This window comes from Methylobacterium sp. 391_Methyba4 (genome assembly GCF_029691625.1).
Classification (GTDB): domain Bacteria; phylum Pseudomonadota; class Alphaproteobacteria; order Rhizobiales; family Beijerinckiaceae; genus Methylobacterium; species Methylobacterium fujisawaense.
This window is the reverse complement of sequence record NZ_CP121475.1, coordinates 1,624,806-1,682,476: the sequence shown is the minus strand read 5'-3', so window position 1 is coordinate 1,682,476 and position 57,671 is coordinate 1,624,806. Positions and strand designations below refer to the sequence as shown.

The 57,671-nt window shown below is 62.7% G+C and carries 43 protein-coding genes and 1 pseudogene (1 of these 44 only partly in view); 23 read left to right on the top strand and 21 right to left on the bottom strand.

The features are described from left to right. Positions 1-117: 117 nt before the first annotated feature. From P9K36_RS07970 to P9K36_RS07945, 6 genes are all read left to right on the top strand, one after another. Positions 118-2,745, top strand: a complete 2,628-nt coding sequence (locus P9K36_RS07970) for a serine protease (RefSeq protein WP_278306859.1) — start codon at positions 118-120, stop codon at positions 2,743-2,745. A 674-nt stretch (positions 2,746-3,419) separates the two neighbouring features. Next, the gene (locus tag P9K36_RS07965; RefSeq protein WP_278306858.1) at positions 3,420-5,087 is read left to right on the top strand and encodes an RNA-directed DNA polymerase; all 1,668 of its coding nucleotides are present in this window, start codon (positions 3,420-3,422) and stop codon (positions 5,085-5,087) included. Continuing rightward, entirely contained in the window at positions 5,080-6,678 is a 1,599-nt protein-coding gene (locus P9K36_RS07960) for a DNA polymerase (RefSeq protein ID WP_278307268.1), read from the top strand. The genes P9K36_RS07965 and P9K36_RS07960 overlap by 8 nt, the downstream gene beginning before the upstream one ends. Positions 6,679-8,417: 1,739 nt before the next feature. Beyond that, positions 8,418-9,365: a hypothetical protein gene (locus P9K36_RS07955; RefSeq protein ID WP_278306857.1), complete on the top strand. Its 948-nt coding sequence runs from the start codon at positions 8,418-8,420 to the stop codon at positions 9,363-9,365. Positions 9,366-9,522: 157 nt separating this feature from the next. Beyond that, positions 9,523-10,068 (top strand): hypothetical protein, encoded by a 546-nt coding sequence (locus P9K36_RS07950; RefSeq protein ID WP_278306856.1) that lies wholly within the window; start codon positions 9,523-9,525, stop codon positions 10,066-10,068. Between the two features lie 120 nt (positions 10,069-10,188). Beyond that, positions 10,189-10,386 (top strand): hypothetical protein, encoded by a 198-nt coding sequence (locus P9K36_RS07945; RefSeq protein WP_278306855.1) that lies wholly within the window; start codon positions 10,189-10,191, stop codon positions 10,384-10,386. A gap of 3 nt (positions 10,387-10,389) precedes the next feature. On the opposite strand, the gene P9K36_RS07940 is transcribed toward P9K36_RS07945, so the two are convergent. Further along, positions 10,390-10,680, bottom strand: coding sequence for a hypothetical protein (locus P9K36_RS07940; protein WP_148291111.1), 291 nt, complete (start codon positions 10,678-10,680; stop codon positions 10,390-10,392). 69 nt (positions 10,681-10,749) lie between these two features. Here P9K36_RS07940 and P9K36_RS07935 point away from each other — a divergent pair, with 69 nt between their 5' ends. Next, entirely contained in the window at positions 10,750-11,061 is a 312-nt protein-coding gene (locus P9K36_RS07935) for a hypothetical protein (RefSeq protein WP_278306854.1), read from the top strand. Between the two features lie 2,635 nt (positions 11,062-13,696). Here the strand turns inward: P9K36_RS07935 and P9K36_RS07930 are convergent. The 3 genes from P9K36_RS07930 to P9K36_RS07920 all read right to left on the bottom strand — a co-directional run bounded on the left by P9K36_RS07930 (position 13,697) and on the right by P9K36_RS07920 (position 19,222). Beyond that, the gene (locus tag P9K36_RS07930; protein ID WP_278306853.1) at positions 13,697-15,796 is read right to left on the bottom strand and encodes a prolyl oligopeptidase family serine peptidase; all 2,100 of its coding nucleotides are present in this window, start codon (positions 15,794-15,796) and stop codon (positions 13,697-13,699) included. Positions 15,797-16,049: 253 nt separating this feature from the next. Next, entirely contained in the window at positions 16,050-17,552 is a 1,503-nt protein-coding gene (locus tag P9K36_RS07925; RefSeq protein ID WP_278306852.1) for a radical SAM protein, read from the bottom strand. A gap of 617 nt (positions 17,553-18,169) precedes the next feature. Next, positions 18,170-19,222, bottom strand: a complete 1,053-nt coding sequence (locus P9K36_RS07920; RefSeq protein WP_278306851.1) for an FkbM family methyltransferase — start codon at positions 19,220-19,222, stop codon at positions 18,170-18,172. A 674-nt stretch (positions 19,223-19,896) separates the two neighbouring features. Between P9K36_RS07920 and P9K36_RS07915 the strand changes: the two genes are divergently transcribed. Beyond that, positions 19,897-20,517, top strand: a complete 621-nt coding sequence (locus P9K36_RS07915; protein ID WP_278306850.1) for a recombinase family protein — start codon at positions 19,897-19,899, stop codon at positions 20,515-20,517. 245 nt (positions 20,518-20,762) lie between these two features. Here the strand turns inward: P9K36_RS07915 and P9K36_RS07910 are convergent, their stop codons facing one another. Continuing rightward, positions 20,763-22,199 (bottom strand): hypothetical protein, encoded by a 1,437-nt coding sequence (locus P9K36_RS07910; RefSeq protein WP_278306849.1) that lies wholly within the window; start codon positions 22,197-22,199, stop codon positions 20,763-20,765. A gap of 802 nt (positions 22,200-23,001) precedes the next feature. On the opposite strand from P9K36_RS07910, the gene P9K36_RS07905 reads away from it, so the two are divergent. Next, positions 23,002-23,241 carry a hypothetical protein gene (locus P9K36_RS07905; protein ID WP_052083572.1) on the top strand — a complete coding sequence of 80 codons (240 nt, stop codon included), beginning with the start codon at positions 23,002-23,004 and terminating at the stop codon, positions 23,239-23,241. A gap of 997 nt (positions 23,242-24,238) precedes the next feature. On the opposite strand, the gene P9K36_RS07900 is transcribed toward P9K36_RS07905, so the two are convergent. Next, positions 24,239-24,448, bottom strand: coding sequence for a hypothetical protein (locus P9K36_RS07900; protein WP_278306848.1), 210 nt, complete (start codon positions 24,446-24,448; stop codon positions 24,239-24,241). 408 nt (positions 24,449-24,856) lie between these two features. Further along, entirely contained in the window at positions 24,857-25,690 is an 834-nt protein-coding gene (locus P9K36_RS07895) for a porin family protein (protein ID WP_043756327.1), read from the bottom strand. A gap of 737 nt (positions 25,691-26,427) precedes the next feature. Between P9K36_RS07895 and P9K36_RS07890 the strand changes: the two genes are divergently transcribed. The 3 genes from P9K36_RS07890 (at position 26,428) to P9K36_RS07880 (ending at position 28,820) form a co-directional block, all read left to right on the top strand. Continuing rightward, on the top strand, positions 26,428-26,721 hold the full coding sequence (locus P9K36_RS07890; protein ID WP_158713319.1) for a hypothetical protein: 294 nt from the start codon (positions 26,428-26,430) through the stop codon (positions 26,719-26,721). 96 nt (positions 26,722-26,817) lie between these two features. Continuing rightward, positions 26,818-27,372, top strand: a complete 555-nt coding sequence (locus tag P9K36_RS07885) for a PAS domain-containing protein (protein ID WP_043354302.1) — start codon at positions 26,818-26,820, stop codon at positions 27,370-27,372. An 851-nt stretch (positions 27,373-28,223) separates the two neighbouring features. Further along, positions 28,224-28,820: a response regulator transcription factor gene (locus P9K36_RS07880; RefSeq protein WP_043354301.1), complete on the top strand. Its 597-nt coding sequence runs from the start codon at positions 28,224-28,226 to the stop codon at positions 28,818-28,820. Between the two features lie 396 nt (positions 28,821-29,216). Here the strand turns inward: P9K36_RS07880 and P9K36_RS07875 are convergent, their stop codons facing one another. From P9K36_RS07875 to P9K36_RS07855, 5 genes are all read right to left on the bottom strand, one after another. After that, positions 29,217-31,739: an ATP-binding protein gene (locus P9K36_RS07875; RefSeq protein ID WP_278306847.1), complete on the bottom strand. Its 2,523-nt coding sequence runs from the start codon at positions 31,737-31,739 to the stop codon at positions 29,217-29,219. Between the two features lie 821 nt (positions 31,740-32,560). Further along, positions 32,561-32,797, bottom strand: coding sequence for a hypothetical protein (locus P9K36_RS07870; protein ID WP_043354299.1), 237 nt, complete (start codon positions 32,795-32,797; stop codon positions 32,561-32,563). Between the two features lie 121 nt (positions 32,798-32,918). After that, positions 32,919-34,706, bottom strand: a complete 1,788-nt coding sequence (locus P9K36_RS07865) for a hypothetical protein (RefSeq protein ID WP_278306846.1) — start codon at positions 34,704-34,706, stop codon at positions 32,919-32,921. Positions 34,707-34,737: 31 nt separating this feature from the next. Then, a complete protein-coding gene (locus P9K36_RS07860) occupies positions 34,738-36,138 on the bottom strand; it encodes an HlyD family type I secretion periplasmic adaptor subunit (RefSeq protein ID WP_043354297.1) in 1,401 nt (466 codons plus the stop codon). 106 nt (positions 36,139-36,244) lie between these two features. Next, entirely contained in the window at positions 36,245-38,257 is a 2,013-nt protein-coding gene (locus P9K36_RS07855; RefSeq protein WP_244538949.1) for a peptidase domain-containing ABC transporter, read from the bottom strand. 807 nt (positions 38,258-39,064) lie between these two features. Between P9K36_RS07855 and P9K36_RS07850 the strand changes: the two genes are divergently transcribed. After that, a complete protein-coding gene (locus P9K36_RS07850; RefSeq protein WP_278306845.1) occupies positions 39,065-41,347 on the top strand; it encodes a collagen-like protein in 2,283 nt (760 codons plus the stop codon). Between the two features lie 398 nt (positions 41,348-41,745). Here P9K36_RS07850 and P9K36_RS07845 read toward each other — a convergent pair whose 3' ends face one another. Further along, the gene (locus P9K36_RS07845) at positions 41,746-41,892 is read right to left on the bottom strand and encodes a hypothetical protein (RefSeq protein WP_278306844.1); all 147 of its coding nucleotides are present in this window, start codon (positions 41,890-41,892) and stop codon (positions 41,746-41,748) included. A gap of 199 nt (positions 41,893-42,091) precedes the next feature. Between P9K36_RS07845 and P9K36_RS07840 the strand changes: the two genes are divergently transcribed. From P9K36_RS07840 to P9K36_RS07820, 5 genes and pseudogenes are all read left to right on the top strand, one after another. Next, positions 42,092-44,083 (top strand): glycosyltransferase family 2 protein, encoded by a 1,992-nt coding sequence (locus tag P9K36_RS07840; RefSeq protein ID WP_278306843.1) that lies wholly within the window; start codon positions 42,092-42,094, stop codon positions 44,081-44,083. Between the two features lie 43 nt (positions 44,084-44,126). Beyond that, positions 44,127-44,936 carry a hypothetical protein gene (locus tag P9K36_RS07835; protein ID WP_278306842.1) on the top strand — a complete coding sequence of 270 codons (810 nt, stop codon included), beginning with the start codon at positions 44,127-44,129 and terminating at the stop codon, positions 44,934-44,936. 451 nt (positions 44,937-45,387) lie between these two features. Then, positions 45,388-46,119: a hypothetical protein gene (locus P9K36_RS07830; protein WP_278306841.1), complete on the top strand. Its 732-nt coding sequence runs from the start codon at positions 45,388-45,390 to the stop codon at positions 46,117-46,119. 427 nt (positions 46,120-46,546) lie between these two features. Beyond that, on the top strand, positions 46,547-47,290 hold the full coding sequence (locus tag P9K36_RS07825) for a glycosyltransferase family 25 protein (RefSeq protein ID WP_083936116.1): 744 nt from the start codon (positions 46,547-46,549) through the stop codon (positions 47,288-47,290). Positions 47,291-47,431: 141 nt separating this feature from the next. After that, positions 47,432-47,884, top strand: a pseudogene (locus P9K36_RS07820) (IS5/IS1182 family transposase); the annotation flags it as partial. Positions 47,885-47,920: 36 nt separating this feature from the next. Here P9K36_RS07820 and P9K36_RS07815 read toward each other — a convergent pair. Together P9K36_RS07815 and P9K36_RS07810 are read right to left on the bottom strand one after the other, a co-directional pair. Beyond that, on the bottom strand, positions 47,921-48,565 hold the full coding sequence (locus tag P9K36_RS07815; RefSeq protein ID WP_278307267.1) for an HTH domain-containing protein: 645 nt from the start codon (positions 48,563-48,565) through the stop codon (positions 47,921-47,923). 59 nt (positions 48,566-48,624) lie between these two features. Continuing rightward, a complete protein-coding gene (locus P9K36_RS07810) occupies positions 48,625-49,557 on the bottom strand; it encodes an NAD(P)-dependent alcohol dehydrogenase (RefSeq protein WP_278306840.1) in 933 nt (310 codons plus the stop codon). Between the two features lie 950 nt (positions 49,558-50,507). Between P9K36_RS07810 and P9K36_RS07805 the strand changes: the two genes are divergently transcribed. From P9K36_RS07805 to P9K36_RS07790, 4 genes are all read left to right on the top strand, one after another. Further along, entirely contained in the window at positions 50,508-51,722 is a 1,215-nt protein-coding gene (locus P9K36_RS07805) for an FAD-dependent monooxygenase (RefSeq protein WP_274928952.1), read from the top strand. Between the two features lie 249 nt (positions 51,723-51,971). Further along, positions 51,972-52,916, top strand: a complete 945-nt coding sequence (locus tag P9K36_RS07800; protein WP_278306839.1) for a helix-turn-helix domain-containing protein — start codon at positions 51,972-51,974, stop codon at positions 52,914-52,916. Between the two features lie 836 nt (positions 52,917-53,752). Next, complete coding sequence (locus P9K36_RS07795) at positions 53,753-54,046, top strand: hypothetical protein (protein ID WP_043354282.1); 294 nt, start codon at positions 53,753-53,755, stop codon at positions 54,044-54,046. A 64-nt stretch (positions 54,047-54,110) separates the two neighbouring features. After that, positions 54,111-54,395, top strand: a complete 285-nt coding sequence (locus P9K36_RS07790; protein ID WP_236952889.1) for a hypothetical protein — start codon at positions 54,111-54,113, stop codon at positions 54,393-54,395. A 24-nt stretch (positions 54,396-54,419) separates the two neighbouring features. Here P9K36_RS07790 and P9K36_RS07785 read toward each other — a convergent pair whose 3' ends face one another. The 3 genes from P9K36_RS07785 to P9K36_RS07775 form a co-directional block, all read right to left on the bottom strand. Next, positions 54,420-54,596 (bottom strand): hypothetical protein, encoded by a 177-nt coding sequence (locus P9K36_RS07785; protein ID WP_164706397.1) that lies wholly within the window; start codon positions 54,594-54,596, stop codon positions 54,420-54,422. A 98-nt stretch (positions 54,597-54,694) separates the two neighbouring features. Continuing rightward, a complete protein-coding gene (locus tag P9K36_RS07780) occupies positions 54,695-55,543 on the bottom strand; it encodes a methyltransferase domain-containing protein (RefSeq protein WP_043354281.1) in 849 nt (282 codons plus the stop codon). Positions 55,544-55,740: 197 nt separating this feature from the next. Further along, positions 55,741-56,106: a hypothetical protein gene (locus P9K36_RS07775; RefSeq protein WP_278306838.1), complete on the bottom strand. Its 366-nt coding sequence runs from the start codon at positions 56,104-56,106 to the stop codon at positions 55,741-55,743. Between the two features lie 64 nt (positions 56,107-56,170). Here P9K36_RS07775 and P9K36_RS07770 point away from each other — a divergent pair, with 64 nt between their 5' ends. After that, a complete protein-coding gene (locus P9K36_RS07770) occupies positions 56,171-56,503 on the top strand; it encodes a hypothetical protein (RefSeq protein ID WP_043354278.1) in 333 nt (110 codons plus the stop codon). On the opposite strand, the gene P9K36_RS07765 is transcribed toward P9K36_RS07770, so the two are convergent. The 3 genes from P9K36_RS07765 to P9K36_RS07755 all read right to left on the bottom strand — a co-directional run. Then, positions 56,445-56,936: a hypothetical protein gene (locus tag P9K36_RS07765; protein ID WP_244447750.1), complete on the bottom strand. Its 492-nt coding sequence runs from the start codon at positions 56,934-56,936 to the stop codon at positions 56,445-56,447. The two genes, P9K36_RS07770 and P9K36_RS07765, sit on opposite strands and share 59 nt — an antisense overlap. 132 nt (positions 56,937-57,068) lie before the next feature. Next, a complete protein-coding gene (locus P9K36_RS07760) occupies positions 57,069-57,401 on the bottom strand; it encodes a hydroxyisourate hydrolase (RefSeq protein ID WP_278306837.1) in 333 nt (110 codons plus the stop codon). Further along, positions 57,398-57,671, bottom strand: partial view of an amidase gene (locus P9K36_RS07755; protein ID WP_278306836.1) — the 3' end only. 1,148 nt of this gene lie beyond the right edge of the window; the window shows 274 of its 1,422 coding nt (coding positions 1,149-1,422); the start codon falls outside the window, past its right edge; it ends in the stop codon at positions 57,398-57,400. The genes P9K36_RS07760 and P9K36_RS07755 overlap by 4 nt, the downstream gene beginning before the upstream one ends.

Sequence of the window (57,671 nt, the reverse complement as noted above, 5' to 3'; positions counted from 1 at the left end):
GCACAAGCGAAGAAATTTGACACAGGCCGACCGATTCGCCGCGTGAAGGTGGGATAGCCTTCGACTTAAGATTGATCCGCTGCCCTGATCCGGCCAGTTTGCAACCTGGAGGTTGGCATGGGCAGGCTGTGGGCCGGTTTCGTCGCGGTGCTCCTTCTGGTAGCGCTGCTCTCTGTCGCCGATGCAGGCGATCTCGCCCTGTCCGGCAATGCCCGCTGGGTCGTTCTGGCCAGCCGACCGGACCTCGACACCGCCATCGGCGTCGCGCGCTACCATCGCTGGCAGTTCCCGAGCGTGCGTGTCGTGCGCGCGGCCAACGGCTGGTTCGCGGTCGTCGCCGGGCCGGAGAACGCCACCGATCCGCGCGCCCTGCGCCAGCGCCTCACTCGTGCGGGCGGCTTGCCGGGCGACTTTATCTTCTCGCGCGGTGATAGCTACGTCGAGCAGGTCTGGACGCCGCCGCGCCCACCGGCCGGGCCGAGCGCCAAGTACGACGGAAAACGCGACAGCGTCCTGCGCGTCGGCACCCTGTCCGTCATGCTCAGCAGCGCCAGGGGGAAGGACGGCGACCGCCACCCGGTGGCTGTAGGCCGTGAGGATGGGCAGTCGGCTTTCGCCCTGTCCCTCGATCAGTCCACCCGTGGGACGGACGACGATTCGAACTCCGACTTTGCCGAGGTCGCCGCCGTGCGACTCGACCCGATCTCGCCGCGCCTCAGCCTCGTCGTCTCATCGTTCTGGGGCGGCGCCCACTGCTGCACGGTGACGAAGATCGCCACGCAGGACTCGCGCACAGGCCGCTGGTTGGTCGCGGACGGCGAGACCTTGGATAGCGGCGGCTACGCCTTTGAGGATCTCGACGGGGACGGCACCTACGAACTGCTCAACGGCGATAACAGCTTCCTGTACGCCTTCGGTCCCTACGCCTCGTCCAATCCACCCGCCCAGATCCACTGGGTGCGCGCCGGACGGCTGGAGGATGTGACCCGCCACGCCACCTTCGCGGGCTACCAGCGCCAGCGGCTCGCCGGGATGGAGCACGCGGCAAGCCTCGACCCCGAGCGGTGGCATGACAACAACTTCCTCGGCGGCTGGGTCGCGCAGAGCATCCTCGTCGGGCGCGGCGAGGCGGCTTGGGTGCGCATGCTGCAACTCTACGACCGCAATGCCGAGTGGCCCTACGAGGAATGCACAGTCGCCCTGCCCCTGGCCAAATGCCCGGACGCGCGGAAGCGCAAGACCGACTTCCCGACCGCCCTACGTCGTCACCTGAACGAAGAGGGCTACCCGACGCCCTGGCTCGGGCCCCTGGCGGTGGCGCCGCCCGCGATCACTGTGCCTGCGGGACCGGCCCGGTACGAGGTCGCGGCCGCGGCCTTCGAGTCCCAGCCGGTGAATGAGCGCATCCGCCTTCAGGTGCTGCTGACCGCCACCGGCCGTCAGGTCGCTGTGCCGAACGTCGATTTCTCTAAGCGACTGTTCGAGACGGTGGTGCGCTTCCAATCGCAGAGCGGGCTACCTGTCACCGGCGTGATCGATGAGAGGCAAGCTGCCGGGCTCATAAGCGAGGCGACGCCGCTGCTGCGCACCTGGGGTTTTCGCGCCGCTGCACACCCATATCGGGGCCACCCGATCTGGGTGCCGTTCGGCCTCGGGCTGCGCGAGGAGCGCACGGGCTCGGGCGTGACCTGGACCGACCCCGCCAAGCGCGCGACGCTCACCTACATCGCTACCCCGAGCGCGCTGGAGGACGGCTATCGCGCCGCGCTCGAACGCTTCGCCGGTGACGGCGTGCGGGTGAACTACAAGGTGCTGCGCCCAGACTTCTTCGCGATCTCGGCGTCCGGAACGGACGGGCTGGACTGGTACATGCGCTTCCACCGCGATGGGGCGGGCACGCTCGGCTTCTTCCTGACCTGGAAGTCCGCCGAGACCGACCTGCACATGGAGCGCGTCGCGGTCCTGGTTTCGGGGTCCCTGGCCGCCAGCATGTCGGGCGCGCCGTTCCCGGCGCCAACCGCCGTGGCCCCGCCGCCTCCGGCGGTCGCGGTGGCCACGCCCTCGCCGCCGGTCGTTCCGACGCCGCCCGCAGTTGCTCCCAGACCGCCGGATCCCAAGCCGCACACGGCCTCGTCGGGCACCGGCTTCTTCATCAGCCGCGCTGGCCACCTGCTGACGAACGCCCATGTGGTTCAGGACTGTGCGGCCATTGAGGTGAACGGGCCGAACGGGCTGGTAGCGGCCCGGCTCGTGGCCCAGGACCGGACGAACGACCTTGCGCTTCTAAAGGCGGAGATCACCCCAGTGAAGATTGCAGCCCTGCGCACGGGGGTGCGGCTCGGCGAGGCAGTAGCAGTCTTCGGCTACCCGTTGTCGGGCATGCTCTCGACCTCAGGTAACTTCACGCTGGGCAACGTCACCGCGCTGACCGGGCTCGCCGATGACACCCGCTACTTCCAGATCTCGGCGCCCGTGCAGCCGGGCAACTCAGGTGGCCCGCTCGTGGATGCCTCCGGCAACCTGATCGGTGTGGTGAGCGCGAAGCTGAACGCTCTAAAGGTGATGGTCGCCACGAATGGCGACATCCCGCAGAACGTGAACTTCGCGATCAAAGGCTCACTGGCAGGAGCGTTCCTGGAGAGCAACGGCGTGGCCTACACCGCAGGGACTGACACCACCGCCCTCCCCCCGGCTGATCTGGCTGAGCATGCCAAGGGGCTCAGCGCATTTGTGGCTTGTCGATAGGCCACAAACCCTGTCCTAGAACTAGATGATTAAGGAACAGGTGGAAATGAGCGTGCCGCCGAAGGGAAAACCATGGCCGGAAACGAGGGGGATTCTGGGACAGAGAGGGAGTGCCGCCAGACGCTCGCAATCCTATAGCTCGCGAAACCATCGCTTTGGGTATGAGGGGCAACGGTGTCCACCGATCGCTGACGTCGACGTGACAGGCGATGTTCCCGCGCTCACTCGCTGGCAATCGACGTGGGCGACGACACTGATCCACGATGTACGGCGATGCACCCCACCAACCAAAGGCGTCTGCCACCCTTGGAACCGTGCACCATGCTCATCGTACCTGGACGCGACCAGGAGCCTTCGAACCCATGGACCCTGATCTTGCTGCAAGCCGACCCTGCCGATGGATTGGATGCGGTTTGGTCTTGATACTTGTGTGGCCGCCCAAACCCCACCCGCTCGATCGCTGTGATCGCTCCAGCAAGCAGTGGGTTACCGCCATGCTCACCTGCGGTTAGCAGGCAATGAGTGACAACGGTCCCCCCTGCGTTGTCTTAAACGCTACGCGCGGACAGAGTGCGAGGAGAGCTTGAGGCTGTGAATGGGCATATCGCAGCTAGACTATTGAATGATGATGCGAAAAGGCGCAGGCTACGGCCGGTCAACAAAGCCCATCTGACATGCCAGTAGATCTCGGTAATATTGTCCTGGACGAGCAAGTCATTTCGAGGCAGTTGCGGAATGACTTCAAAGATGATTGGTTTCCAGACCCAATCGGTTTCGAAGATTATTTCGAGGGTGGCATTTTATCCGAAATAATCAAAAGTAACTTTGACGCAAATCACGGCCAGTATACTCCTTCCAAGGCGCTTTTGCTTAACGTTCCCAAGGCAAATTTCACATTGCGATATGCCTTGGAAACGAGCGTCACCGACCGAGCAATATACCACGCGCTCGCGGCCGAGCTTCTTCCATTATTTGACCCTTGCATTAACTGGCGGGTATTTAGCCACAGACGTGACACTCGGGCTTCCGTAGAAGAACGTCGTAGCGACACAAGATATACTTTCCGAAACGGTGTTGCTGCATGGAGCGATTTTCTTGGATGTGTCGATGCAAATCTGAGCGAGGACAAATTCCTCCTCTCCACTGATCTTGCGAACTATTTTGAGAATATCACGCTTGGTAAACTATCGGACGAGTTGATCAAGCTAGTTCCATCACTGGAATGCGACGCAGCAAAGAAAGCCGAGACACGAGGACAGATTAAACAACTGTTTGAGTACTTGAGTGATTGGAGCTACGGGCCTGAGAAAGGACTGCCTCAGAATCGAGATGCGTCATCGTTTTTGGCAAACATATATATGCTTCCCGTCGACAATGCGATGATCGCCGCGGGTTATGAGTATTTTAGATATATGGACGACATAAAAATAATATGCGCAAGCGAGGCGGATGCAAGGAAGGCACTCAAGACATTAATACTGGCGCTCCGGCCCCTTGGACAGTCCGTAAATTCCGGAAAGACACACATAGTAGCAGCCACCGATAAGGAAAAGATGGCAAGCTGCCTTGGCAGCAGCTCGCCCGAGATGAAGCGTATCAACTCAGCTTGGCAAACTAAATCTTTGAAACCAATCACTCGCTCTTTCATACCACTTAAAAATCTTGCCCTGGAAACGTTGAGGCAAGGCAGATATGACAGCAGGGAGTTCAGATTTTGCATCAGCCGACTAGAGACTCTAGCAAGATGTGTGGAATTCAATGTTCCCAAAGAGTTTTTTGAAGAGATCACCACTCTCGTAATCGAGGGGCTCTCTAAATCTCCGGTTTCTACAGACCAAATATGTCGTTATCTGAGATCCGTCGACTTGAATGAGGTGCAAGTTGAGGAAATTTTTTCGCATGTCGTCGATCCAGACAAATCCATCTACAACTGGAAAAACTATCGGATTTGGGTACTTTTGGCTCAGAAATCCATAGAAAACGTATGCCTTAGAGAACTGGCACGAAAGTATGTCGCGGAGCGAGGCGATGATCCAAGCCGGGCAGGAGCGACTATCTATCTTGGCAAAATGGGGGCGCTTGATGATCGGCAGCTTATAGCGGAGAAGTTTGGGGAGTTGAGTTCGTATCTTGGTCAGCGCTGCGGCTTAATTGGAGCGCAAGAAATCCATTTTTCTGCCGGAAGGTCCGGGGGGCCTTGTATCAAAACCCATGTAGGGCCCCATTTGCGAGCCGATCTGAAAGGCGTTTATAAAACCTTGAATCGCTCAGGGCGTTACGTATCCGATTTAGAGCCAATGCTTATCACAAGATATGTCGATCTGGAACGTGACTATGATTGATCCTTCGTATCTAATTTATTTTCCTGACCCTTATGGCGTCGGCAAATCAAAGTATTTTGTGATCACGAAATCTGGTATTTCTGATCTGCCGGGTAGCAGCTTGGCTCATCATGCCTCGTTAGTGACTTTTGATGTGCATACGTTGGTTGACGATCTTCGAACTAACGGCGGAAGTTTGCCATCAAAGTTGATCGATATAACCGATGCGCTACGGCTTTATGCTGGTATGTCGCGCGCAGATGGCGGCGAAAAAAGGTGGAATTTTTGGAAAAACATTAAGGGAGATTTCGGTAATCAGGAAGCTTGGAAGGATTTGCACCGGATTAGTTCATCGTATGAGGCTGTTCCCGACGGTGATCGACTCAACAAGTTGGTGACAGAGTTTTCGAAGGCCGTCGATGTTTTTTGGAAAAAGATCGTCAAAAACCTTCGACAGGCGGGAGAGTTCGATCGCTTTTTTGAAATCGAGGTACCCGCAGCGCAGATATTCTATCACCGCCAATTCCTAGGAATTCCGATTAATCGTCAAAGAGTGGATGAATTCACTTCGCTAGCCTCGAAGGAACGCTATAGCTCCTATCAGGCAGTTTCCTCTGTGCTAAATATAAGCGCTACTGGGCTTTCTTATTGGAATGTTGGGTCAAGATTGCCTCTGACTGATCTCGGGCTACCAAGCGCCGATGTCACCGGCTACGCGCTGCGCGACCAAATGAAGCTGGCCTCGCAAAGATCCCGTTTCGCTCAAGAGTTTACCAAATATCTAGACGCCTCGCGAGATATGGATATTTTAGCTCGTCTTTCTGGTGCAAGCGACAGGGTCTTTCCGACTTTCCACCCAGTCGGTACAATCAGCTCCCGGATCCTCATTGCTGATCCGTATATACAAGAATTAAGGCGTCGCTACCGGGCAGTGGTAGATGCGGAGCCGGGATTGGTTTTGCGCTACTTCGACTACTCACAGTTTGAGCCCGGCGTGATGGCTTCCTTGTCCGGCGATGTTGATCTTGTTGTTATGTACAATGATGGTGATGTGTACACAGCGCTGAGTTTGGCAGTGTTTGGCGACCATGAACATCGGCAACTATGCAAACGTGTATTTCTAGCCTTCAGTTACGGGATGTCGATCGATGCTATCGCTTTGCTTCTGTGTGGTAAAGGTTCTGGCAGTACTGAGATCCAAGATATGAAACGTAAGATTGCTCAGTTTTTCGATCGATTTAAGGTTTTAACCCGGTTCAAGGCTGGTCTCGAAGAGCGGTTAATGCGAGATGGTAAGATCGAAACATTGCATGGAAATTTCAGGCGTCGCCTGGGCTCTGGCCCTCTGAGTCCGAAGGAGCGCCGGTGGGCCGTTAGCCAAGTCATCCAGGGAACGGCGTCGCTGATATTCAAATGTGCCCTCATCGAGATTCAACGAGTGTTTGGAACTAATTCACTCCTCGTGCCGGTTCATGATGCAATTCTAATGCAATTGCCTGAAGACGATGCTGAGGAGAATCAACGCCAGATTCGTGAATTAATGCAAGCATCGTTCCGTCGGTATTGCCCTGACGTCAACGTTAGAGTGACTTGCGGCGCGTTCCATGAGTAATCGCGATAAACTTAAGAAATTGGGGTTGAGCTTGCCACGCCTTGCTCCATTTGTGGATGAAGACGGCCGTATTGATGCCATTCCTAGGGATTAAGTCACTCTCGGCGATGAAGTGAAACGTGGTGTGCGCAGCAGCCTTCTTCCAAACGCGGGCTGTTCTGCGTCTATCATGCTCGATGCCGTCGCGAATGTTGCGGTAGGTGCGAATGCGCAGGGTTGACGTCGAGATCGTTGAACTCTCCGTGCGGAAGCCGCACAGCCGAGTTCGCAGCTTAAGGCGCTTGTAGTGGAAACCGGCGTCTACAACGTCGTCCCCATGAACTGGCGACGTCGTAGACGTGGACGGCTAGATAAGCCTTTGACTCCCCTGCTCAGATTTGCTCATTGTTAGCAAGTTCGGAATACTTTATCTCGGCAATGCAATCAAGCTATAGATTTGGTTGGTAATAGATCTCCTTGGCCTCTTCAAACGCCGCGCGAGGTATAGATCCTCGCCGAATGAAATCGGGGCGCAAAAATTCTTCGGAATTGGAAGTGGCCCGGAAGCTCAGATATATTTTCGTCAAACGCCGCTCGCAGGTACCAAGCCACGCGAGAATGTAGTAGCAACTCTATTCGTGGATCATCATGTGAGCATTCGCCGTTTCGGTATTCTTGCAGGAGATGGCCCCATCCATCTTCTACGGTGCGTAAATTCGCAAGATAATAGTATGATGGGTTTGGCAAAGGGCTCGATGCGTTGCCTTGACTATACCATGTTGTAATCTGAGGATAGGCAACATGCGCGGCATCGGCGTCGATACAAGCTTTAGCTACCGAGTCGTACTGGGCCGCTAAAATGGGCGGCCTCATTGGAAGTCCAATTAGCATTTCACAACTCTCGTCATAGAGAGGTTGACGGAACTGATCTCCAGAAAGGCGCTTGAGTTGTCTAATAACTATGTAACTAGCCTCGGCAATTAATTCGTCTAATTCAAACAGATTTGCGGAACTCAAATTCGAAAAATATGTCATCGCTTTTCCCCGTCGCAAAAGTGCGACAAGGCTCTTGTAACAGATCAATTTGCTGAACGCGCATTTCATTGATCGATAATAATTTTCTTAGATCCGATTTTATGCGTTTGCGCGCGAGACGCACACAGGCGCGGTCTAGGGTTGCGGCGGACGATCCGATCTTCCCAGAGCTATTTTGCTGCGTATGGCGGCGGGATACGTGCCGAACACAAGGTGCTGCGTCGAGATCGGATGAAAGATTACAATCGTGCGGTCGTGAGTACGTTACGGGCAGTCTGCAATCTCGACTTCCGCAGACAATCTCGAAATAGATCATTTATGAGCGAACATCGGCGATACAGCCGGGTTCGATGCTCCGATGCGCCAGCCGATGCTGGCGGCCGATCGCAGGGCTTGGCCATCCTGCGTGGAAGACGTTTTGTATTTGTTGCGCCTACCGGGATCTAAGAGAGGATGGTGTGGCAACGCTCTTCGCATCGCCCGCGAGATTCTCATTGGACCCGTCCCTACCGGCGCCCGCCATAGTCACCCCGATTCGGCTCCAGGCACGGAGCTACGAAGGGTGGTGCCTTGAACAGGCACTCGCCGTCGACGAACTCACGCCTGGGTTCTTAGGGGCCTCCTGTCGGTGGCGAGCCGCTCGACGGCAAGTCGCCTTCCTCATTCTCGCGAGCTTACGCGACGAGAATTCTGCCGACGGCGTTGCAGCCCGGCTCGACGGAGCATTGCTCGAATCGGGCGTCGACGTCGACGTCGCGAGAGCCCCACGGTCCGTTGTCGGCCATGCGTTGCTCACCCTGAGGCCGCGCAAAGCCCTTCGTGCTGTGCTTGGCGGCTTCACGCCCCCCGGCCTCGCCGGGACGTTGGCCCGCCTCGGCCTCGACCCGCTACCGGCGTCAGACGCCTACGCTGACATCATCCGGCTCTTTCGATCGGACGATCCGGTCGACCGAGCTCGCGCGCGCGTTCTCGGCCAACTTGCGGGCCCGATCACCATCGGTCAGATCCAGGCGCTGACTGTCCTCGACTCCGTTCTCATTCATCGGGTTGTCGCGCAGCATGTGCGCAGCCGCGAAAGCGCTGAGACCCTCGCGTGCGCCGTTGCCTACCTCCGACGCTATTGCTCGTCTGCAACCGACCAAGCCCTCCGCGCGAGCCTCGACGCTTGGCCCGTCGACCGAGACATCAAGCTGTGGGTTCGTCGCTGGGCGGGCCGCTTCGACAGCGCGCCAGCCCTCGACGGCCTCGCCCGGATGATCGGTGGACGCTCCGACATCAAGTTGCTCGCCACCGGTGCCGACCTCGCAGCAGCGGAGGGCCGCTACCGGCACCTGCGGAATATGTCGACCGAAGTTCTGGCGGGACGGCACGCATACGTGGAGTACCGGCCGTCGACCTCGGGTGCTGACCGGCTGCTCGGCGTACTGCGCTGGACGACCCGGGGCTATGTGCTCGATCGCATAGACCGCCCCGGTCACCGCCTTGGACCTGACGCTGGGATGGCGGTGCTGCGCAATCACCTGCGCGCGGCGGGAGTGATCATTCGCGGTCGTACTCCGGTGAAACCGAAGGTGCGCGTTGCGATGGCAGCGTGGCTCGGCGTCTACCCCTGGGGCCGACACGATGACGTTGTGGAGGAGGACATCCTCGACGACGTTGCGGAGCGCGCGTGATGAGGGCTCACGCAGTTCACGTCGACGACGTCGTCGACGCCAACATCGAGTTGGGTGGCGCCGACACCAACGTCCGCTGGGCACGCGAAGCTCGTGAGTGCCGAAGCGGAGTCTCAGTTCCACCGGTGGACGCGCGCAGGCCCGAGGCGGGTGGCCAGTGAGAAGCGAAGAGCCTGCGCTCGAACCGCGCGCAACACCTTTCGTCGTCGACCTGTTGGATTTCGTCGCGGCCATCCACCCGATTGCATTGAAGATGGCCTTCGTCATCGTCCTGGGCGGGCTACTCGCAGTCGCACCAACCATCACGCGCTGGCTCATCGTCGTGCTGGTGATGCTGATCGTACCGGCCGCCCTCGATCTTCGAGCCCGCCTCTCGATCGCGCAGAGGCAACTGCGCGAAGCCACCAAGATCGAGGCTGGAGCATGTGCGGCTCTGCGAATCGCCATCGCCCGCGTCGACGAACTCGAAGGCGAGCTTGACGAAATCCGTCGACGACCGACCGGCGCAACCAACGATCCGATCTACCGGCGTGTGGGGCTCGACGCGGATGCACCCGACTACGTCGTTCAGGCGGCTCGGCGCGCTCATCGGCTCGCTCTGCACCCTGACAAACACCCGCTAGGGCGTCGGCACGCCGCCCACGAACGCTACGTGGCTGCGGAAGCGGCCTTCGACGACATCGCGCGGCGCCGGGGGGCGTAAAAGACCGGATGTTACCGTGCCTCCGGTCGCAGACTAACTGCCGAGACATTCCCGGCGGGGTCGAGCGACTGAGACGATGCCGGTCGATGATACCTCATAACCTTCCCAAGGAGATCAGCTATGGCGCGCAGGCCCGTACTCGACGATCGCCGCATCCCGCTCGGATACTTGGAAGATGTTGATGGGCTCGGGCGTATCCGCGTGCTGGATGCCAAGCTGCGCGTCGTCGGTTACGTCGACACGCGAAGGGGCGAAACCCTCGATGCGCAGTACCGCGTGATCGCCAAAGGGTCTGTTCCAGGGCTGCTGTTGCGATAACGATCAGCGCCGATAGTACATCCGGGCCACTCGATCGGCTCCCTTCGCTTCATCCAGGATGCCGTCGATCTCAAATGCGGCGGCGGGGGCCACGGCATCCCTGATGTCCCTCAGCGACGCGATCACACGCGCGGCGACCCACCGGGGCACGGCATCACGGCGATCTAGTCGACAACAATGCCGGTAGTAGTTCGGCCCTTGGCCGAGTATCAGAGTTGAAAATTCTCGTGACGTCCGCACTACACCCAGCACGCGAAGTCGTTGATAGATCTCTCGAATAAAAACAATGAACAATTATTTCTCCTATCGAATGAATGTGTAGCCAAAATATAAATACCGTTGCAACTACTTAATTTTATTTATATGTCCAAAAAAGTCATCGTGCGGCGCGTCCACCTCTACTACATCGTCAGCAGATATCTCTCAGGGATGTCCGTCGGTGACGCAATACAACTCGATCATGCCGAAGCCGTCTTCAAATGGAGCAACAGGAATCACTCGGGGCATTGCATCGACAAATTCATCGTTACGTCTCCTGTGGGATGGAAAGCCAAGATTGTCGTGCTTGCGACTTCATGGGGATACGCCGCGACCATCGAAAACCTCGATCGCGACGGTGACATGATCGCTATCGATGATTGGCTTCGCCGCGTCGCAGAGCATCGCCGAAATTAGTGACAATACAGTTTTCATCTTGTAAGATTTAGATCGTAGTCTGTACTACGCACCGTACATAATTCGTCCAGGAGTATCAGGCGTGCTCCGCGCCAGCACCGTGAGTACGCAGCAGGCTGAGATACGCCGTAAGTAGCGAAAGCGGGGAGGACGACCGACCGAGACGCGCGACACTAGGCCATCAGGGGCTGTGATCGACGGCAACTCGGCGAGGGCCGCGGGCGCCTCGCGAAATCGCACCTTACAAAGAGGACGGCAGGGTCTTGTGCATTTGACCCCCGTCCACGCGCCGCCGGTGTTCTCAAGCTGGCGGCGCGGGCTCAGGAGTGATCCTGTAACCGTTGGGCATTCAATGCCGCCCGGAGTGCAAGGCGCGCGCGTGAAAGCGGCCCATAGGCCACACGCGCGCAGTCCCCGAACTTCACCATCAGGCGGGCATGCCGGGAAAGGGCGCGGGCAGACAGGCATCGGGCAACCGCCTGTCGTGTGGACATGGTGAGTCCGCCCCACGCTTTGAGACCATGAAACCTCAGGACATGGACTTTTCCTCCCCGTCTCCGACAGATCCTGTTCGGGGACGGGGGGGAGAAAGACGTCTGGTCCTAGGACATGGAGTTGACGGAGTACTGAGGGTGAAAGCGGTCGACGATAGCCGTGTCAACGCCGGGGCGTTGAGGCGGATTTCGTCGGACGCGGAGCGGACGCGAAGACGTGCTGGCACGTCGAGCGGTCGATCCGAGCATTAGTCCCAGTGGATATGCCCCGGACAAGTGATTTTCCAGACGTCATAAGATCTCTAAATCTTGGACTTCGCGTCGGTGCGAATACGAGATAGGATCTGCGTACCCTACAGTTTTGTGCTCCGCATTGACCTCTAGCTGGATCACCCATTTGCGCCAATCACGCGATCTTTCGATCGAGGCGTATCATTCAAGATCTCCTCTGAGATGCCCGCTTTTCTCGTCGTAGAGGTCTCGCGGATCGCTCTCAGCGTGATCTCGGCCGGTTTGCCAGCCGCAGGCCGCATGAATGGCGGAAGAGGTTTGGGATCAGCCACCGCAGTGCCGATCACGTCCTGCTTCGGTCCGAGGTGTCACGTCACTTCCGCCGTCGCCCAGATATATTCTGGCGGTCATGGCACTTCGGATCGAGGATCCGGCACTGCGTGCCGAGTTCGAGGGGATGACCGTCAGAGAGTTGGTAGCGCTCGATCAGCAGGGCCCGACGTGGTCGAAATTGCTCAGCGCGATCAGTCATGCCGCAAGGTCCGAGCTCGCGGCTGGAAATTTCCTTGTGGCAACCAAGAGCTCTTAGATGTGATGAGCTATGCGGGAGCGATAGCCGCATGTGAGCATACCCCACGTTAGCCTTGCGGCGGATGAGCTTGGTCAATGCCCGCAGTGAGGGGGCAACGCATCAGTTCCCGACCGTCGACGTCGACGGGGTCATCGCATTCGTTCGTCGACGTCGTCGACGATCACGTAAGGGGCGCTTGGTGCCGATGGCTGAGAGTGGTTGCACTCCCACGCCTGGACCCATGCGTGGGGTCCGCACCGGGTGGTATTGCGACCGTCCGCTCTGCGGCAGCAACCGCCTCGAAGCAGATTTCACTGTGAAGATCAGAGTGAGTTGCACCGGTTATGCGTTTCCTCTGGCCTTAAGGACGGCTTCCGATAACGCAGAGAAGCCTCCGCGTAGATCAATTGCCGATACCCAATAACCGTGCGATCCCAGAAGACGGTTTGAGCGCGCTACAATTCGCGCACGCCTCTTCCATGGTAAATTCGCATCTACATCCGCGTAAACATCAATTACGAGAAATCTTTGTCGCCTGATATGCATGGGCGTGATGCTGCGGATTGCCGTCCACGGAACCCAGTCCGTAGAGATCCTTCGATCGAAGAACCCTTTAGGTCCTACGGAAACTACAGGACCTCGCTGAAAAAATGCGATCACCAGCACCGTTTCAGCAAAGCCGAACAGCAGAACACCGCAGTAGGCCAAAAACTCGTTGAAGCTGCCCGGCGTTATGGCTCGGCGTCCAGTCCCAGGGTGAACGGAGATCGCCCATACGCAGAGCGCAATCAAACCACATCCGATCACCAGCAGTCCAGCGACACGGAGACGAGAGCGATGGATATCAATGGCGGGCAATCCACCGGATCCTGGTGAAATCATTTGAATGCTGGTCATTCGGGCGAGGAAAGTGGAGCCTGCGGTGTCGAGATAAATTATTCGTGCTGCGAATTGCCGTTACCCGCTACAAGCCAACATTTCCGGAGGGCTGATGAATGGCCGCTTTGGAGAAGCGCCGACGACGCTTCCAACGGCTGGGTTGGGTCGGTAGCAGCCTCTCACGGCAGGTGCCAAGCAGTAGATTCGTCCGCAAGAGCGGCGGCAGGAAACGGTGGATGGTGACGAAATTCTCGTCAGGATGGACGTTGCCGTCGACGACAGGTCGGTGACGTCGACGAACGAGAGGCACCGGCGAGATGGCTGTCGCCATTGCGGCGATGGCCGAGTTCATAGTTTGCCGCCGAACAGGCTGACCGCTTGCGGGAAACCCAGAGAATCGGCAGCACGCCCAACTTGGTTCGGAATCGGAAAGGTGTCTGAACGAGAAGCTGCCTATCGCTCAGGCGTCCGGTAGCGCTGACGCTGACCAGCCAATCGACTGTCTCAGGAAGTGCAGCCCCAGTGCCATGAAAGCGGCCGTCTCGGCGTTGTCCTTGCCGTAGCCGTGCCCTCCAGCCGCGGGCTCGTAGAACGCCGCCGGGTACCCCAGGGCCCGCAGCTTCGCGGCCATCTTGCGCGCGTGGCCGGGATGTACCCGGTCATCCCTGCGGCTCGTCGCCAGCAGAATCGGCGGATAGGGACGGCCCGCTTCGGCGACGTGGTAGGCCGAGATGCCGCCCAGATACGCCCAGTCGGCCACGTCGTCCGGGTCGCCGTACTCCGCGACCCAGCTCGCGCCAGCCAGGAGCTTGGCGTATCGGCGCATGTCGATCAGTGGGATCGTGCAGAACAGCGCCCCGAACCGTTCGGGAAAGCGCGTCAGCATGTTGGCGATCAGCAGCCCGCCGTTCGAGCCGCCCTCCGCCGCGATCCGACCCGGCCGGGTGACGCCGCGTGATACGAGATCCGCCGCCACCGCGGCGAAGTCTTCATGGGCGCGCGCCTTACCCTCCCGGCGCCCCGCCTCATGCCAGCCGGTGCCGAACTCGCCGCCGCCGCGGATGTTGGCGGTCACGGCGGTCCCACCCCGCTCAAGCCACAGCTTGCCCAGCACGCCCCGATAGACCGGCAACGTCGAAGCCCGGAAGCCACCGTAGGCGGTGAGGTGGACCGGCGCGTCGCCGTCCGTCCCGTCTGGTCCGGTCTGGACATAGGGCACGCGCGTCCCGTCCGATGAGACCGCCTCGTGGCGCGTCACGCGCTGGCCACGCGCGTCGAAGGCCGGGGGCGTCCGACGCAGCACGGTGGGGGCGTCGAGACTGGGCGGAAAGGCCAGCAGCGTCGTGGGTGTGACGGGGTCCTGCACGGTGGCGAGCAGGCTGCCGTCGGCGGTCTCGGCGTGATCATCAAGGGGCCAGACGCCGACGGTGCCGAGCCCGGGCAGCCCAGGCAATGGCCGCCGCGTCCAGCCCTCCGGTCCCCGTTCGCAGACCGTGTAGATCGGCCGCAGGTCGTCGAGGGCGCCCACGATCAGTCGCCCAGCGGACCAGAACACCCCTTGGAGCGCCAACCTATCTCCCGGCCGCCACAGGACCTCGAACGTGCGCTCCCCCGCGAGGAAATCGGGCAGCCCGATCGTCAGGACGGTGTCGGCCGCGTGCTCCAAGCCGTCCACGATCCACGGTCGTCGCAGACGCACGGAGAGGCGGTCACGATGCAATTGCACACCCGCGTGCGTGGGCAGGTCGAGGCGCAGGCGCGGGCCTTCGCGGTCGCCGATGTGCAGGGCTGTGTCGAAGAATCCGATCTGCTCGGCGAACGTCAGCCTTTCGACTCCAGTCTGATGGTCCACACCTCCCCAGACGCCCATGCTGCGCTCGGTGGTCTCGAACACGACCGGGGCGTCGAGAGGGTCCGCGCCGCGCCGCCAGAGGCGCACGGTGCGCGCGTAGCCGGACTGCGTGGCCATGCGGGGTCCAAACGCGCTGGATAGAAGCAGCGTGTCGCGGTCGAGCCAGACCGCGCCGCCCTTGGCCTCGGGTAGGATGAAACCGTCCGCGACGAAAGCGCGGGTCGGCAGGTCGAACTCGCGCAGGACGACGGCGTCGCCACCGCCTCGGCTGAGGCGCAGCATCGCGCGGTCGTAGCCATCGCGGAAGGGCACCGACCCTGACCACACCCAGTCCTCGTTCTCGCGCGCGGCGAGCGCGTCGAGGTCGAGCAGGATCTCCCAGACCGGATCGCCTGCGCGGTAGGTCGCCTCGTCGGTCCGCCTCCACAGGCCGCGGGGATGCGCGTCGTCCCGCCAGAAATTGTACAGCAACCCTTCGCGACGGCTGACGAAGGGAATGCGGTCGGGCCGGTCGAGCAGGTCGCGGGCGAGGTCGCGGTCACGGACGAAGGCGGCGTCGCCGTAGCAGGCGAGCGTCTCAGCGGTTCGGGCATCGACCCAGGCGAGGGCATCAACGCCGTCGATCTGCTCCAGCCAGAGGTACGGGTCGTCGTCGGGCCGTGCGCGGGTGGGCCTTGGGTCGAACGGCGTCACGGTCGATGGGCTCATGCTCGTCACAATAGTTCGAGCGCTCGTCAATCACGAGCGGGGGACGATGCGAGCGTTAAGGTGACGCAGTGGGCGGGTGACGAAAATTTCGTCGCGGCTCAACATCACTGCCGACCGCTGGCGACGTCGTCGGCGGCGGCGGACGTCCAGCATCGGAAATACTGGCGACAGCCCCGTCGCCTGATATCGCGGGTGCCCGCCGCGTCGCGTAAAGCCCGTTGGGGCATAGCGTTTGACCCAGCGGGCGCATGGATCAGGCTGCCAGCCGAGCCTTCGCCCCATGAATCAGGTAGCTGTCAGGATCGTTGATGTCGCGGACGAACGGACACGTCCTGCAAGACGGAGGCGGATTCGGTGAGTTCACCGACCAGCGCAGCTCTTGGTAGCGCGGGCCGTTCCAGATTTCCTCCATCGTGTTCTCGTGCAGGTTGCCCATCTTCAAGCCCGGGACACAACAGGCGAGCACGTCGCCGTTGCCCAGCACACCGGCGCCGCGCCAAGGTATGGAACAATGGCGTCGTTCACCGACCTCCTCCGTCCCGAACGGCTCCGGCAGGAAGAAATGGTTGATCCCGAGGTCCTTCGCGAGCGCAATCCAGTCCGAACGTACCGCGTTGAAGCGCTCGCGTTCGTGCCAAAGTGACTCCGTCTCCATTTCCGGCGTGAACGCCATCAGGTGCCGGACGTAGACGATCTCCACACCCACTGATTGGGCGAGTCGGAGGAAGCCGGGGAACTCATCGATGTTGCTGCGCATCAACACGTAGCTGATGGCGATGCGGTGTGTGCCGCCGACCCGCCCCCGCGCTTCGACCGTGGAACGGACGTTCTCAATCACATCAGCCAACGGTGGGGCGCCCTTGCGCACGCGTCGGAACGTCTCGTCGGTCGCGGCATCCAGGGAGATGCTCAGGTGGTCGAGCTTGGAACGCGACAGACGCTCGCTGGCCTCCGGAGTGAGATGGGTGCCGTTGGTGTCGATGACGAACGGCACATCGAGGCCGATCAGAAAATCGAGTTCGCCGCCGTGGCGCGCGTCCGCCCAGAGGATGTCGCCGCTGTAGTCGCACGCGAGTTCCTTGAGGTGTCCGGCAGTGGCCCAGGACCGGATCTGGTCCCGGATCGTCTCCGGCAAGCGCTGGACTGTCTTGCGCGTATCGCGCGAGATGCAGTGGACGCAGTTGAGATTGCACTGCGTGACCGGGCTCCACATCAGGTGCGTCGGGACTGGTGTGTCGGCTATCAGCGGGATGTAGGTGGCGCTGGCGCGCAGACCGTACTCAAGCTGATCGAATTGTCTACAATACAGCGCGACATGGCCACCAAGGCGCTCTGCCCCGCTCGACAACCATGCCGTGGCGGCTGCACCGGGCCGAGAACCAACAGCCTCAATGGTCAAGTTGAGCAGATCGCCAGAGCGAACGACCGGCTTGGGGAGATGGAGCGTGACCGACATGTTGTCGGCGATTTCGTCTGCCGCGAGCGTCAGATCGACAAGGGGTTCCCCGTCTTGGGTTTTCAGGGCGTGGTAGTAGCTGCGTTGGCGTGATCCGAACACGCTCGTCCACGAGCGCAGGCGGGGCTTGAGGTCGTGCGGCTCGCGAGAGAGGCGTAGCCTCACCTCTCCCTCGGGCCTGCGTCCCCAGGTCGCCAGCGTCACCGTTACGGCAGACAGGAAGTCCGCCTCGGCGCGGAAGAGCTGTGTCAAAATGAGGCCCGGCACCAGTTCGTCGGCGGGTCGCTCAGTGCTCGTCATCTCTGCGCGCCTCGCTGAAGTAATTGGCTGCCGCGTGATCGACATGTGGTCTTCACACACGCAGGCTGAGGGTCGCTCCCCTGCCGCGCGAAGCTTCCGCCTATCATAGGCAGGAATATGGCTTACAAGTTGTAAAAACGGATCACAGGTTTCGGGGACGCTTTTTCGTCTGCATCCCTGCGTTGATCACGGGCTGACGAGTTCCGTGCCGTCCCTCATAGGCGGTACGCGGCGCGACCGGAGCTTCAAGATGCGCATTGTCCCAGCCGGAGTTGCCTGACTGACGAGAAATGGTCGCTTCGGGGAAGAGGCGACCACGGTCATGGCGCCTGACATGGGTTGGAGGCCAGATGGCTGCTTAGGGTGGTTTGCGGACAGTCTGCTTACAAGTTGGAAGGCGCTTTAGCGGACGTTGCTACCCCGTCCGCTTGCGACCCTTTGCCGAGGCCCAGACTAAATAATACGAAGTCGTTGGAGTGGCAGAGGTCCACAAAAGATTGTCAACATCTGAGCGAAGTGTGTAGATGGCAAACGCCTTTACACACAACGCCGACGCTCTCGGTTGAACCTATTTAGGATGTGCTGGTTCATACGACAATGTGGGAGGCGGCAATAACTTACTCGGCGCGATGCGCCTTCGCGAGTACATAATTATCTGGCTCTTTTTGATAGTCCTTGTAGCGTTGAACAAAGCGATCGTGAAATTTACAGACCCGAGGGACCATCAATAGATCTGTATATCCCCATTTTCTCTGAATAATGTCCATCATAAATTGATCAATGTCATCAATTTTATTTACCATTGTAGGGTTCGGCGCATAGAATAGATCATAGATCGTGTGCGTTCGGTTCATTAGCACCAGGAAATTTCGTGGATCGATTATCTTATATTGCTCCTGCCGGGGATTGAACTCGATCACCAAAGTGCTTTCTTGCAGAATTGCAAGATTATTTGCCACGATAAGTGCGTCAATTCCTTCGACATCGATCTTGATGATTTGATGTGAAGGACGCTTGTTTCTTTCCAATATTTCTGCCAAAGTATAAGTATTTATAATATACGAATCTACATCGCGTCCAAAACTATCGACCATGGACAGTCCAGATGAGTCCGAGTGCCCGCGCACTTGATTAAACAGAAGTGGGCCGCCGTCGAGGCTAATACCCGCGGGCACAAAATCCACAAGGTCCGCTACGTTATTCAGGCGTGCGTTGAATGGTATCAATGACCCGGCGGTTGATGGGTCATAGCATTGGGCGCGGAAATCGATTTTGGAGGCTTTGGCGTAACGCGCGAGACGGATAGCGATGTCTCCAGCCCAAGCACCAATGTCGTATAAATTTATCACCGAGCAATCGCTTGCCGCCATCTCTATATAGTCTTGAAAAACTTTCCCGGGCGTATTACTTGGATTTCCGAGCACTACCTCCGGCAATCCGCTGGCAACAACGTCATATTTCTTGTTGCTATCCGGTATAAAATTTGAATATAGATTGTCTTCTGTTGGAACATACGCGACAATACTATCTAGAATTACGAGATCGACTCCAGATCCATGCCTTACAGATCGGAGCACGCCAACTTCCGACCGAAGTTGTTGGATTTCTTCCTTCAAGGCATCGAATTTTTTGCTCAGTTCCTGAAGATGCACGCGCTCTTGCTCTGACATGCCCCAGTTTCCTCCAACTCACATTTTAATCGGCGTGTGCTTTTCGTTGATCTATACCGTCGCTTGGGTAAATTCGGTTAACAGCCTACTATATGGTGGCATTGGTGGATAGAGAGGAAGTCTGGTCCAAAACGGCGCTGGCGGGTTCGCGGTGTCCGCACGGACTATTTGGTCCGCGGTCGAATGTCTTCTTCCGGACAAAAGCCGACGTCCTGCTGACCATCAAGAGCCGAATTTGCCTGTCCGGCGGCGAACGACCGCTTCTGGGGAGCGCTCACTGCCGCCTGTACAGCTGAGTTGGGTCGCAAGCAGCCCCCCCAAGGCGGAAGCCAATCCTCAGCTTCGGCTAGACCCGTTGTGCCGATGACGAAAATTTTCTCACTGATGGATGTTGCCATCAACGGTGTGATGACGGTGTCGCCATCGATATCGATGGCCACTTGGCGACGTGCATCAAAACGGCTCCCGGGTATCGTCGACGACGTCGGCCTGAGGCCGTTCGGCCTATACGTCTGATGGCGGTCCGTTCATTCAGCGGCTGTCTGAAGCCTCCTGTCCCAGAATCCCCCTCGTTTTCGCGCGCCCGTTTCCCTCTGCGGAGCGCCTCCTTCAGCGGTGTCCCGCAATCATCTGGTTTTGGTTGACGACGTCGGGATCGGGGGCAGCGTGCGAAGATGCAGCGCGTCGCCATCTACGCCAGAACGTCGACCGATAAGGGGCAGACGACCGAGAACCAGCTCCGGCAGTTGACCGAGGTCGGGCTGAGACTCGGCTGGACGGTGGTCGCCGTCCATACCGATGCGGGCGTGTCCGGCACCAAGGGGCGGGACCGAAGGCCGGGCTTCGATGCCCTTCTGCGTGGAGTTGCCCGCCGGGAGTTCGACGTCATCGCCGTCTGGTCGATTTGCCGCCTGGGACGCTCTCTTCAGGACCTCGTGGGCTTCCTCGCGGAGATCCAGGCCCGCGGGGTTGGCCTCTACTGCCATACCCAGGCACTCGACTCGACGACGCCGTCCGGCCGGGCCCTCTTTTCCATGATCGCGGTCTTCAGCGAGTTCGAGAGGGCCATGATCCGGGACAGGGTGCTGGCTGGGCTGGAACGCACACGGGCGAAGGGAACGCGCCTCGGGCGACCGCCCATGGACGAGAGCAAGGCCGAGGCGGTCCGCACGCTGCTGGCATCTGGGGTTGGCATCCGTGAGACGGCGCGCCGAACCGGTGTTGCTACTTCGACTGTGCAGCGGGCGCGTGTGGCGATGCTCGCCGAGAAGGCGGTCGACGTCGTCAGCGTCTGACGTCGGCGCCAACGACGTCATCGTTTTCGTCCGACGACATCGTTGGAGTTGGCGTTCAGATCTAAGCACCCTTGGTGCCGATACCCACGGTCTCACAAGTGCGCAGGCTGCGGAGATTGTCGCCGACCTCGGCGGGGCGTTCTCAGCCCATCAACCCCTGCCGTCCTGGAAAGGCACCCATCCGCCCTGGAGGTCCGGTGCACCGCGGTTCTGATCCGCCTCATGCCTAAAGAAACCCGGATGTGTCAGGGAGTGACGACAAGCTGCCCCGTCGGGTCCAGCATCAGCTTCGCCCCCCCTGAAATTGGCTTTTTGTCGACATTCAAGCGCAGGGGATTCCGAGAATTATCAGGACGGAGGGCCGCCCTAATATCCTCCGCCTTGAGATGATTGTAGTGACGGCTGATCATCTCGTTAGAAGTTCCGCAATTAATTGCTAGAATATCCGATGTTACACCCTTCCTTAATCGTTCTGTCATATAACTGTGGCGGCAGATGTAGAGCGGCTCACCAGAGAGCGTAGCCTCGAATCCCAGTCGCTTAAGGGTGGATTTGAAGCTCGCGCCCATATCGCCGACGACGCCACCGCGGCGCGAAGGCCACAGGGTGGTCTGTCCTGCGCTGGCGTAGCCAAACTCGCCGAGGAGCGCTCGTAGGTCAGCAAGTACATCGACCGCCTCGGGGTCGGCGTTGACAATTCGTGGTCCTGTCTTGCCATTACCGCAGCGATCGATAACGACGATATCTTCGCCGTAGTCGTTCTTGGTCTGAGTCAATCGATCCCACGTCAGTTCAAGAATCTCGGCGCCGGGACGAAGGCCCGTGCACAACAACAAACGCACATGCAGCGCCATGAGGCGTCGATCGTAGTTCTTACGCTTGCCACGCTCACCCAGCTTTTGCACGCGGGCGCGTTCGACCTCCTCAACGCGTTGGAACTCGGCCAACAGCGCCGCGATCTGCACGGCTGAAAGCGCGTGTCGCTTTTCCCCTGCGGCACGCTGCTTCTTCGACACGCGTGGGCGTGGCAGATGTCGGAGTTCGTGAACGACCTCGTCGCTGACGAGGGGGACGAGCTGATTGCTTCCCCAGGCGAGAGCCTTCACGAAATACTGCTTCTCGCGGCGCAGCGTGCTCAAACCGGGTGGCTTGAGTTTCCGTCCAACGGACACTGTTTGAGCCCCGCGCTGGTAGGCCGCCACCGTGACGCCCTCGGCATTCTGCTCAGTCCGCCAGCGCTCCCATGCGTAGAACTGGCGTCGGTCGAGATCGGCCAGCGGGACGGTACGCCAGAACGGCAGGAGGTTGCGCCGCATCACCGCGATTTCTGGACCGAGTTTCCGCTCCCCGGCGTTGAAGCGCCGCGCGAGATCGGTGACGTAGGGTTCAAGGACGTCGCCCACGCTGGGGCCCTGGACCGAAATGGGTTTCCCGGCTTCGGCGCGGGACGCCAAATCCTTGCGCCGCCGGAGCGCGATCTGCTCCGCCAGGGCGACGTCGGTGGTCTTCGTGGACGCCCGGGTTCGTTCACCTCCGATCCGGAAGTCGGCGTAGATGTAGCTCGATTTTGCATGCCGGTAGAGGCTGACACCGTCTCCGAGGTCTAGGCGGCCGTCGCGTTCGAAGGTCTCGCGGCGCTGGTCGCGCTGGCGCGCGCGTGATGAGGTTCGGGGTGGGGACATAATATCGTTATTACTTCGTGGGGGTGTGCCAAAGGTGTGCCAACGGTCACGCGGACGGCCATCGTCCGCCGTTTCGGAGATTCCAGGCGATCAAACGGCGGCGTCCGCCGTTTGCCTTACGGAACAATACCTTGATACCACTCCACGAAGACCTGCGCACCATTCGTATCATAGAAAATCGACAGTATAACTTCTCCAGCTACACTCCGAAGGCAAAGGTCACACGTTCGAATCGTGTCGGGTGCGCCAGCAAATCTCCTCGGAAAAACAAGGCCTTCGTGCCTTGGCGTGAGCGCCCGACAAGCTCCTCAGCATCAGCCGGTCCCAAATCGGTCCCAGCTGTGAGGATATCCGATGCCCGCCGTCCGCAAGCGGAACGGCAAAGGGCACGCGCAGGTCCGCAGGACCGGGCATCCGTCGCGCGCTCGAAGCCAGCCTAGAGGGATGGACCCGACTCCGGCGGAGAGGGCGATCCGCGCCCCCGGCGCGTTTGGGCGCCACCGGGTGCGAAACGATGCATCCCAAAGGTAAAAGTGGTCCACACAGGCCGATTGTGGATACGGGTCCGTCGAAGGGCTGCCGAGGGGGCAGCCGGTCGGATCGGCCTTCGGCTTGCTGGAGGTCCGGCACGGGATCCGATGGCAACCGTTGACGGCGGCGTCCGGCGACTGCGCAGCCGAGGCCGACTGTACGAGAGCAGCAGCGACGAGGGTGTGGCGCCGACTTCACGGGTAGGAGCGCACCCCTCAAGGTGTCGAGATGGCTTGGTTGGATCACTCGCCCGAACGGCGCGTTGAATGAGATGATCGCTCAGCCCTCGCCGTCTTCGGACCCCGCCCGCCTCGCCCTCACGGAGTCCGCGCTCGCGGCGGCGGACGGTCTGTGGCGTGCCGAGATGCTTCGGAATTACGGGCCTGATGGAGTTCTGTCATACGCCTATGCCCCGGAGGGCCAGGGCGGGCTCGGGACGCTGCTCCGGCGAACCTATGAGGCGCGGCGCATCGCAATCGCCCTGTGGCGGCAGGAGCGGCGCCGGGGCTGAGGAACGGGACGCGGTGCGTGGCGTCCGACAGGGAGGGGCTGCAGAGCCCGCCCATGCTCGACAGGCTCAACGCCCTGCGTGAACGCCTGAAGGCGCAGCAGCGTGCGCTCCTCCTGTGCCGATGGCCGAGCATGAGGGAGTGCCGACCGGGAGCGCCCTTCACCAGATCGCTGCACTGAAGGACGTCATCGCCGCGGTCGAGGCAATCGCCGCCGCGGAGGCGCGACAAGTTCGGCGCTCGGTCGAAGCTGCCGACCGTGATGCCCCCGGTTGGGGACCTTCAGACCCGGACGCCAATGGAAGAGCCCGGCGGTAACGAGGCGCCAGCGCCGCGTCCCGGATTGAGCGCTGACCTTCTCGGAGGGCGCCAGCAGCACCCCCGTCATCCTCATGGCGCGATCTGGCCTCGTGCCGTGATCCCGCTGGATCGCGTATGCCGAGATCACTTCACGCCGCTCCTGCCGGTGACCTTCGTGCGAAAGGTTTGAGCCGGGACTTGGCGGTGCCGCTTGTGCGGATGGACGCCGGTCCGAACTGCGCCAAGGGCGTCGGCCTCGTGGATCGCGCGGCCGACCTTGTCCGGCGGATAGAGGCGGCTCGCACGGAATGCCGGCGGCTCTGCGGGCCGCCTGGGGCGACAACGGCGCAGCAACCCGGAAGGTCACTGCGCCGCTGGATCGGGCCGCTGAGGGGGCGATAGCAGCCACGAGGACGCATTACGCACGGCCCGGCCTCCGCAGGGTGCGTCCGAGCACATCCAAAAGGATGTGGCTCGGCAGCGACAGGGATCGGCCATCAATTGTGGACAGCGCGAAGCGCCCTCGATCCGTCAAGGTTCAGGGGCGTACGTGATCTCTCCCCGTCCGATCCAATGTCGCCATGTTCGCCAGCCCTCACGCCTTCGTCCTCTACCATCGCGAGCGCCTTGCCGTGCTCCTCTCCTCAGCCCTCTTCCTGGCGGGTGCGCTGCCGCTGTTCTGGGCCATAGCCTGACCCTTCAGGCTCTTCGCAGGGCCCGGGCCTCCAGGCGCCCGGCCTCAGCCCGCCACGCATCGCATTCGGCCTGCAGATCCTGAATTCGGGCATGGAGCTGCCCGGCATCGACGGCTGTCTCCATCAGCATGTCCTGCGCGGTGGCGAGCTGCTCGCGCAGTTCGACGTTCTCGGTCGCGAGGGTCAAAAGGATCGCAGCCACATCATCGCCCATGCATGCACCTGCCTCGCGGCCTCGGGGATGTGGCTGATAGGCCTGGCATGGTTACCGCGTCAGAAAGGACGGCGGCTCAGGACCCGCACCAGCGATCTCGTCCACAGCAGGATCGCCCCCCATACGCGGGGAGGGACGCTCTCGTTCCAACGCCGGTCGGCGTGAGCCGGCGATGGTCACGCCTCATCGGAGGGCCGCGCTGCCCGGCCAGGGGCTCCAACGAGAAACACCCCAGGAGCGGGAGCTCCCAGGGTGTCGCCGACCTCGCGGCCAGTTTGATCGGGCTGGGGATGCGAAGGTCAGCCGATCGGCTGCTCTTCGGCGGCAGAGGGCGATGAGGAGGACCAACGACCCCTCGCCCGCCGCCGCAACTCCCGGCACAGCCGCCGGGAGCAGCGCGACCGGATCTTAGTAGGAGCCGAACTTGTAGTTCAGGCCGGCGCGGACGACGGCGAACTCGTCGGAACGGCGGCCGATGCCGCTGTAGACGACGGGGAAGTTGTTGGCGGCGTTGATGACGAACGCGCCCTGGTTGCGGGTGTTGCGGTCGAGGTTGACGTACAGGCCTTCGACCTTGAGCGTCACGGCCGAGGAGCGGAAGAAGTTCAGGAAGGAGTCGGTGGGGAGCGCGTACTCGACGCCGCCGCCGACGGCCCAGCCGGTGCGGAAGCTGTCGTTGCCGGCGTAGCCGCCGAAGGAGCGGTCGGCGCTGCCGGAGCCGTAGGCGAAGCCGCCGGTGCCGTACACGAGGGTGCGGTCGAAGGCGTAGCCGAGGCGGCCGCGGACGGTGCCGAAGAAGTCGAGGCTGGAGAGGCCGCGCGGGTCGGTGACGTAGTAGCCGGGGGCCAGCGCGCCGGCGACGAAGGCGTTGTTCCGGTTACGACCGAAGTCGAGGTACTGGGCATCGGCCTCGATACCGAACACGACGCCGGAGCCGGGGGTCAGCTGCCAGTTGTAGCCGATCTGGCCACCGCCGGAGAAGCCGTCCTGGCTGCGGTTGCGGAAGGAGGCGACGGTGCCGGGGGCGGCGTAGGGGAACGGCACGGCGAAGGTGTTGCCGGTGTTGCGGTCGCTGGCGTCGAAGGCGTAGCCGGCGTTGATACCGAAATAGGCGCCGGTCCAGGTGAAGACCGGGACGGGGGTGAAGACCGGCGGCGGGGCGGCGCGGCGCGGCAGGTCGGCAGCCGAGGCGGCAGCGGTCAGGGCGGTGAAGGCAGCCAGCGAGGCCAGGAGCTTGGTCATGAGGTAAGGTCCAAATTTCGATCTGGATGTATGGCTACCGGTTCGTGCCGAAAATAGCTGTAGTTTTATGGGCACACCATTGGGCGACGAGGCGGGGCGGCATAGTAAACTGTCTGTAAAAATGAGTTAGATTTGGGAGATATGCCGCTCGATCCTCATCCGGGCGCCACAACATCTCGCTGGCGCTTTGGTTGCATTCCGCCGGCACGTTGCCGGGCGGCTGTGGCCAAATGGCTACAGGATGGGTGGGCCGGCTCGCCGCAGCTTGGGCCCCGCACCGGATTTTCAGCCCCGCTGTGCCGATCCGGCCTGAGCATCGCTTTTTCAACCCCATCGGCTGGCCCCAGCTCTCGGACGTGAGCCGGTTGGGGCGGGCAGAAGACTGCCGTAAGGGCTGGGGGCGGTCATACGGGCGGGGATGGTCTACCTTCTCGGCGATGGTCGCTGGATGGTCGCTGGTGGGACGCGGAAGCCGGCCGGTGGCGCGATGGACGGGGGCGCCGCTTCCGGGTCGCGGCAGAAGCCGACATCCTCGATCGCTGGACCCGGACGGTTTTGGCCGTCGCACACCCCGATCACGACACCTCGAACAACGCCGACGCCAGCCTCGCGGCCTTCAGCCAGCGCGGCCACATGATCCAAGCCGGGCCGGAGGATCGGCGGCGGCGCACGCTTTTTGGGCGGAACGCGCTCGGTGATGTGTTCGGCGGCCCATATCCGCCGTCGGGATCCACCGGTTGCTATGGCTCTTCTCTCTCCGCAACGCCTCGCAGCGCTTCCAACGCTTGTTGTCGTCCCTCCTCCGTCTCGATCTTGAACCACAGGCGCAGGCATTCGTCCGTGCTCGCGGCTTCGCCAGCAGGCGGCTTCTCGGCGAAGAATCGCTCGACAGGGACGCCGAGAGCATCAGCGAGCCGGTGCAGCGTCGCCCAATCGGGCTCGTCAAATTTTCTCATGTCATCAGCAAAACCTTAGATCGAAGATGTATGTTCCGCGATCACGAATTGACTAAAATCAACGAGCTCGGTTGAAAAGTAAAAGTATCGCTCCAGTTGAATTCGGTGGGTCTGGGGATTGGCGCTCGGGCTTCCGCGCCGATGCGAGTCAGAAGCCGAGGAGCGTTCTAGATGATCTTCGTCACGAAGGCGGACGGGGGCGTGAGCTACGTCAGTCCCGAATGGACGGTCTTCACCGGCCAGGCGGCGGCCGAGGCCGTCGAGCATGGCTGGTTCGCTTGTGTGCTTCCCGACGACCATGAGGTTGCGGTCACGTTCCTGCGCGAGGCTCGCGATCAGCAGTGCGAGTACAGCCTGCGCCTACGCTTGCGCCGTGCGGACGGAAGCTACGCCTGGGCGATGATCGGGGCCGTCCCCTCGTTCGGGCCGCCCGGCCGCACCTTCCTCGGCTATCTCGGCTCGGTCACGGAGATCGCCGTGAGCGGTTCGGAACCGTTGGGTGCCTTCGGCACGCTGGCGCGCTTCGTGCCGCCGCCCGTGAGCCCGACGACGCCACCGGGCTCAGCCTTGGAACTCGTGGCCGACCACCTGCTGATAGCCCATGGGCTCATTGAGCAGGATCATGCCAAGGAGATGCTGCCGGTTTTGCGGCAGGCCCTGATGCAGGCCGGTGTACTGCTTGCGCGGAGCATGACCGCGTCCGATCCGAGCGGCCGCTTCCATTAGGGCTCAGCGTTGAACGGGGATCGCACTCGCCTCTTCATAGGCGATGACGGCAGCCGCCGTGATCCGGGGCATCATGCCACCGTGCGGGAAGGTCTATAGCTCCGTGCGGCAGGGGCGACGAGCACTATCTCGACCGAGTCCGGCGCGCGTCCACGGCGCTCGGTCCTGAAGCGTCTCGTCCCGCGCCCAGGCCCTCTCCCGCCCGGGAGAGGAGCCCGTTGCGCAAGTCCGGACCCGCGGCGCCAGTGGCGCGATTCATCGCAAAGCGTTCGGAACCGGCTCGCGTGTCCGTCACGCCCCTGCGTCCGAACGGTATCACAGTCGCGGTCGTGCCGCGGAAGACCGGCCTGCCGGCAGAGCCGTTCGCCGCGGCGGATCGTCAAAATATTAACCTATATGCATCGCCAGAAATCAATCTTGACACCTGTTTTTCCCGTCTGTACAGATGAATCCTTCGAAATTCCGCTATTTAATACAATTATTCCGACAGAGCTTTCAATATTAGCGCATCTATAAAGAGGCATTGTCTATCGATGTTGCTCTTTCCGGCTTCTCGGCGTCAAGATGCATATCGTATGTCGATGTGTCATAAATTGAGCCGTCGCTGGAATTGTTTTATATATCATATCTCCGCGGTCGGATTTGAATGATTGATTGTGAGCTTGAGAGTGCCGATTTTAAAGACGATGCTGAATGACGGCGAGTCCGCAAGTCGCGCTGCTCAATAGGAATTATATGGCAAAAATTGATCTCACGTATCGGAGAATAACTGGATCGCAACAGCAGGCGTATAGAGACGCGTTATGGCTTGTTCCCCCGGTCGTCGTATCATAATCGCGGATGATCATCCGGTGGTCCTCGCTGGATTGGCCGCCCTGCTCCGGCAGGTCAACAATCTGGATGTCGTGGCCACCTGCTGCGAGGGCGAAACGGCATTGAAGGTGATCCTCGAACTGCAGCCCGATCTCGCGTGCCTCGATGTGCAGATGCCGAAATTGTCAGGTGTCGAGGTCATTCAGGCTGCGCGGCAGGCCGGTTCAGAGACGCAGTTCATTGTCCTGACCGGCTCAGTCGCTCGTGAAGAGTTTGCCACGGCCTCGGAATGCGGTGCGATCGCGATCTTTCACAAAGACTCCGCCAGCGACGACCTTCTGGATTGGATTGAAGGCGGCCATATCCAACGCCAAGGCCAATCCTATGATCGACACCATGGCGAGGATGGGGACGGTGGCACGCGGAACCTGACGGCGCGCGAACGCGAGATCGCGATGCTCGTTGCAAGAGGTCTGACGAACAAACAGATCGCGCGAGAGGCCAATATCTCGCAGGGTACAGTCAAGATCCATTTGTATAATATATTTCAGAAGTTGTCTCTCTCTAATCGGACCGAGCTGGCAAATTACGCAAATGTCCGTTCGATTGTCGGATTGCAGGAGCAGCGCTTCTGATTCGACCGGTCGCAGGATGCGGTTTTATTATTTACAATATTGACGGCCTGACGATCCGCGATGCGTGTTCAGTGCCCGCGTACCTGGCGGATCGGCGATCGGATCGTCGCGCGACAACCGGATGTCATCAGAGCTCTCGTTCACGTCGGACGCGATCCCGGAGACCTTGCCGGTGCCTTCGGCGCGATGTGCCGCTCTGCAGGTGGTTGCGCGGCAGCCGGACGTTGCCCGCCCGAGCCGCACAACGCGGGGCGCCGAAGATGAGCGGCTCCGCGAGCGGGGGGCGCCCCGCACAGACCGCGTGTGCGGATTTCCTCCCGCGGGCTTCGGCGATGCGCGCTGCGCCACCCGCAACGGCGCGAGATACTGGCAACAATGCTGTCCGCAACCGCCGTATCACAATCCTGTTTGCGCGGCGAATTCCGGTTCGGTCAGGAAATTCTTTCGGACGAGGGCTGCCCGGGTCGATGTGATCATCGCGCGCAGATCGGCGTTACTGGTGCCGATGCTTTGATCGCATCCCAGCTCGATCTCCAACCCGAGACAAAGACGCTGCATCCCTGAGAGCCCGAGCATGCCGGCCATGCCTTTGAGCGCATGGACCTCCTTCGCTTTCGCCTTCCCGCTGGCATCGGTGCGGTCGAGATAGGCACAGGTGCCATGGGCATTTCGGAGTGCCTGAAGCAGGAGGGATTCGAGCTCGCTACCCAGTCTCTTTTGCAAGGACTGAAGTTTACGATCGTCGAGCAGATCGGACTGCTGAGGTGCAGGCGTCGGCGAGACCGCGCTGCCGCTCACGAGATTTCGCGTTCTCGCCGTGTAGTGGGCAATGGATGCGTTCAGCGAACCCCAATCGATCGGCTTCGCGATGCAGCTGTTCATTCCGGCTTCCAGGTAGCGCCGGCGCTCGCTCTCGTAGACGTTGGCCGTGAGCGCTATGATCGGCAGGCTCCTTTCCGGGCCCTCGAGGCGCCGGATCGCCCGCGTCGCCTCGACACCGTCCATGACCGGCATCTGGACATCCATCAGGATCAGATCGAAGCAACCCTGCTTGGCCAATTCGACAACCTCGGCGCCATCCTGGGCGAAGATCAGGGTATGACGATCCGATGCCAGCATCGAGCGGATGATACTGCGGATCAGCGGAATATCCTCGGCCACGAGGATGCGACGCGGTTGCAGATCCGATGGCCTGCATGGGATGGCGGCCACGACGTCAGATCCGTCATGCTCAAGAAGGGGGATCTCAAACCAGAAGCGGCTGCCGGAACCGGGCGAGCTGGCAAAACCGATCGTTCCGCCCATCGCGGTGACGAGACGTCTGGAGATCGCCAGTCCCAAGCCGCTCCCTCCATAGCGTCGCGCTGTCGATTTATCTTCCTGTGTGAAGGCCGTAAAAACCTCCGCTTGATTCTCTTCAGCGATGCCGATGCCGCTGTCTTGCACCTCGATCCGGAGCAAGAGCTTGTTTTCATCGATCGAGCGATGGGTTGCGATAATCCTGATCGTTCCATGGTGTGTGAATTTTATCGCATTTCCGACGAAATTCAGCAAGACTTGCCGGATCTTGGTCGGATCGCCGATCACGCAAGCTGGGATACGTTCAGAATAGTCTTCCTTGAACGCGATATCTTTGGCGTGGCAGAGCGGCTGCGTCGTCGCGCATACTTCATCGAAGAGGGATCTCACCGAGAAGATCGTCGACTCGATTTCGAGTTTTCCGGACTCGATCTTTGAGAAATCCAAAATGTTATTGATCACACTCAGAAGATGATGGCCAGATTGCCTGACGAGATCGAGATTTATTTTCTGATTGTCCGTCAGGGTTTCCTTCGCGAGCAGGTCCACCAAGCCGAGCACGCCGGTCATGGGCGTTCGAAGCTCGTGGCTCATGACGGACAGGAAATCGCTCTTCGCCCGGCCCGCGGTCTCGGCCTTGTCACGTGCCGCTTCGGCTTCCTCACGCGCGCGGTCGGCCGCCGCGCCCGCCTCACGCAAGCGGTGGGCCGCGTTTTCAAGTCGGGCGAGAAGCACGCCCAACGGGATGGCCGATAAGAGGGCCGTGAGGACGAACAAATTGTAGATGATCAGCAATTCGGCACTCGCAGCGCCCTTGGCCGCGCTCAGGGCCGCCGGTCCGTTGAAGGTGAACAATCGAACGGCGAGCGACACACCGAAGACCGCCGCGCTGCTGCCCAACAATCCGCCGCTGAGCGTTGCCAACAGCAACAGCGGTATCGTGAGAAAAAGAAACGGCGTGTGAGACACCAGCAGAGCGTAACTGGCGGCCGCACTCGCGATCGTCAGAACGGCGATCTGAGATAATTTCCGGGGGTTGAGCCTTTCCAGAAGAGACCGTTCAGTCCAGCTCAGCACCAAAGGCAGCGCTACGAGCAAGTCGAGGGCTTCGGTGAAAGACCGGGCCTGGATGATCGGCCGCTCCGTTGCGGGAACAAGGAGACTGATCCAGGCGAATTCGAACGCCGCGCTCAGCAGGCAGGCGAGCGAGCTGAAGACCGTAAGAAGGAGGATGGTTTTGACTGATAAGTACCAATTTGCTCCGCGGTTTATCTGCCTGAAAAGTGCCGCCGTCGCGCAGATTTCGAACAAGTCCGCGATGACGATGCCGGATGTCGCCAGAATCGATTTGCCGATCAACAGGTGGGCGGCGAAGTTGGCGGCCGCGGCGGTCGCGATCGCCGGCGGCCATGCTTCCCGGCGTATACGGAGCAGGATGGCCAGGAAGAGGCTGTTCGCGCACCAGGGTATGATCGCGAAGACGGCGTGATCGTTCACATAAAAGCGGCTTGCTGCGGGGATCAGATAGAGGATCGGAACGGCGCCGAAGGCGGCTGCAAAAATCCAGTTGCCGCCGGCGGGTCGGGTGAGCCCATCGATGATGTGCTTCATCTGACGCATGAGGGCGTGCCTCGTGGATCGGAAGCAGGTTACAGTCTCGGGCGCCGTCTGCGGTTCGCGGCCATGAGAATGGAGCGGCTTCCCGGTGGGTCAACTATTTTCATCGACAGAAGATTGTATTCAAGTCGCGATATGAATCTGTATATCGCGATTGTCTGTAAAATCTGAATTTTCAGTCCTTTGTCCCGAGGTCCTGACGATCGTTTGCGTTTGAGCGCGGACCGAACCGGCCGTCACACGCGGCGCCGATGCCCGTCGTCAGTCGCGCGGAGGGGGACTTCGGCCTTGAGGACTGGACGCTCTGGTCCGTTCCGGGTGGGAGATGCGTCGGCCGGCACGGGGCGGCGCGAGGACCGGTCCGACACTTCAGCCTTGCCCCCTCACGCACGATGGCATCGCCCCGGTCGATATCCGGTGGGCGTGGGGATGCTTGGGCGCCCCTGCCCTCGCACATGACGTTCGAGGCCGCGGCAGGCGTCCGGATCCTGCCCGATCGCGGTGCGCACGGCACATTTCACGAGGCTGCCGTGTCGTCCGGATGAGACGCGGGTCCCCTCCCCTGGACGGGAGAGGGGGCACGCCGCGCCCGTCACAGCTTCACCGTTGTGGACCGTGCGCGTTGCAACCGGACACCGCCCGTGCGCCGCAGCGAACGATCAGCCGGATCATCTCCGGCATCGCGGCGCATGAGCGTCCGGGTCATCGCCCTGCCGCCGACGCGCGCGCACGGGATCCGGCTGCTCCGGATCCCGTGAACGGTGCTTCGATCAGGTTCACCGGCCGATGCGTGGCCTGCAAGCCATGGTGCGGCCGTGGGCCGGTCAGTGAGCGGGCGGATTGGCCGTCACGTCACGGATCTCTTCGGGCCCAAGCCCGAGATTGTGAACCGCATCCGGCGAGAGCTCGCCGACCGTCTCGACGCGATCGGCTGGCGGGGCGCCGTCGGCGGCTTTGTTGACGAGGTACAGCGCCCGGCGCGGATCCGCCTCCGCGACCGCGTAAAGCTTCGGCGCAGTGAAATTCCCGGCCTTCGTAATTTTTACGACCCAGCCACTCATCGCTTGTCTCCGCAACATGTCCGCCTCGGCAGGTCGCATCAGGATCGCGCCGAGCAGAACTAAGGAACATGTGAGATACGTGGCCTTATTAGGCCGATAAGGCCGCGATGTCAAAGTATAATTAAGCCGCGAAAAAAGCGGATCCACTGTCGTCGCGTTTCGGAAAGCTGATTTGATCGAGCTGTTCGAGTTCCGCGGCAGCCTCGCGGACACCCTGCCCGCGTGCCGCTTCGAACCAGCGCCGTGCCTCGGCCTCGTCCTTCGAGCCCGTGAGCCCGCGGGCCAGGTAGCGACCTGCAGCCAGTTGCGCATCCGCATGTCCTGCCTCCGCCGCTGCTCTGAACAGGCTCAACGCACGGGGGAAGTCCGGTTTCAGACCGTACCCGCCGTCGAGCATGGCGGCCAGAGCATAGATTGCCCCGACATGGCCGCTCTCGGCCGCGCGCTCGAACAGATGGAAGGCCTGGACGCGGTCGACGGGGCCCCCTCGGCCGTTGACCATCATCTCGCCCAACATCGCCTGCGCCTCCGCGACGCCGCCTTCGGCGGCGCGCGCGATCCAGGCCCGGCCCTCCACGGCATCGCCGACGACTCCTCGGCCCTCGGCGATCATCCGACCGTACCAGAACTGGGCGATCGGCATCTCCTCGGCCGCCTTGCGCAGCCACAGGGCCGCCTGCGCCTCGTCGTATCCACCGCCGATGCCGTGCGACAGACAGATGCCGAAGTTGAAGGCCGCCGCCAGATTGCCCTGCCTGGCGCTGCGCTCAAACCAGTGGCGGGTCCGCACATCGTCGCCGGGCGCGCCCTCACCGGCGAGGATCAGATTTCCGAGATCGACCTGGGAGACTTCACTGCCGAGGTTGGCCGCCTCCCGCAGCCAGTGCGCGGCCCTGTCCGAGTCCTGAGCGCCGCCTAGGCCGACTTGGTAGAGCTGGCTCAGCGTTCGCGCCGCGCCGGCATAGCCGGCCTTTGCCGCGCGCTCGAGCCAGAGCGCCGCTTCGACGAAATTGGGCGCCAGATCGCCACCTCTGGCGTGCAGGTGCCCGACCAGCGCGGCGGCGTGTGCGTCTCCGGCCAGACCCGCGCGTCTGAGCCACGTCTCCCCCAGGATCGGATTCCGCTCGACGCCGTCGCCATTGAGCAGTGCGAGACCCAAGCTCGTTTGGGCGGCGACGATGCCGCCCTCGGCCGCCCGCGCGTAGAGCTCGACGGCGCGTTCCGCACTTCTCGGCACGCCGATACCCGCATGCGTGAGCGCACCGAGCAGGAACAACGCATCCCCCAAGCCGGCCGCCGCCGCCTTCTCGATCTCGGCGACCGCCAGCGCAGTGTCCTCGGGCGTCTGCTTCCGCAGACGCAGCAGTCCCAGGCCGAGATGCCCCTGCGGACAGCCGGCCCCGGCCGACGCCAGGTACCAGCGTTCCCCCTCGGCTTCGTCGCGCAGGGCGTTCGGGCCCGCCGTCAGGATGTAGCCGAGCAGGGCCTGCCCTTCGCGCGAATCGTTGGCGGAGGCCCGTCGCGCCCAGAGGATGGCGGAGACGGGATCGGATTGCTTTCGCTCGTCGGCGCGGTCGAAGGCCAACTCGTCCGTGAGCGAAGACCTCTGCTCCGCCATCCCGGTATCGCCGCGCATGCACAGCAACGCGAGCTTGAACTGTGCCTCCGCATGCTCGCCTTCTGCCGCGGCGGTCATCCAGCGGACGGCTTCGGTGATGCTTTCGGGGACGCCCGTCCCGTCCAGGTAGCATTGCCCGAGGTGGAACTGCGCGTCCGGCAAGCCGCCCTGGGCCGCCCGGCTGATCTGAGCGACGCCGTCCTTGAACCGGCCGCTCTCCAGCAGGCTGAGGCCGAGCCTGAGCCGCGCGGTCGGAGAAGCCGGAGCCAGGAACCTGTCGACGATCTTCATCCGCCGCACGCCTCCGAAGAGTGGCGATTATTCACGGCTCCCGCATCCCTTCAAGTCCGACGGGCAGCAGGCGGGCGAACAGATACTTGAGCATCGTTCGATCCCCGACCATCACATCGGTCGTCACGGGCATACCGGCGGTCATGTGGAAGTTATCGGGCAGTCCGTGAAGCTTGATCGCGGTCAGTTCCACGCGCGCGCGGAACCAGACGCCGTTGGCCGCCTGCCCGCCGACACTGCTTCGCTGCGTCTCCTGCTGCCCGGTGAAGCTGTCGGCGCTCACGCTCTTCACGACGCCGTCCGCCATGCCGTACTGCACGAAGGGGAACGTATCGAACTTCACGCTGACTTTCTGTCCGGGATGGACGTAACCCGCCTCGTCGGCCGCGATGCGCGTCTCGACTTCCAGGGGCGTGTCCCGCGGCACCAGGGTGATGAGCTGCTCGCCGGATTGCAGGATCGAACCGACCGACACCTTGGCGACATTCAGGACGATCGCGTCCTGTTCGGCCACCAGATTGACCAGCTGTCGACGGAGGGTCGCCTTCCGCAGGCCTTCCTGGGCCTCGTTGAGGCTGCGGCGCCGCAGGGTGATCTCCTGGCTGATCTGCGATTTCCAGTGCTGCGAGAAGGCATCCCGCTCGGCGATCATCTGATTGAGGTCGTTCCGGGCCCGGCCCGCGGACGCGGTCGCATCTTTCAGGTTCCTCTGCATCTCGATGCGCTGGTCCTGAGCGACCAGGCGATTCATCTGGCTGCCGACCTGGAGGCGCTCCAGCTGCAGGCGTTTCGATTCGAGGATCCCGGCGATCTCCGCGCGCTCGCCGAACGCCTTGGCGTCGAGATCCGCGCGCGCGAGCTGCGTCTCCAAACCTCTGATCTTCTGATCGTAGCTCTCGATCTGGTGCCGGTACTGGGCTTGTCGCTGCCCGTAGAGAGCGACCTGAATCACGGTCGCGGCGTCGGCCGAGGACGGATGGAACGGCGATCCTGTGCTCTCCGCCGTCAGCCGATCCACCTCCGCCTGAAGGCTGAGAACTTGGTTCTCCAGGGCCCGAGCGTCGGCGCCGGTGAAGGTCGGATCGAGTTCGGCAAGGAGTTCGCCGGCGCGGACGACTTGGCCTTCGCGAACCTTGATCGAGCGCACGATCGACGTTTCCAAGGGCTGAAGGACGATCGTCGGGCTCGTCGACACCATCCGCCCCCCGCCCGTGACCACGACGTCGACGGGACACGTGGCCAGGATGAGGCCCGAGGCGATCACGAGCGTGAGGACCACGCCGAGCATGCTGCGCGCCGCAGGTTGAACCGGCATCGCGAGGAGCGCCGCCGTCGGAGACTGGAACTCCAGGAGGACCGGACCGACATCCGCCTCCGCGGGCGAGAGGCGTCTGATCCGGAAATTGAACCAGCTTGCGAGAGAGTTACTCATCGGCGAGCCCTTGTTTCCGTATGGCCGTGGCTCAGAACAACCTGAGGGCTTGCTCCACCCGGCGCCGCGTTCGTCCGGAGCGAACGGCGCAATCTGCGGTCTCCGATCAGGTGGCGCTCAGGTAGATCGGGGACGGACGCGCCTCCTCCAGATGCCGATTCTGCTGTTGCCACAACTGCTTGTAGATCGTGCAATGCTCGACCAGATGGTCATGGGGACCGATGGCGATCGCACTGCCCTTGTCGAGCACCAGGATCTGGTCGCAACGGATCAGGGACGAGAGCCGGTGGGACACGATGATCATGGTCCGGCCGCTCGCGATCCGCTGGAGGTTCGCGTTCACCAGGGCCTCGCTTTCGGGATCCAGCGCGCTGGTCGCCTCGTCCAGGATGAGCAATCTCGGATCCGTGATCAGGGCGCGGGCGATCGCGAGCCGCTGCCTCTGGCCGCCCGACAGGTTCGCGGAGCCCTCTTCGATCCAGGTCTCGTAGCCGCGGGGCAGCCGTTCGACGAACTCTTCCGCGCCAGCAAGCCGCGCGGCGCGGATCACGTCCTCGAAGGTCAAGCCCGGCCGGCCGGCGATGATGTTCTCACGCACCGTCCCGCGGAACAGGAAGTTGTCCTGCATGACCACGCCGAAGCTCCGACGCAGGTGCGTGAGGTTGATCTCGCGCAGGTCCGAGCCGTCGATCTTCAACCGGCCCGTGTAGTCGCGATTGATCCCCTGCAGCAGGCGCGCGATGGTCGACTTGCCGGACCCGCTGCGGCCGACCAGCCCCAGCATCGTTCCCGCGGGGATGCTGAAGGAAACCTCGCGCAAGGCCGCCGACTGCGCGCCCGGGTACCGGAAGCCGACCTCCTCGAAGCTTATCTGTCCCGCGAATTGGGGGCGCAGGCCGCTCCGTGCCGCCTCGGTCTCGGTCGGATGGTTGAGCACCTCCGCGACCTGGCTGATCGACATGCGGATCTCTTCGATGTCCTGAAGCAGCTTGGCGAAGCTGATCAGCGGGCTCGCGACGCGGCCGCCGAGCATCATGAAGGCGATCAGGCTGCCCGCGGTGATGCCGGTCGTTCCCGCCGGGGCCAGGACCACGATGTACGCGCCGCAGAGGAGGATGCCCCGGTCGATGAAGCGCTCGAGCGGCAGCGAGAGCGTCTGCGCCCAGTTGACGATACGGCCGGCCGCCAGCCGCGCCTTGCCCGATTCGGCGACGCGTTCGTCCCATTCGCGCTTCCGCACGTCCTCGATCGCCAGCGACTTGACCGTCCGCATCCCGTGCACGGTCTCGACCAGGGTCCCGCCCTTCTGGATCTCGGCCGCGATCAGCCGCGCATAGACGGTCCGGATCGCCGGCAGGAAGGCCAGCACGAGCCCCCCGACACAGGCGGACGCGACCAGCACCATCCACGCCAAGGTCACGCTCATGTAGAACAGGAACGGCAGCAGGACGACGAGCGTGAGCAGGTCCAGAACGGTCGAGACCAGCTTCCCTGTCAGGAAGTCGCGGATCTTGAAGACCTGCGAGATTTTATGGGTCGTCTCGCCGGTCGGGGATCGCTCGAAGAACTCGATCGGCAAGGCCAGCAGGCGCCGGAACACGTGAACGTTCAGACGGGCATCGATCCGGGTCGACATCACCTCGACGATCTCGCGCCGCGCGTAGCTGATCAGCGCTTCGTAGACCGTCACGAGGACCAGCATGAGCGTGATCAGCGTGAGCGTCGACACCGTGTTGTGGGTCAGAACCCGGTCGAGTGCCGCCATGACCAGGAATGGCGGCAGGATCTGCAGAACGCTGACCGCCAGGGAGGCGGTCAGGATCTCGCGGAGATTGCGCTTCTCCGTGAGGACGAGCCTGGCGAGCCAACCGAGCGAGAAGGCGGCCTCGTCGTCCGTCGTCGCGCGCGAGCGGCGGACGAGAAGGGCCTCGCCGTTCCAGACCCGCTCAAGGCGCAGCTCGTCGATCTCGATGCCGGTGCCGCTGGGGCCCGTCGGTCCCTCGATGAAGCAGACGCCTCGCTCACGATCGCGGCGCGTGATGAGGGCGGCATGCCCGTCGGCAAGAAACACAACGATGGGGCCGACGTGTTCCAGCCGCATGAGCTGGGACCGGCGCATGCGCACCGCCCTGGCCCAAAGGCCGGACGCCGTTGCCCATGCCGCGAGTGAGGCCGGCGCCGGTACCGGACCTTCGGACTCGCGCGGGTAGTCGGCGGGATCGAGGTCAGCGCCATGGTAGTGTGCGACCCGCACAACCGCCATGATACGCGCCTGCGCCTCGCGCGACATCGCACGGTCTGAGACGCTCACCTCTCGAACTCCGAACGCGGCCCCGCGGGTGTCGGGCGCTGGTGCATGGCGACTCCACGTCGTCTGATCGGGTCATGCGAAGCTCGGGCAGGCACCCTGAGGGGGCGCCTGCTCGGTGCGTCTCATGCGGGCGCGCCCGCCGCTCACGATCATGCCGGCCCGCGGTTCGGGCTGGAATAGGCCACAGGTTATAGACTTCTTAACCTTTTCGACTTCGGCGCCTCCCGGGTCCGCAGATCGTCTCGTGAAATCTGCTTTCGCATCCGCCTGACCGTGATTCGGTTCTGGGTCCGGCGTGTTTAGTTAACGAATTATAACCTCTGGCATATGGCTCGGCCAATTTGTCTCGCGATAGGAGGATCCCCTGTGCTGGCATGCTGCCTCGTATGCGCTGCCTTGTGCGAAAACAGATCTGATTTCCGTTGTTCGAGAGGCCGGCGCCACCAAGACTGAAGGTGGGCAAGAGCCATAGCGAGGGAGATTGCAATGGCCAACGAAAACTTGTCCGGAACCTCAGGCGACGGCCTCGTTGCATTCTCCGGAACAGCGGATGCCGGAGATCAGCTGTTTTTCTACGCCAGGCAGAATGGGAACTGGATCCTGCTCGGATCTACGGTGGCCGATACGCCGAATCCCTTCTCGACGGGCGGTAGCTTTTCCTTCTCCGCGGCGCTCGGCCAGGGGATTTATGAGCAATTCGCGATCTACGATGCGACGGGAACGGGCATCAATATCACCACCGCGCAGGTCGCATTCAGCGGTGGCACGCAGAGCGCCACCAATGGTGCCGGAAGCACGAGCGTAACGTTCACCAACGATGGCGGGTACCCGATCACCGGCGTGGTCGGCGTCACCGGCGCGACCGGCAGCACGGGGGCGACCGGTGCCACGGGAGCCACCGGCAGCACGGGAGCCACGGGTTCGACCGGCGCCACGGGCTCGACGGGCGCCACGGGTTCGACCGGCGCCACGGGCTCGACGGGCGCCACGGGTTCGACCGGCGCCACGGGTTCGACCGGCGCCACGGGTTCGACGGGCGCCACGGGTTCGACCGGGGCTACGGGTTCGACGGGCGCCACGGGTTCCACGGGCGCCACCGGTTCGACCGGCGCCACCGGTTCGACCGGCGCCACGGGCTCGACGGGCGCCACGGGTTCGACGGGCGCCACCGGTTCGACCGGCGCCACGGGTTCGACGGGCGCCACGGGTTCGACGGGCGCCACCGGTTCGACCGGCGCCACGGGTTCGACCGGTGCTACGGGTTCGACGGGAGCCACGGGTTCGACGGGAGCCACGGGTTCGACCGGTGCTACGGGTTCGACGGGAGCCACGGGTTCGACCGGTGCTACGGGTTCGACGGGAGCCACGGGTTCGACCGGTGCTACGGGTTCGACCGGTGCTACGGGTTCGACCGGCGCCACGGGCTCGACGGGCGCCACCGGTTCGACGGGCGCCACCGGTTCGACGGGCGCCACCGGTTCGACCGGCGCCACGGGTTCGACCGGCGCCACGGGTTCGACGGGAGCCACCGGCTCGACCGGCGCCACGGGTTCGACGGGAGCCACGGGTTCGACCGGTGCTACGGGTTCGACTGGAGCCACGGGTTCGACCGGCGCCACGGGTTCGACGGGAGCCACGGGTTCGACTGGAGCCACAGGTTCGACCGGAGCCACAGGTTCGACGGGTGCCACCGGCTCGACCGGCGCCACGGGTGCCACCGGAGCCACAGGCCGTACCGGCGCGACGGGTTCGACCGGCTCGACCGGTGCCACTGGAGCCACGGGCCGCACCGGCGCGACCGGTTCGACCGGTGCGACGGGTGCCACTGGAGCCACGGGCCGCACCGGCGCGACGGGTTCGACCGGCTCGACGGGTGCCACCGGAGCCACGGGCCGCACCGGCGCGACCGGTTCGACCGGTGCGACGGGTGCCACTGGAGCCACGGGCCGCACCGGCGCGACGGGTTCGACCGGTGCGACGGGTGCCACCGGAGCCACAGGCCGTACCGGCGCGACGGGTTCGACCGGTGCGACGGGTGCCACCGGAGCCACAGGCCGTACCGGCGCGACCGGTTCGACCGGTGCGACGGGTGCCACCGGAGCTACGGGCCGCACCGGAGCGACGGGTTCGACCGGCTCGACGGGTGCCACCGGAGCCACAGGCCGCACCGGCGCGACCGGTTCGACCGGCTCCACGGGTGCCACGGGAGCCACCGGCCGCACCGGCGCGACGGGTTCGACCGGCTCGACGGGTGCCACCGGAGCCACGGGCCGCACCGGCGCGACGGGTTCGACCGGCTCGACGGGTGCCACCGGAGCCACAGGCCGCACCGGCGCGACCGGTTCGACCGGCTCGACGGGTGCCACCGGAGCCACAGGCCGCACCGGAGCGACCGGTTCGACCGGCTCGACGGGTGCCACCGGCTCGACCGGCTCGACCGGCAGCACGGGCGCGACGGGTGCCACTGGAGGCCACCATCACCACCACCACCATGGTCACGATCATCACCATGGTTACGACTCGGCGGATGCGACGAGATCGAACGGCGGCGCTGGAGCTGTGATCGATCAGGGATCCGTCAGCACGGGGATGGACCCGGTCTTCGCACAGTCGACTCAGGGTTCGAGCGTGTCCGACATGGATGTCCTGAGATCGCTGGGAGACCTCATCAGCCGGTTGATCTCCAACAACGGCTCGGTGAGTGGCCTACTCAGCGATACGGCCGCGCAACAAGACATCCTGACTCTCATGAACGCGTTCCGGCTCGGCGGAAGCTCGGGCGACGCGACGACCCAAGCGAGCGCCTCGCTCGGAGCGAGCCGGTCGACGGCGGGTGGCGCGTCCTCGAACACGTCCTCGCCGACCGATCTGCTCAACAATCTGGGTCGGCCGAGCTGACTGGGGTGACATGCGGAGGGCGCCTTTCCGGGCGCCCTCCGGAACAGAGAGGCCGCAGCTCGCCGCTGCGGCCTCTCCACGTTCGGCGCGGGCCGCGCAGGGCGAGGCGAGATGCGTCCGGTGCCCGAATCGCTCCGGTGCCGGCCCGCCACGGAGACCACGAGCGGTGCGCATGGGGGCGGCATCGGTGTTGCGCGGGTGGCTTCGATGCGCCGTGGCCGCGCGCATACCGAATGGTAATTCTTGGTCCCGACCGACGGCGACGTTCCCTCGGCAGCGCCAGATGCACCTCACGCCTGCGGGCAGACACCGCCCACACGCACGGAAGCCCTCGCCGACCGTCGCATCCAGCAGCACCTCGCGACACGGGAAGGCCTGCGACCTCGTCCGGGATGGCCTCAGCGGCTGGTCGACCAGACGTCGGCATAGCCCAGCCGGTCCGCGGCCCCGTCGTCCGGCACCTGACCGAGGGGCGGTTCTGTGCCCTCCGAGATCGGGATCTCACCCCATGCGGGCTTTTCGAGCCGGGACGATTCGGTCCACATCGTTCCTGCCGACAGATTGATGTTACACCGCGCGAGCTATACTACCCGGCGAAGATATGGCAACATAGGCGTCTTATCGGCGCCCTGAAATCTGTAATATATCAACGAAGTCCGGTTTTCATGTGCGCCATGCGTCCGGACGGGGGTACTGAAAATTCTTGTCAGCCGCTCGCCTCTTTGATCGGGAGAGAACGGGACCATGGCAAAAATTGGCTTGTCCATGATAGTCAAGGATGAGGCGCGCGTGATCGAGCGCTGCCTCGAGAGCATGCTTCCTCTGATCGACTACGTGCTCATCTCAGACACCGGATCGACGGATGGCACCCAGGACATCATTCGTTCCTGGCTCGATCGGAATCACATGTCTGGGGACGTCGTCGAGGAGACGTGGCAGGACTTTGCCACAAATCGAAGCTCGGCTTTGCGCCATCTCAGAGCGCGGAACGTCGTCGAATACGCCTTCGTCATGGACGCGGACGAAACGCTGACCTTCGACGACGGTTTCGATCCGCGGAAATTCAAAGCGTCTTTAAGCCATGATTATTACAACGTCGAGATCCGACGCGGCGGCATAAGATATTGGCGCCCTCAAATCATGTCGAACGACAGAGATTTTTACTACAAGGGCGTGCTGCACGAGTATATCGAGGCACCGGACGGCGTCACATCGGGAGACGCCATCGGATTTCACATTGCGTCGGGCGCATCGGGCGGCGCCCGAGAAAAGGATCCGGACACTTATCGCCGCGATGCCCGCAGATTGGAGGACGCTCTCGATGTCGAGAGCGACAGTTTCCTTCGGTCAAGGTATACGTTCTATCTTGGCCAAAGTTACCGAGACAGCAATCAGCTCGAGAAGGCCCTGGATGCCTATCTCGCACGGAGCGAGATGGGTTATTGGACCGAAGAGGTGTACATCAGTTTATTGGAAGCCGGCCACCTCATGGATCGTCTCGGCCGGCCCGTCGACGAGATCGCTGACGTCTACCGACGCGCCATAGCGGTTTGCGGGACTCGCGCGGAAGCTTTTTACCACATCAGCGACCTCTATTTTCGACACGGCCGCAACGAGGAGGGCTTCGCTGCGGCCAAAGCGGCTTCTCATCTCGTCGAACCCGCAGGCGGACTGTTTCTTTCCAAATGGGTCTACGATTACGGGTTATTGGACAAGCTCGCCATCAACGCTTACTGGGCGGGACATTATAGCGAATGCTTAGAAGCCTGTCTGAAGCTTCTGGCGGACAACAGGCTCCCGCTGTCGGAACGCGCTCGGGTCGAGGCCAATGCCCGTGCGTCGTTGACGAAGATCCAGGACGAGAAGACCGCCGCCCGTCTGGGCTCGCGCGCGGCGCCGAATTTCCTTGAGCAGTACGAGATCGGCCCCGCGCGGGAGCTGAAACCCGCCGCCGCAGATGCCCGCGTGCTGGTCGCGATATTGGCGAAGCAGATGGCCGCAGCGCTCCCGCTCTATCTCGACTGCTTGAGAAATATGAATTATCCGAAATCCAAGATCGTACTTTATATAAGAACCAACAACAATACGGATGAGACGGAGAACATCCTGGCGCATTGGATCGAGACATTCGGCGCTCAGTATGCGGCCGTCGAGTTCGATGCCAGCGACGTCGAAGATCCCGTTCAGACCTACGAATTGCACGAGTGGAACGCGACGCGGTTCCGGGTCCTGGGGCGCATCCGTCAGGAAAGCCTTCAACGGGCGATCCATCACGGATGCGATTTCTACTTCACGGCCGATGTCGACAATTTCATTCGGCCAAACACGCTTCGCGAACTGGTGGCGCTGCAGTTGCCCATCGTGGCCCCCTTTCTACGATCGGTGGAGAGAGGAAGCTATTACTCGAATTACCATGCGGCGGTCGACGATCAGGGATACTACAGTCATTGCGACCAGTACGATTGGGTGTTGAACCGCTGGATCACAGGTGTCGTCGAAATGCCGGTGGTCCATTGCACCTACCTCGTCCGGACCGACGTCATCCCGCTGCTCAACTATCAGGACGGAACCGACAGGCACGAGTATGTGATTTTCTCCGACAGCGCTCGGAAGAGCAATGTCGTACAGTACATCGATAATCGTCAGATCTACGGCTACATGGCGCGCGATGACATACGAAACGATACCGAACAGGCGCGCATCCTGCTAAGCCGCAGCCCGACACATGCGGGATAGGCTGATCTCACGTCGGAGCGTCGCTTTTGCTGGAGGTTTATACATGATAAGCCTCGGCCGTACCAAAGCAGGCAGCGCTCCGATCCTGGCGAATCCTGTCGAAGTCCGGGGCGAATGGCACGCGCCGCCACGGTCGGCCGCGCTCGTGATCGGCCGCATGCGGGAGGCCTGCTGCTCCGGCATCCGTATGGTGTCCGATCGGCAGCCGCAGATATTACGGATCGAGAATTGTCCTGCCGGTCCACCCGCGGTCTGGCTGCATCGGGACGCGAGCGATACTGCCATCATCCATGTCGACGTGGGCGAGCGTGCTTGGACCCAGTTGGCCTATCAGTTCGGCCACGAACTGGGTCATGTCGTGAGTAATTCTTGGGACAGCGAAGCGAAACCCAGCGCGCCATGCCAGTGGGTTGAAGAAATGATCGCTGAAAGCTTCTCGCTCCGCGGTCTCGCCAACCTGGCGGCGGCTTGGGAGAGGACCCCGCCGTTTCCGGGAGACGCGGGCTATGGGAAGGAGATAAGCCATTATCGAGATAACATTCTGGCCCAGTACAATCAGATTGCGTCATCTCAAGGCCTCGGAACGTCCAGCTCTTGGTTCACCCGCAATAGATCAACCTTGGAGGGTTTCGTCGGACTATCCGACCATGCGAAGGCGGCGGTTTCGATACTGCTACCCGCCCTGATGGCGCGTCCCGCGCTGTTGGAAGACATCGGTGCGCTCAATCGCTGGCCGGAACGGGCGGCATTACCTCTGGATGCGTATCTCAGTCGGTGGCGCGCGAGTTGCAAGAGCTTGGGATCGGCCGGTTTATTGCCCGATCTGATCGAGACGACGATCTGCTCGCGCTGATCCGGATCGATCTCTGCTCATCCGGGTTCGCACAGTCCTCGGCAGCGGCGCCTTGTCTCTGGAGGTCTTGCCAGCCGTGAGGCGGCAATCAGGGGGCCGCATCGTGGGAGCGGCGCAAGTCTTCGACACGGGGCGAGCCGGTCGACAATCCGCTCATGGCGACGGCGGCACGGCCGAGCGGCGAAGTGCTCCTGGCCCTTGTCGGGAGTCGCGACCGCGAGGGTGTTGGCGCTGCCGACGCAGGCGCTTCGGTGGACCCGATCGGCGCGAGGGTTGCCGCCCCGTTCGCCGCTCGTCCCGCGACCGGCGGCAGACGCGGAGTTTCTTGGCAGAACTGGCGACGACCGCTTCCGATTCCTGAATGGGCAACTGATGCAGGAGCAAGGTTCTTGCGAATGCTGTCAAGTTGCGTCAATAATAGTCTTCCTTGCATCAGCGAGGCGGGATCGAGATGCGCATCATTGCCTCTATGACGACGATACCGTCCCGTATCGCGGAGATCGAGCCCGTCATCGCGTCTGTTCTCAATCAGGACGTGGCTGTCGATCATCTGGAGATCAATATTCCGTTCCATTGCAAGCGCAATGGAGAAGAATACATTCTTCCGGATTGGCTCGTTTCGGAAGGTCAGATCGCGGTTTTTCGAACCGATGATTATGGGCCGATCACGAAGATCGCCCCCACCCTGCTCCGTCATCGACATGACGATGCGTACATATGGTCGGTTGACGACGATTGCCGATATCCGCGAAATCAATTGAGATTGCTGACATCTATCTGTGGTCCGAACGAAAATCGGATACTCACCCGTTATGGAGGCAACCTGAAAGAAGGAGGTCTCTTCGAACCCTGGTACGGGCACGGCGCATGCACGATGCTCGAAGGGTTTGGTGGGGTCCTGTATCCTCCGAATTGTATCAAGGACGATTTTGATCGATATTTAGTCGACACATCAAGCGATAAATTTTGTCGCGCAAATGACGACATCGTTTTAGCCATGTATTTCAATCATCATCAGGTGCCAATATTCTTGCACAACGTCCCTTCTGACGATGTTCCGTATATGGTCGAAGGCTGGATGGCGCACGCCGATCGAGATGCGTTGTCGACCGGTGGGCACAATGTGGCTTATGAGGGCGCTTACAAATTTATAACAAATTACTTTATTTGCAATTCATCGTGACGGATGGAAGGCATCTGGCGCAGGTTCGATTGTCGCACATCGTGTGGATGACTTTCAGGCAGATGTAAATGCGCCTCTGTCCGCCAGATTGCTCCTGTCGCAGCCGCACATCACGCGTTATCATGAGCTCGCCACTTGGATAACTCGAATTGGCTTTGCGGATCGGGAGCGGAAAGCAGGGAGTCCGGAACCAGGCCAATACGATCACCGTACTGCGGTTTGTTTGATATTCGGACGGAAAGTCAATGTCTTGAGGGGAAAATCTAAAATTTCAATTTCTTGATACAAGCAAAAGATTTTTCGTATTACGCGCGATCACGCAAGATCTGGCTCGACAAGCCAAGTTATCAAAAATATCGCTCTGTGTTGTTGCCTGCTCTTTCGAATCAAGATTTTTCGATGTCCCGTGTGGCCGAGGCACAAGACGATGATCGATGCCGACCGGAATGTCCCCGTTCACATCATCAACCTGGATCGCGACGCTGAGCGATTGAAAACATTCATGCATCGCAACGATTTCCTCCAGGTTGTCCGGCCGGACGCTGTCGAAGGCCGAAACCTGGATCGCGACGAACTTGTCAGGACCGGGATGATCCATCGAGATTTGCGCTATACAAATCCAGCCTTGGGCAATGCACACTCCCATATCGGTCTCTGGACCAAGGCAGCGGACGAGGATGTCTGTGTAACGATTGCGGAAGACGACGCGATTTTTTCGAGAGATTTTCATGCCGGGGCACGCACAATTCTGGACGCGCTTCCCTCCGATTGGGATGTCGTTCTTTGGGGGGTGAACTTCGACGCCTTTCTCTGGCTTGAGGTTGTCGAAGGGGTTCGCTGCAAGCTGCAGTTCGAACAGGATGATCTTCGCGCTCGGGTTGCAGAGTTCCGTGATCGTGCCGGGCTGAACGTGCCGCTCCGTTTGCGTCATAGCTTCGGGGTAATGGCGTACACGGTTTCACCCCTCGGCGCGAGAAACCTCATGAAGATCTGTCTTCCGCTTTCCAATCAGCTGATCGAATTTCCGGGCTATGGGGTCGTGATCGAAAACAACACGATCGATGCGGCAATGAACGCGGCTTATCCGAGTCTCAAGGCATTCGTTTGCATCCCACCACTGGCCATATCGGAAAATCGCCACGAGTCGTCGACCATTCAGGGTGCAAAGTAAGGAATAGCTTCTGCTTTTAATCGAAAATGGATCGTATTCATTCAATAAAAGTGAGCCGGCAGCCTGCCGTCTTAGTGTCGTCCCCCATAACGATAGCGCGGCCCGGCAGGGTGTGATTCACGGCTCCTGCCGGAGGCGCCGATGGATCATTCCTGGCTGACGGACGAGCAGTCTGCGAAGATCGCTCCGCACCTGCCCACCGATACGCGAGGCAAGGAGCGCGTCGACGACCCGCGCGTGATCGGCGGCATCGGTCACGGGCTGAAATCCGGCGGACGTCGGGCGGACGCACCGCGCGAGATCTACGGCCCGAAGAAGACCTTGACCGCTTCATGCGCTGGGCAGGCAAGGACGGGCGGTCTGTTCGAAGCTCTGGCTCAGGCTGGCGGACCGCCGGCCCAGGGTCTGATCGACCCATCCGGGGTGGAGGCCCATCGCTGTTCCACGGGAGGCGAAGGGGAGAACCGATGCGGGCAAGCGGGCGCTCGCGCGGTGGACGCACGGCCGGGATCCACGCGCCCCCCCGACCGCGCCTGCCGCCCGCTCGCTTTCCTGCTGATCGGCGGGCCGATCGCCGACTGCACGGCTGGTGCGGCCGCTTCCTCGGCAGCCCTGCGGAGGACCGCGGCCTTATCGGACCCTTTGCGCGCACAGTCGTTCTGCCACGGCGCGCCACGCTTTGACCAGCTGTCGACGGCTTCCCGGGTAATGCTCCACGAGAAGAGTCATATCGACAACGCGTTCGGCGTCGAAAATGCAATAACCGGTCTCTCTCTCACACCAAGCTGCAAAGCTTCGCCCGGATCCGTCGAAACCAAGCATGATCGGCCAGACGATCCTCTCCGACGTGCCGCCACTTTCTTCACGGTAGACAACCCGCATCTTACGCTGCTCGCGCATCGCGCGGCGGCACTGCGCCAGATCGAAGCGCGTGGCGACCGAGGGAGGGCCGGAGGCGACGTAGAAACTGCTGTCGTCGAGAGCCGGCCGCAGGGTCGGAGTCAGCACGCTATCGATCTTGGCGAGAGCATTGCGAACGGCCTCAGCCAGGGCGGCGTCGGTCTGACGGCTCACCCATTCCGCACCGATGACCAGTGCGTGCAGTTCCTCTTCGGTGAATGAGAGCGGCGGGAGCAAGAAACCAGGGCGGAGAGCATAGCCGACGCCGGCCTCCGCATCGATGTCGGCCCCCATGGCTTGCAGAGTCGCGATATCCCTGCGGATGGTGCGCAAGGAGACGCCGGCCTCTCGAGCGAGCACCGCGCCCGCGACCACCCCTCGGTGACGGCGGAGACGCTGGAGGAGGTCGAAGAGACGGTGACTGCGCGACACGGCTACCCGATCGTGACGACCACTTTGCCGCGCAGCTTGCGGCCCGCCTCGATTGCCGAGATCAGCGGAATAGCTTGCGCGAGCGGCACGGTTTCGGCAATCGGCAGAACCAGCGTCCTGTCATGGGCTGCCTTTGCCAGGCGGTCGAGCAGGTCCGCACGTGGCTTTCCGACGATCGGTTTCATCCGCCGGTCGAACACGGCACGCAAGAACCGTACGGGCGTAGGCTCGACCGTGGTGAAGGTGCCGCCCTTGCGCAGCATGCCGATACCGGTTGACGTCGAGAGCGTTCCTGCAGCATCGAACACCACGTCGAATACCTCGGAAATCGTGGATGCGGCCTTGACCCGATAATCATAGACTGTTTGGAGCCCGAGCGAGCGGGCACGCTCGATCCCTTCGGCGCCACAGCTGCCCGACACCTTGGCGCCGAACATGCGTGCGATCTGCACGCCGGCCTCTCCGACAGCACCCGAGCATCCATTGATGAACACGCTCTGACCGGGCCTCAGTCGCGCCTTGTCGATGAGGCCATTCCAAGCCGTGACGCCCGCCGTCCCGAGGCATGCGGCCTGCTCGAAGGAGACGGTCGCCGGCTTTTTCGCGAGCGCGGCTTCCTTGGCAATGACAGCTTCGGCCAGTGAACCGGCCTCCTTGAAGCGCGCCATGCCGAAGACCGCGTCGCCGATCTTGAAACGGGTCACGTCGGCCCCGACCGCGGTGACGGTGCCGGCCAGGTCCAGACCCATTCCACGCGGGAACGATCGCCCGGTCACGATCTTCATCGCGCCGTTGCGGACCTTCCAGTCGATCGGGTTGAGCGCGGCGCGACGGACGGCGACCGCCACTTCGTCCTTCCCTGGCGTTCCCAGCGCAAACTCTTCGAGCCGCATGACTTCGGGACCGCCGTAGGAGTGATATTGAATGCGTTTCATGGACTCGCCTTTCACCCGAGGCTGCGTCCTACGACGCCGTGGTGACAATTTCTGTCACCATCGTGGAAGCGGGAGCGGCGGACGGCATCCGCCCGCGTGGGTGCGCGCCCTGATGGCGGAGGCGTACTGGCTTCAACAGCAAGTCAGGGAGCGCTCGGCCGCTGATTGGCCCCGATCCATGATGCAGTCCGAACCTTCGCGATCGAGACGTGGTGGATAGATCGCAGTTCCTGTTTGAAATCTGGATCGGAATCTCTGTCAGATCTGGCGCGAGTCGAGCCGCAACATGTGCAACGATGGTCGGTCGGAGGCTGAACGTCGGCTTCTGGACGACGATCTACGGTCCGCTGTCCACCCCGAGCCGAAGGTGTCGGAGGGGCGGTGAATGGCTGCTTCCGGGTGTCGGCGAAAGCTGGCGGCACGGCTGGCAGGGGTTGGGTGCGGACCGGCGGCTCAGGGTGGGTTTCTGACAATCCGCTTCCGGGCGCAAAACGCGAGAAGCAGACGCGTTTACGAGGATCCAGAAGGACACTCAGTCGATGGCCGTCTGATGCACGTGATGATCTCCTATTGGTCGGTTATGGGCCGACGTTTTGGAACCAGGATATCACCACCCTTCGCGCTTCGATTTTCGCGCTCGGCAGGTTGATTTTGGCGCGACTCAGAATATGATTTCCATGTCGAGAAGAGAGCAGACCGATTGGTAGCGCGGTCGCCGCTTGCGGTTTCTCATCGCCCAACTGGCTCCACGACGTTCAAACCTGGCAGACGCCAAGGTGAACGTAGGCGTGCGCGTTGCGCGCCGGTGGAGATGGGTGCCTTATGTCTGGTCGCTTAACAGACATCGTCTCGAAAACCATCTCAGCGCTTACCTTGGTAGCTCCAGGTCCTTTCGCGGGCCGCTCCGGCGGCTGGTCGCTCGATCTAGGCCTATATCAAGGACAACTAACGTGAAAATTATCATCATCGGTGCGGGGATCGGCGGTCTTTGTCTTGCGCAACATTTGCGCGCATCGCAAATTGAGGTCGCGGTCTATGATCGAGATGCAGGCCCCTGGGATCGAAAGCAGGGCTACCGCCTGCATCTGGATGCCGATGGCATCTCGGCGCTGAAAGCCGCCCTGCCTGGGCCGCTGTTTGCGCTGTTCGAGGCCACCTCGATGCACCCGCTGCCCTACACGACAATCATGGACACGAGTTTCGCAATCCAGCGCCGGTTCCAGACCGACGACTACAGCAAGACGCAGCATCACCTGACCGACGGCATTGCCCAGCACCTGAACGTGAACCGTGCGACCCTGCGCGAGATCCTGTTGCAGGATCTGGAGGATGTTTGTCACTGGGATGCACGGCTCGAAGGTTATGAGACAGATGAGACGGGGGTCTCCGCGATTTTTTCCGATGGCCGGACGGCGCGCGGCACAATGCTGGTGGGTGCGGACGGCGCGGGGTCGGCGTTGCGCCGTCAAAGGGCGCCTGACGCGAAGATGATGGATTCGGGTGCCCGCGCCATCTATGGCCGCCTGGCCTTGAGCGACGCGCGGCGGGTTCTGCCGCCTCACGCCCTGGCCGATATTTTCACCGCCGCCTTCGACACCCGCAAGTTGATCCTGGGCGTGGGGCCTGTGATCTATCCGATGGCGCCCGATCAAGCGGCCCGCGCCTTGCTGCCGCAGGCGAGGCTTCGGACGCAGGATGATTACATCGGCTGCATCATCGCGGGGCGCAAGGAGCTGTTCGGGGACGACGAAGCCGCCCTGCGCGCGGCCTCCAGCGACACGCTGCAGGATCTGGCGAGCCGGCTTCTGGCAGAGTGGCCGTCAGGGGCTGCAAAGGTGCCGCGGGCGGGCGAAGCGGGTTCATTCTTCTATGTCGAGATGGCCTCTTGCATTCCCTTCGATCTCCAGCCGGAGACGAGGGTCACGCTCCTGGGCGACGCGATCCACACGATGACGCCCAGCCTGGGGCGAGGCGCGAACGTCGCCTTGCGCGATGCGGGGCTTTTGAGGAACTGGATCGTGAAGCATCACAAAGGCGAGTTGTCCTGCGATGCAGCGCTTCAGGCGTATGAGCGGGAGATGACCACCTATGGCTTCGAGGTGGTTCGCCGTTCGGCGGATATGGGTGCAAAGCTCCTTGGACAGGATCCCCTGTCGCCGAGTTGAAACGACGGCGACAGCCAACCCGGCCTCGAACGAAAGTGGGGCGCGAACGAGTTACGATCGCTTCCGGGATGCGCTGATCGTCGCCTAAGCGTCTGGCATGTGTCGCGTCCGGAAACGCGGCTCGGGATGGGTTTCCGCCGGTCCGTTTTCGGGCGGCCCGCAATGCTTGAATCCTTAGATTATATACAATAGACGGGCGGCCCCTCCAATCTCCGCCCTCGTATGGCGAGCTGTGGACCGAGACCGCGGATGCGACCGCTTTTTTCGACTGAGGGCCTCCACCCCAGGATCGCCTTCCGTCGATGGCGGGAGATGATGTGCGATCAGATGGTTCCGAACGAGATCCGGAATCTTGACGCTGCGCCGTTCCACGGCCGGATCGAGGTCACCGCGATCGGAGCGTTGCCGATCACGCGAAGCGTTCAGAGTTCCACCCGGACCGAAGTGACACCCGAGGCGGTGCGGCGGAACGGCCGGGGTGACCGCCTCTACGCGGTCTTCAGTCAATCCGGCCGCCATGCCGTCCAGCAGAACGAGCGTGAGGCGCTGGCTCGGGCCGGCGATTTCGTCGTGCTCGATCATCGACCGGGCGTGAGCGAGATCGAGACCGGCACCTTCCTGATCCTCGACCTGCCGCGGGAGCGCCTGGAGAGCGTGCTGGGCCCGTCTCAACTGTTCACTGCCCTCGCGGTCGAGGCCAACCTCGCCTCTACGATGCTCGCGAACACCTACGTTCAGGAACTGATCCGGGTGGGAGATCGGCTCAACCCCGACGGTGCGGCGCGCATGGCGTCGATCGGGATCGATCTCGTCGTGGCCAGTCTCGCCGAACGGTTGGCGCAGGCGGTGCCCCGCTCCATACACGGCAACGCCACCGTCCAGCGCGCCAAGGCCTACGTCGAGGCGCACTTGAGTGACACGACCCTCGACCCGCCGAAGCTCGCCGCCGCGGTCGGCGTGTCGCTGCGCCGGTTGCAGGAGCTGTTCCACGAGCGCGGCCGGCACATTTCCGACTACATCTGGGGACGCCGGCTAGAGGCGGCAGCCAAGCGCCTAGCCGATCCGGCCTGCGCCCATCTGTCGATCGGCATGCTGGCTTACGGCTGCGGCTTCAGCAGCCAGGCGCATTTCGCGCGCCGCTTCAAGGATCGCCACGGCATGAGCCCGCGTGACTACCGGCGGGCGCACAGGTAGGACGTGCCGTCGGCCGCATCCGTTTTCGGGCTGTCGTCCGAGTCCGCCGAGTGGCCGAATTGGATCGGAGACGGACCGTCCGCTCTTACTTCGACATTGCCCCGACCGGCCCGCTCCGGGTCGGCCGGATAGGGGCGCCGACCGCCGGGCTGATCTTTGTCAGTCGCTCGGATGACGGGAAACCCGACGGCGTGACGGTGGCCATCGATGGGACGACGACCGTCCGCGCCGCCGCCCGCACGCTGACGCACGCGCGGCCCGTCGCCGTTCCGTTTGTGGCCGGTCGACCAGCAGATGCGGGTCGCTGTCCCGCAGGGCCGCCCCGCTGCCCTCGCCTGCGTCACGGCATGGCTGGACGAGGCGAAGCGGACAGGCGTCGTCCACAGGATCTTCGAGGCCCGCGGCTTCGGTCAGGACGCGGTTGCCTCCCAGACCAGCGCAGCTGGCTCACCGGTCGAGCCGCGTCGGAGCGCCCGTCACATCGCATTCGGGTGGACGGCGGAGGGCCGAGCGCGCGGCTCCGCACGGACGCGAGTCCCGGATCCCGTTCACGGGCGGCAATGGCCCGCTTCCCTGGCCGCACGGGGCCGACCGCCGGGTGAAGAGCGGCCACGAACGGGGAGCCTCGATGAGGGGATGCCAGGGCGCACGGCCAGCCGCGCAGACGCATGGGTCGCCCGATCCGCCGCATGACGTCGACGGTTCACAATCCAACACGTCGGAGTTGCGAACCGCCCGCGTGGCTTGCTGCCCAGGATTGCTTGTGGAACCGTATGGGCCTGGGAGAGGTGACAGATGCTCCGCACCGAGCGTTCCAAGACGAAGCGCGATCTGAGATGACGGCTGAGGGTCCGCCCGACAAGATGGCCGAGGTTGCTGGACTGGCGGCCGCCATCGCCGACCACATCCTCGCGCAGCACGAGGCCGGTCTCACGATCCCGCCGGACCAGTTCAGGATGCTCGTGAGCGCCGCCCGGATGCTCCTGGACAACGGCGTATCGTGGCCGCCATCGGTGACATACCTCGTTATGGAAGTCGCCCGGCGGGTCGAGGAAGCCGAGCCTCCGCCCAAGGGCGACGAGGTCGTGGCGCACCTGACGCGGGCGCTCAACGCGGCCAAACCCACCTGAGGCCTGCCTGAGGCGCACCGTCACGCGGCGGGCGCGCCGATTTCCTGCGGGATCGGCGCCCTATATGGGCCCCATGCCCACACTCGGCCTCAAGCTCCCGCTCCGGATCTGCGTCCTCGAGAACGCCGCCTGCGTCGAGGATGCCGGCGGCCGGCGCACCGGCTACGTCTACTGGGACGAGGGCAGGCCGGGAGGAGGCGACAGTGCCTTCACCCGCGCCGAGGCCATCGAGCAGGTCCGGATCATCGCGAGCGCCTGGGCCGGCGCCCTGGTCCACAGCGGCACCCTCGACACCGGCCCGGCACCCGAGCCGGGCGCCGCCGCCGCCGAGCCATCTCCGGAAGGCTGATCGCTCCCGGTAAAGCGGGATCCGCTACAGGCCGGCGCCGCTCACGTACGAGACCGGCGCGCCCGAGCTCGTCGCGGAGGCCGCCACGGTGGCGGCGATCCAGTCGCCGTCGCCGGTCGCGGGCACTCGGCACGCCCGTGCCATGGCCCACATCTGACGGCGCCAGAGCCAGAGGCGGAGGGTGTGGATGAGGTCGTACACGGCCGGCCCCCCATGCTGTCGCTCCCGTCCATGTGGCGCGCGCGCTCGGTCCGCTCAAGCGTGCGGCGCCCTCATGGCCGCGTTCGGATGCCCCGCACCTAAGCGGCGACGTGCTTCATCACGAAGTGGAAGCCGAGTTCGGGGTTCTTGCTGAAATCGGCATCGTAGAATGCGTTCTCATTGCCGGAACCTCGGCAAAAATCCTTGAACTGAAACATGCTCTTCGGGACGAATTCGAGCCCGTGCTGACGGACAAGCTCGCGCCACCACGTCTCCGGCTTGACTGTAGGATGGTAGCTCACGCCGTTGGCGACATCGTCGTATGTCGCGGCGGAGCCCACGAAAAGACCGCCGTCGGCCAGGTGAGATTTCACATTCGCAAACAGCTGAGGAAGCAACGATTCCTCGATGTGCTCGAGGACCTCCCACATCGTGATGACGTCAAATTTGGCTTTCGTACCCGTCTTCTGATCTATCAGAGAAAATGGCTTGGTAATATCGCATGTCTTTAGATAATCTGGAATGATAGACCATTCGGCGCGCTGCGCGCGAAGGGAGTAATCGCTTCCCTCGATTCCGAATGCCGCGTTGCCTCTGATGAGGAAATCGAAGACGAGGCCGCCCCCTGCGCAGCCGAGGTCCAGGGCGGTGACCTTTCGGCCGAAATGGCTTTCGATCGCATGACAGAACCGCTGATTGCGTGTATTGTCATCCTTTGTTCCGCGCGGAACCGTGTGATCGTTGCTCTCGTAGGCGATCGGATGATCTGTCACGAGACAGAAGTTGTTTTTCGGCGCCAGCTGAACGACGGCGAGGCGCCTGACATCTTGCATCTGTGCGAGCTGCTGCGCGTGAGCCGCCATGATCTTGCTGTCGAGGGCGGCGTAGAGCTGGCGGCCCACATCAAGAATCTGCTGGGTGATGAATTGCTTGTCTTGGTCGTTCATCACAAATTCCTGACGATCGATCTCGGTGTGACGCGGCGTGGCTGAGCCCGAATTTATCCCAGATCCTGTATCAAATCTTTACGCGACGGTCTGAATCCGGGGCGCGAAGCGGCGGCGCCCCGCCCGACGGCGCGCTTCGTCCGGGACCTGCGTCCGGGACCTGCCGCCAGCCCGGTCCGGTAGGCCGACCGAACGCCTCACGCCCCCGCCCCCGGCAGCCCGGTCCAGGCCTCGCGGATGAGCGCGAGGCGCTGAGCGGCCCGCGCCGCGTCGGCCTCCGCGACCTGGTGGAGGACCGCCTCCAGCGCCTCGGATCCGCCGAGCGCCGCGGCCGCCGCGCCCTGGCGGCGCATGGCGGAGCGGTGTGCCCGCATCGCCGGCCCCGCCTTCGGCCCCGTTTCGATCCCCTCCAGGGTGGCGATCAGGGCCGCCGCGAACGGGGCGACGTCGCGCCAGGATGCCGCTGTGGTCGCCGCTGCGGTCGCCGTCGAGGTCGCCGGCTCGGGGGAGGCGGCCTGCGCCGGCGGCGGCGCGGAGAAGCTGGTGGTGAGCGGTCGCTTCATGACGAACCTCCACGGGCGCGATATCTAAGGGGGATCGGCCGGCGCGGAGCTGTACGAGGAGCGCATGGCCGAAAGGCGGAAGGCCACCGGATCCGGCGAGGACGGCCTGTCGCGCCACATCCTCCCCAATGCCGGTACGATGGTCGGTGTCTGCACCACGCTGATCGGCCTCGTGAAGATCGCCGAGGGCTGGATCGGGCCGAGCCACGTCGACGAGGCCGCCGCCCTGACGGCGGTCCTGTTCCTGGTCAGCGCGATCGCGTCCTACCTGTCGATCCGTCTGGGGGATGTCAGCGACCTCGCGATCCGCCTGGAGCGCTGCGCCGACATCTGTTTCGTCATCGGGCTGATCGGCCTGACGCTGATCTCGGTTCTGTTCGCCTACGAGACGATCTGACGGCGTGCCGCAGGGAACCGTCGGGCAGGGCATCGGGGTCGGTCAGCGCCGCCGCGAGGAGCGCGAATAGACCGAGATGCAGGGCGAGCGCCGCCGAGCCGGCATCGTGCAGGGACCACAGGCCGGCCGCACCGACCGCCATGAGCGGCGGCCCGGCCACGTAGACGAGGCTCCGCCACGCGGCCGCGGGGCGTCCGAGGCGCCAGAGGCAGCCGGCCAGCGCCGCCAGGGCAAACCCGCCCTTGATCAGGGCCATGAAGCGGATCACCCGCACGAGATCGGGGTCGATGGCGGCCGCAGGGGAGCGTCCGGCCGCGACCCAGGCCAGCGGAAGTGCGAGGACCGTCAGCGCGGCCAGCATCAGGCGCGCCGGAGGGGCGCCGCGCGTCGCGCGCCCGGCCGCGGCCGGGATCGTCATCGCCTGAACCCGCATCGGCTTCCTCCTGCGCCCCGCTCCGATCGGAATCGAGTCTAGGCGCTCCGGGGGCCTCGGTCACCTCAAAGGGAGAGGGAGCCGGCAGGGCCGCGCCGCCGCAGGCGCGTGCCGGGACGACGCACCCCCGGCTCAGCAGCCGCGGAACAGGGCGACGCCGAAGGCGGTGAATTTCAGCGGCAGGTGGCAGTGGCCGTCGGGGTCGTTGATCCGGAAGCGGATCGCGGCCTCCTCCAGGAACCCCTCCCCCGCCGCCCCGACGAAGTCCCCGATCGCGAACACGACCTCGTAGAGGCCGGCGGCGAGCCGCGTCCGCACGATCGGATGATCGAGCGTCCCGTCCGCGCCGAGCCGCCCCTCGGCGAGCACCCGCCGCCGGGACCCGGCCCGCAGGACGCGCACGCGCATCCCCGCGGCCGGCCGGCCCGTGGCGGCGTCGACGGCGTGGAGCGACAGGCCGGTCACGGGGCGCCGCCCTCCCAGAGCATCCGCCAGGGATGGGCGGCCTCGTAGGCCGCCGCCATCGCCACCAGAGCCTCGTCGCGGCCCCAGGGCGCCACGAGCTGGAACCCGATCGGCAGCCCGGCACGGGAGGGGCGGCAGGGGATCGAGATCCCGGGACAGCCGGCGGCGTTGACGAAGCCCGTGAAGGTCGCCGAGCCGCGGGGCCCCACCGGCACCCCGGCGATGCGCTCCGGATGGGTGTCCTCCGCCCGCCAGGGCAGCGCTGCCGCC

Bases quoted from the DNA above. Each gene is read 5' to 3' on its own strand.
- P9K36_RS07970 (WP_278306859.1), top strand. From the start codon at position 118: ATGGGCAGGCTGTGGGCCGGTTTCGTCGCGGTGCTCCTTCTGGTAGCG.
- P9K36_RS07965 (WP_278306858.1), top strand. From the start codon at position 3,420: ATGCCAGTAGATCTCGGTAATATTGTCCTGGACGAGCAAGTCATTTCG.
- P9K36_RS07960 (WP_278307268.1), top strand. From the start codon at position 5,080: ATGATTGATCCTTCGTATCTAATTTATTTTCCTGACCCTTATGGCGTC.
- P9K36_RS07945 (WP_278306855.1), top strand. From the start codon at position 10,189: ATGGCGCGCAGGCCCGTACTCGACGATCGCCGCATCCCGCTCGGATAC.
- P9K36_RS07935 (WP_278306854.1), top strand. From the start codon at position 10,750: ATGTCCAAAAAAGTCATCGTGCGGCGCGTCCACCTCTACTACATCGTC.
- P9K36_RS07930 (WP_278306853.1), bottom strand. From the start codon at position 15,796: ATGAGCCCATCGACCGTGACGCCGTTCGACCCAAGGCCCACCCGCGCA.
- P9K36_RS07925 (WP_278306852.1), bottom strand. From the start codon at position 17,552: ATGACGAGCACTGAGCGACCCGCCGACGAACTGGTGCCGGGCCTCATT.
- P9K36_RS07920 (WP_278306851.1), bottom strand. From the start codon at position 19,222: ATGTCAGAGCAAGAGCGCGTGCATCTTCAGGAACTGAGCAAAAAATTC.
- P9K36_RS07915 (WP_278306850.1), top strand. From the start codon at position 19,897: ATGCAGCGCGTCGCCATCTACGCCAGAACGTCGACCGATAAGGGGCAG.
- P9K36_RS07910 (WP_278306849.1), bottom strand. From the start codon at position 22,199: ATGTCCCCACCCCGAACCTCATCACGCGCGCGCCAGCGCGACCAGCGC.
- P9K36_RS07905 (WP_052083572.1), top strand. From the start codon at position 23,002: ATGATCGCTCAGCCCTCGCCGTCTTCGGACCCCGCCCGCCTCGCCCTC.
- P9K36_RS07900 (WP_278306848.1), bottom strand. From the start codon at position 24,448: ATGGGCGATGATGTGGCTGCGATCCTTTTGACCCTCGCGACCGAGAAC.
- P9K36_RS07895 (WP_043756327.1), bottom strand. From the start codon at position 25,690: ATGACCAAGCTCCTGGCCTCGCTGGCTGCCTTCACCGCCCTGACCGCT.
- P9K36_RS07885 (WP_043354302.1), top strand. From the start codon at position 26,818: ATGATCTTCGTCACGAAGGCGGACGGGGGCGTGAGCTACGTCAGTCCC.
- P9K36_RS07875 (WP_278306847.1), bottom strand. From the start codon at position 31,739: ATGCGTCAGATGAAGCACATCATCGATGGGCTCACCCGACCCGCCGGC.
- P9K36_RS07870 (WP_043354299.1), bottom strand. From the start codon at position 32,797: ATGAGTGGCTGGGTCGTAAAAATTACGAAGGCCGGGAATTTCACTGCG.
- P9K36_RS07865 (WP_278306846.1), bottom strand. From the start codon at position 34,706: ATGAAGATCGTCGACAGGTTCCTGGCTCCGGCTTCTCCGACCGCGCGG.
- P9K36_RS07860 (WP_043354297.1), bottom strand. From the start codon at position 36,138: ATGAGTAACTCTCTCGCAAGCTGGTTCAATTTCCGGATCAGACGCCTC.
- P9K36_RS07855 (WP_244538949.1), bottom strand. From the start codon at position 38,257: ATGCGCCGGTCCCAGCTCATGCGGCTGGAACACGTCGGCCCCATCGTT.
- P9K36_RS07845 (WP_278306844.1), bottom strand. From the start codon at position 41,892: ATGTGGACCGAATCGTCCCGGCTCGAAAAGCCCGCATGGGGTGAGATC.
- P9K36_RS07840 (WP_278306843.1), top strand. From the start codon at position 42,092: ATGGCAAAAATTGGCTTGTCCATGATAGTCAAGGATGAGGCGCGCGTG.
- P9K36_RS07835 (WP_278306842.1), top strand. From the start codon at position 44,127: ATGATAAGCCTCGGCCGTACCAAAGCAGGCAGCGCTCCGATCCTGGCG.
- P9K36_RS07830 (WP_278306841.1), top strand. From the start codon at position 45,388: ATGCGCATCATTGCCTCTATGACGACGATACCGTCCCGTATCGCGGAG.
- P9K36_RS07825 (WP_083936116.1), top strand. From the start codon at position 46,547: ATGATCGATGCCGACCGGAATGTCCCCGTTCACATCATCAACCTGGAT.
- P9K36_RS07810 (WP_278306840.1), bottom strand. From the start codon at position 49,557: ATGAAACGCATTCAATATCACTCCTACGGCGGTCCCGAAGTCATGCGG.
- P9K36_RS07800 (WP_278306839.1), top strand. From the start codon at position 51,972: ATGCGACCGCTTTTTTCGACTGAGGGCCTCCACCCCAGGATCGCCTTC.
- P9K36_RS07795 (WP_043354282.1), top strand. From the start codon at position 53,753: ATGACGGCTGAGGGTCCGCCCGACAAGATGGCCGAGGTTGCTGGACTG.
- P9K36_RS07790 (WP_236952889.1), top strand. From the start codon at position 54,111: ATGGGCCCCATGCCCACACTCGGCCTCAAGCTCCCGCTCCGGATCTGC.
- P9K36_RS07780 (WP_043354281.1), bottom strand. From the start codon at position 55,543: ATGAACGACCAAGACAAGCAATTCATCACCCAGCAGATTCTTGATGTG.
- P9K36_RS07775 (WP_278306838.1), bottom strand. From the start codon at position 56,106: ATGAAGCGACCGCTCACCACCAGCTTCTCCGCGCCGCCGCCGGCGCAG.
- P9K36_RS07770 (WP_043354278.1), top strand. From the start codon at position 56,171: ATGGCCGAAAGGCGGAAGGCCACCGGATCCGGCGAGGACGGCCTGTCG.
- P9K36_RS07765 (WP_244447750.1), bottom strand. From the start codon at position 56,936: ATGCGGGTTCAGGCGATGACGATCCCGGCCGCGGCCGGGCGCGCGACG.